The 57,671-nt window shown below is 27.5% G+C and carries 54 protein-coding genes and 1 pseudogene (2 of these 55 cut by a window edge); 10 read left to right on the forward strand and 45 right to left on the reverse strand.

The features are described from left to right. A protein-coding gene (locus tag CS899_RS04320) for a glucosyltransferase domain-containing protein (RefSeq protein WP_100064934.1) crosses the window boundary here: on the reverse strand, positions 1–1,473 show its 5' portion. 99 nt of this gene lie to the left of the window's left edge; 1,473 of the gene's 1,572 nt are visible here — the first part of the coding sequence; its start codon is at positions 1,471–1,473; its stop codon lies off the left edge, out of view. Between the two features lie 17 nt (positions 1,474–1,490). Beyond that, positions 1,491–2,414 (reverse strand): glycosyltransferase, encoded by a 924-nt coding sequence (locus CS899_RS04325; protein WP_100064935.1) that lies wholly within the window; start codon positions 2,412–2,414, stop codon positions 1,491–1,493. A 172-nt stretch (positions 2,415–2,586) separates the two neighbouring features. Here CS899_RS04325 and CS899_RS04330 point away from each other — a divergent pair, with 172 nt between their 5' ends. After that, positions 2,587–5,193: a YfhO family protein gene (locus CS899_RS04330; protein WP_100064936.1), complete on the forward strand. Its 2,607-nt coding sequence runs from the start codon at positions 2,587–2,589 to the stop codon at positions 5,191–5,193. A gap of 23 nt (positions 5,194–5,216) precedes the next feature. On the opposite strand, the gene CS899_RS04335 is transcribed toward CS899_RS04330, so the two are convergent. The 7 genes from CS899_RS04335 to CS899_RS04365 form a co-directional block, all read right to left on the reverse strand. Then, positions 5,217–7,658 carry an ATP-dependent Clp protease ATP-binding subunit gene (locus tag CS899_RS04335; RefSeq protein WP_207204742.1) on the reverse strand — a complete coding sequence of 814 codons (2,442 nt, stop codon included), beginning with the start codon at positions 7,656–7,658 and terminating at the stop codon, positions 5,217–5,219. Next, on the reverse strand, positions 7,659–8,708 hold the full coding sequence (locus CS899_RS04340; RefSeq protein WP_100064937.1) for a protein arginine kinase: 1,050 nt from the start codon (positions 8,706–8,708) through the stop codon (positions 7,659–7,661). Continuing rightward, positions 8,689–9,291 (reverse strand): UvrB/UvrC motif-containing protein, encoded by a 603-nt coding sequence (locus CS899_RS04345; protein ID WP_100064938.1) that lies wholly within the window; start codon positions 9,289–9,291, stop codon positions 8,689–8,691. The genes CS899_RS04340 and CS899_RS04345 overlap by 20 nt, the downstream gene beginning before the upstream one ends. A 10-nt stretch (positions 9,292–9,301) precedes the next feature. Beyond that, entirely contained in the window at positions 9,302–9,763 is a 462-nt protein-coding gene (locus CS899_RS04350; protein WP_100064939.1) for a CtsR family transcriptional regulator, read from the reverse strand. Between the two features lie 121 nt (positions 9,764–9,884). Then, on the reverse strand, positions 9,885–11,942 hold the full coding sequence (fusA, locus tag CS899_RS04355; RefSeq protein WP_100064940.1) for an elongation factor G: 2,058 nt from the start codon (positions 11,940–11,942) through the stop codon (positions 9,885–9,887). Between the two features lie 108 nt (positions 11,943–12,050). Then, the gene (locus tag CS899_RS04360; protein WP_100064941.1) at positions 12,051–13,298 is read right to left on the reverse strand and encodes an AI-2E family transporter; all 1,248 of its coding nucleotides are present in this window, start codon (positions 13,296–13,298) and stop codon (positions 12,051–12,053) included. A gap of 94 nt (positions 13,299–13,392) precedes the next feature. Next, the gene (locus CS899_RS04365) at positions 13,393–14,154 is read right to left on the reverse strand and encodes an IclR family transcriptional regulator (protein ID WP_100064942.1); all 762 of its coding nucleotides are present in this window, start codon (positions 14,152–14,154) and stop codon (positions 13,393–13,395) included. A 115-nt stretch (positions 14,155–14,269) separates the two neighbouring features. On the opposite strand from CS899_RS04365, the gene CS899_RS04370 reads away from it, so the two are divergent. The 3 genes from CS899_RS04370 to CS899_RS04380 all read left to right on the forward strand — a co-directional run bounded on the left by CS899_RS04370 (position 14,270) and on the right by CS899_RS04380 (position 17,161). Continuing rightward, positions 14,270–14,899, forward strand: coding sequence for a bifunctional 2-keto-4-hydroxyglutarate aldolase/2-keto-3-deoxy-6-phosphogluconate aldolase (locus CS899_RS04370; protein WP_100064943.1), 630 nt, complete (start codon positions 14,270–14,272; stop codon positions 14,897–14,899). Positions 14,900–14,912: 13 nt separating this feature from the next. After that, entirely contained in the window at positions 14,913–15,935 is a 1,023-nt protein-coding gene (locus tag CS899_RS04375) for a sugar kinase (RefSeq protein WP_100064944.1), read from the forward strand. A 167-nt stretch (positions 15,936–16,102) separates the two neighbouring features. Next, entirely contained in the window at positions 16,103–17,161 is a 1,059-nt protein-coding gene (locus CS899_RS04380) for an FAD-binding protein (RefSeq protein ID WP_100064945.1), read from the forward strand. 41 nt (positions 17,162–17,202) lie between these two features. On the opposite strand, the gene CS899_RS04385 is transcribed toward CS899_RS04380, so the two are convergent. From CS899_RS04385 to CS899_RS04415, 7 genes are all read right to left on the reverse strand, one after another. Beyond that, positions 17,203–18,381, reverse strand: coding sequence for an NAD(P)-dependent malic enzyme (locus tag CS899_RS04385; RefSeq protein ID WP_100064946.1), 1,179 nt, complete (start codon positions 18,379–18,381; stop codon positions 17,203–17,205). A gap of 162 nt (positions 18,382–18,543) precedes the next feature. Further along, the gene (locus CS899_RS04390) at positions 18,544–19,383 is read right to left on the reverse strand and encodes a MetQ/NlpA family ABC transporter substrate-binding protein (protein WP_100064947.1); all 840 of its coding nucleotides are present in this window, start codon (positions 19,381–19,383) and stop codon (positions 18,544–18,546) included. A gap of 11 nt (positions 19,384–19,394) precedes the next feature. Then, complete coding sequence (locus CS899_RS04395; protein WP_100064948.1) at positions 19,395–20,051, reverse strand: methionine ABC transporter permease; 657 nt, start codon at positions 20,049–20,051, stop codon at positions 19,395–19,397. Beyond that, entirely contained in the window at positions 20,051–21,055 is a 1,005-nt protein-coding gene (locus tag CS899_RS04400) for a methionine ABC transporter ATP-binding protein (protein ID WP_100064949.1), read from the reverse strand. Before CS899_RS04400 ends, CS899_RS04395 begins: the two co-directional genes overlap by 1 nt. Before the next feature lie 165 nt (positions 21,056–21,220). Further along, the gene (locus CS899_RS04405) at positions 21,221–21,952 is read right to left on the reverse strand and encodes an NAD-dependent protein deacylase (protein WP_100064950.1); all 732 of its coding nucleotides are present in this window, start codon (positions 21,950–21,952) and stop codon (positions 21,221–21,223) included. Positions 21,953–21,962: 10 nt separating this feature from the next. Next, positions 21,963–22,424 (reverse strand): 8-oxo-dGTP diphosphatase, encoded by a 462-nt coding sequence (locus CS899_RS04410; protein ID WP_100064951.1) that lies wholly within the window; start codon positions 22,422–22,424, stop codon positions 21,963–21,965. Between the two features lie 44 nt (positions 22,425–22,468). Then, entirely contained in the window at positions 22,469–22,885 is a 417-nt protein-coding gene (locus CS899_RS04415; RefSeq protein ID WP_100064952.1) for a hypothetical protein, read from the reverse strand. A gap of 195 nt (positions 22,886–23,080) precedes the next feature. On the opposite strand from CS899_RS04415, the gene CS899_RS04420 reads away from it, so the two are divergent. Continuing rightward, positions 23,081–24,565, forward strand: coding sequence for a carbon starvation CstA family protein (locus CS899_RS04420; protein ID WP_100064953.1), 1,485 nt, complete (start codon positions 23,081–23,083; stop codon positions 24,563–24,565). A 32-nt stretch (positions 24,566–24,597) separates the two neighbouring features. Here the strand turns inward: CS899_RS04420 and CS899_RS04425 are convergent, their stop codons facing one another. The 6 genes from CS899_RS04425 to metF form a co-directional block, all read right to left on the reverse strand. After that, positions 24,598–25,662: a YdcF family protein gene (locus CS899_RS04425; RefSeq protein WP_100064954.1), complete on the reverse strand. Its 1,065-nt coding sequence runs from the start codon at positions 25,660–25,662 to the stop codon at positions 24,598–24,600. A gap of 45 nt (positions 25,663–25,707) precedes the next feature. Continuing rightward, positions 25,708–26,262: a beta-class carbonic anhydrase gene (locus CS899_RS04430; RefSeq protein ID WP_100064955.1), complete on the reverse strand. Its 555-nt coding sequence runs from the start codon at positions 26,260–26,262 to the stop codon at positions 25,708–25,710. Between the two features lie 106 nt (positions 26,263–26,368). After that, a complete protein-coding gene (gene brnQ, locus CS899_RS04435; RefSeq protein ID WP_100064956.1) occupies positions 26,369–27,715 on the reverse strand; it encodes a branched-chain amino acid transport system II carrier protein in 1,347 nt (448 codons plus the stop codon). A 133-nt stretch (positions 27,716–27,848) separates the two neighbouring features. Beyond that, positions 27,849–30,260 carry a homocysteine S-methyltransferase family protein gene (locus CS899_RS04440; RefSeq protein WP_100064957.1) on the reverse strand — a complete coding sequence of 804 codons (2,412 nt, stop codon included), beginning with the start codon at positions 30,258–30,260 and terminating at the stop codon, positions 27,849–27,851. A gap of 12 nt (positions 30,261–30,272) precedes the next feature. Continuing rightward, on the reverse strand, positions 30,273–30,887 hold the full coding sequence (locus CS899_RS04445) for a vitamin B12 dependent-methionine synthase activation domain-containing protein (RefSeq protein WP_100064958.1): 615 nt from the start codon (positions 30,885–30,887) through the stop codon (positions 30,273–30,275). After that, positions 30,888–31,757, reverse strand: a complete 870-nt coding sequence (metF, locus tag CS899_RS04450; RefSeq protein WP_100064959.1) for a methylenetetrahydrofolate reductase [NAD(P)H] — start codon at positions 31,755–31,757, stop codon at positions 30,888–30,890. Positions 31,758–31,958: 201 nt separating this feature from the next. On the opposite strand from metF, the gene CS899_RS04455 reads away from it, so the two are divergent. From CS899_RS04455 to CS899_RS04470, 5 genes are all read left to right on the forward strand, one after another. Continuing rightward, positions 31,959–32,726: an SDR family oxidoreductase gene (locus tag CS899_RS04455; protein ID WP_100064960.1), complete on the forward strand. Its 768-nt coding sequence runs from the start codon at positions 31,959–31,961 to the stop codon at positions 32,724–32,726. A gap of 131 nt (positions 32,727–32,857) precedes the next feature. Next, on the forward strand, positions 32,858–33,304 hold the full coding sequence (locus CS899_RS04460; RefSeq protein WP_100064961.1) for an Hsp20/alpha crystallin family protein: 447 nt from the start codon (positions 32,858–32,860) through the stop codon (positions 33,302–33,304). Positions 33,305–33,399: 95 nt separating this feature from the next. Then, entirely contained in the window at positions 33,400–33,537 is a 138-nt protein-coding gene (locus tag CS899_RS10800; RefSeq protein WP_164995845.1) for a CD1871A family CXXC motif-containing protein, read from the forward strand. Further along, positions 33,530–34,384 carry a 4Fe-4S binding protein gene (locus CS899_RS04465; RefSeq protein WP_100064962.1) on the forward strand — a complete coding sequence of 285 codons (855 nt, stop codon included), beginning with the start codon at positions 33,530–33,532 and terminating at the stop codon, positions 34,382–34,384. Before CS899_RS10800 ends, CS899_RS04465 begins: the two co-directional genes overlap by 8 nt. Beyond that, positions 34,365–34,955, forward strand: a complete 591-nt coding sequence (locus tag CS899_RS04470; protein WP_100064963.1) for a TlpA family protein disulfide reductase — start codon at positions 34,365–34,367, stop codon at positions 34,953–34,955. Before CS899_RS04465 ends, CS899_RS04470 begins: the two co-directional genes overlap by 20 nt. A 23-nt stretch (positions 34,956–34,978) precedes the next feature. On the opposite strand, the gene CS899_RS04475 is transcribed toward CS899_RS04470, so the two are convergent. From CS899_RS04475 to CS899_RS04580, 23 genes and pseudogenes are all read right to left on the reverse strand, one after another. Continuing rightward, a complete protein-coding gene (locus tag CS899_RS04475) occupies positions 34,979–37,564 on the reverse strand; it encodes an ABC transporter permease (RefSeq protein ID WP_100064964.1) in 2,586 nt (861 codons plus the stop codon). Between the two features lie 11 nt (positions 37,565–37,575). Continuing rightward, the gene (locus CS899_RS04480) at positions 37,576–38,244 is read right to left on the reverse strand and encodes an ABC transporter ATP-binding protein (RefSeq protein ID WP_100064965.1); all 669 of its coding nucleotides are present in this window, start codon (positions 38,242–38,244) and stop codon (positions 37,576–37,578) included. A gap of 122 nt (positions 38,245–38,366) precedes the next feature. Next, positions 38,367–39,359, reverse strand: a complete 993-nt coding sequence (locus CS899_RS04485; RefSeq protein ID WP_164995846.1) for a sensor histidine kinase — start codon at positions 39,357–39,359, stop codon at positions 38,367–38,369. Position 39,360: 1 nt separating this feature from the next. Continuing rightward, positions 39,361–40,017 (reverse strand): response regulator transcription factor, encoded by a 657-nt coding sequence (locus CS899_RS04490; protein WP_100064967.1) that lies wholly within the window; start codon positions 40,015–40,017, stop codon positions 39,361–39,363. A 91-nt stretch (positions 40,018–40,108) separates the two neighbouring features. Next, positions 40,109–40,549 carry a Fe-S cluster assembly sulfur transfer protein SufU gene (sufU, locus tag CS899_RS04495; RefSeq protein ID WP_100064968.1) on the reverse strand — a complete coding sequence of 147 codons (441 nt, stop codon included), beginning with the start codon at positions 40,547–40,549 and terminating at the stop codon, positions 40,109–40,111. Continuing rightward, the gene (locus CS899_RS04500) at positions 40,539–41,762 is read right to left on the reverse strand and encodes a SufS family cysteine desulfurase (protein ID WP_100064969.1); all 1,224 of its coding nucleotides are present in this window, start codon (positions 41,760–41,762) and stop codon (positions 40,539–40,541) included. Before CS899_RS04500 ends, sufU begins: the two co-directional genes overlap by 11 nt. Before the next feature lie 9 nt (positions 41,763–41,771). Next, on the reverse strand, positions 41,772–42,833 hold the full coding sequence (locus CS899_RS04505) for a SufB/SufD family protein (protein WP_100064970.1): 1,062 nt from the start codon (positions 42,831–42,833) through the stop codon (positions 41,772–41,774). A gap of 9 nt (positions 42,834–42,842) precedes the next feature. Continuing rightward, positions 42,843–44,252, reverse strand: a complete 1,410-nt coding sequence (gene sufB, locus CS899_RS04510; RefSeq protein WP_100064971.1) for a Fe-S cluster assembly protein SufB — start codon at positions 44,250–44,252, stop codon at positions 42,843–42,845. After that, the gene (sufC, locus tag CS899_RS04515; protein WP_100064972.1) at positions 44,252–44,998 is read right to left on the reverse strand and encodes a Fe-S cluster assembly ATPase SufC; all 747 of its coding nucleotides are present in this window, start codon (positions 44,996–44,998) and stop codon (positions 44,252–44,254) included. The genes sufB and sufC overlap by 1 nt, the downstream gene beginning before the upstream one ends. A gap of 453 nt (positions 44,999–45,451) precedes the next feature. Further along, on the reverse strand, positions 45,452–46,777 hold the full coding sequence (locus CS899_RS04520; RefSeq protein ID WP_164995847.1) for a sensor histidine kinase: 1,326 nt from the start codon (positions 46,775–46,777) through the stop codon (positions 45,452–45,454). Then, the gene (locus CS899_RS04525) at positions 46,755–47,522 is read right to left on the reverse strand and encodes a LytR/AlgR family response regulator transcription factor (protein WP_100064974.1); all 768 of its coding nucleotides are present in this window, start codon (positions 47,520–47,522) and stop codon (positions 46,755–46,757) included. Before CS899_RS04525 ends, CS899_RS04520 begins: the two co-directional genes overlap by 23 nt. 76 nt (positions 47,523–47,598) lie before the next feature. Continuing rightward, on the reverse strand, positions 47,599–48,312 hold the full coding sequence (locus CS899_RS04530; protein ID WP_100064975.1) for an ABC transporter permease subunit: 714 nt from the start codon (positions 48,310–48,312) through the stop codon (positions 47,599–47,601). Beyond that, positions 48,312–49,169 carry an ABC transporter ATP-binding protein gene (locus tag CS899_RS04535; RefSeq protein ID WP_100064976.1) on the reverse strand — a complete coding sequence of 286 codons (858 nt, stop codon included), beginning with the start codon at positions 49,167–49,169 and terminating at the stop codon, positions 48,312–48,314. Before CS899_RS04535 ends, CS899_RS04530 begins: the two co-directional genes overlap by 1 nt. Before the next feature lie 143 nt (positions 49,170–49,312). After that, on the reverse strand, positions 49,313–49,573 hold the full coding sequence (locus CS899_RS04540; protein WP_100064977.1) for a TfoX/Sxy family protein: 261 nt from the start codon (positions 49,571–49,573) through the stop codon (positions 49,313–49,315). A 28-nt stretch (positions 49,574–49,601) separates the two neighbouring features. Then, positions 49,602–49,841 (reverse strand): annotated as a pseudogene (locus CS899_RS04545) (OsmC family protein); the annotation flags it as partial. Positions 49,842–49,856: 15 nt separating this feature from the next. Beyond that, a complete protein-coding gene (locus CS899_RS10805; RefSeq protein ID WP_164995848.1) occupies positions 49,857–50,021 on the reverse strand; it encodes an OsmC family protein in 165 nt (54 codons plus the stop codon). Positions 50,022–50,097: 76 nt separating this feature from the next. Continuing rightward, positions 50,098–50,784: a Cache 3/Cache 2 fusion domain-containing protein gene (locus tag CS899_RS04550; protein WP_164995849.1), complete on the reverse strand. Its 687-nt coding sequence runs from the start codon at positions 50,782–50,784 to the stop codon at positions 50,098–50,100. A gap of 40 nt (positions 50,785–50,824) precedes the next feature. Beyond that, positions 50,825–51,214: a hypothetical protein gene (locus CS899_RS04555; RefSeq protein WP_100064980.1), complete on the reverse strand. Its 390-nt coding sequence runs from the start codon at positions 51,212–51,214 to the stop codon at positions 50,825–50,827. A 9-nt stretch (positions 51,215–51,223) separates the two neighbouring features. Beyond that, on the reverse strand, positions 51,224–51,583 hold the full coding sequence (locus CS899_RS04560; RefSeq protein WP_100065305.1) for a hypothetical protein: 360 nt from the start codon (positions 51,581–51,583) through the stop codon (positions 51,224–51,226). Then, positions 51,573–51,863 (reverse strand): hypothetical protein, encoded by a 291-nt coding sequence (locus CS899_RS04565; protein WP_100064981.1) that lies wholly within the window; start codon positions 51,861–51,863, stop codon positions 51,573–51,575. The genes CS899_RS04560 and CS899_RS04565 overlap by 11 nt, the downstream gene beginning before the upstream one ends. Positions 51,864–52,340: 477 nt before the next feature. Further along, positions 52,341–54,389 carry a DUF262 domain-containing protein gene (locus CS899_RS04570; RefSeq protein WP_100064982.1) on the reverse strand — a complete coding sequence of 683 codons (2,049 nt, stop codon included), beginning with the start codon at positions 54,387–54,389 and terminating at the stop codon, positions 52,341–52,343. Next, positions 54,382–55,947 carry a DUF262 domain-containing protein gene (locus CS899_RS04575; protein ID WP_100064983.1) on the reverse strand — a complete coding sequence of 522 codons (1,566 nt, stop codon included), beginning with the start codon at positions 55,945–55,947 and terminating at the stop codon, positions 54,382–54,384. The genes CS899_RS04570 and CS899_RS04575 overlap by 8 nt, the downstream gene beginning before the upstream one ends. Before the next feature lie 217 nt (positions 55,948–56,164). After that, positions 56,165–57,671, reverse strand: partial view of a recombinase family protein gene (locus CS899_RS04580; RefSeq protein ID WP_100064984.1) — the 3' portion only. It continues 62 nt past the right edge of the window; 1,507 of the gene's 1,569 nt are visible here — the last part of the coding sequence; its start codon lies beyond the right edge, outside the window; it ends in the stop codon at positions 56,165–56,167.

Here is a 57,671-nt window from a genome sequence, read left to right on the forward strand (position 1 = left end):
ACATCCTCTAAGATATTTTTCCTTTGTTGCTCCTGGATACTTCAAATTTACACCTAATATATTTCTTATATACTCACTATAATGTTCACTAGAGTAAAAGAAATTGTAATCTCCTATCATGAATAAACCTGTGAATCCATCTAATTCCATATATTCTTTTTTCTTAGTCGGACTATGCACTTTATCTACCCTGTTACCTATTATTATTGCTTCATCTTCTTCATAATTAAAATCTTCTACATCGTCTATCTTACTAACTATCCTGCTAGTAAATGAATACATATTCTTATTTTTTATATCAATAGCAGTATAACATTTGTTTGCAAAAATCCCCCAAGAAATTGATACTATGAAAATTGCTATAATGAAAATATTATTCATAATTGTTGATTTTCCATATATATTATTTTTCATTCCAAACTCTAGCATTATTATAGCTATATAATATGCACATACAAAACTTATCAACATTATATGATGTATTTCACCTTTACCTAATACATATATAAAACTAAGAACTATAGGAGATATGAGCAATATCACTAATAATAAAATCTTACTATTCTTTGACAATATTTTTCTGTTAAAAAATATTTTTAATGCAATAAATATAACTGAGATTAACAAAAATAAATTCATTACTAATGATAATATCCCTAAGTATTTTTTAGTATATATACTAAAAAATTTGAAAAATTCTATTGCTCCTATTTTCAGCAAGTAAGGTACCTTTAATATATCAATATTACCTAGAGTATTTATATTTTTATAATCTGTTAACTGTATATTTAAAACAGAAACTATTACTTTATTTATTACTATATATCCTACTAGTGCAGCCAAAGTTATTAAGGCATACTTTAAAGTTTTTACTATAACTTCTTTTAAACTTTTGTTATTTAGTACATGTCTTAATATTTTTACAAAATATAAAGATACTGCAAAAAATATATTAATTTGATAACTTCCTGTCGCCAATATTAACAATATAACACCTAAAATCCAACCATATTTAAACCTATCTGTTATAAATACTGCAAAAACTGTAATCAAATTTGCTACTAAATAAGCATCTGAAACAAAAATAAATAAATTTATTGCTGTTATACTAGGAAAAGATGCTGTTATCAATGATATTAAAACTACATTTAGGATATTATCTATTTCATAAATATTTATTATCAAACATGTAATAAGACTAAGGCATACTAATACTACCATTCCATTTACCCAAGGTACTGTGTAATTAGAGAATAGCTTCCCTAAAACACCTAAAAACCATCTTCCTGAAGTAAAAGTATCTTCCAAATTATAAAAATTTCTTATTGTGTCATGATTTAAAAAAATATTTGTATACATATAAATATGCACAAATAAGCCAATAATAAAAGTAGTAATAAAGCTAACTTTATACTTCCTGTTTATATTCTTAAAAATTGACGCTACTTTAAAGTTTATTAAACTTTTTTCCATTTATATTTAAAACCTTTCTAAATATTTATAAATTTTTCTACTATATATCTATTTCTATCTTTAACTTCATCATATATTGCACCTATATATGTTCCTATTATCCCTAAGCTTAACATAACTATTGATCCTATTATTAATTGAAGAAGTATTATTGTAGTAAATCCTCCTAAAGCTTGATGTGTAAAATAATTATATAGTGAATGAATTCCAAATATGATTGTAAAAACAAAAAATATTGTACCCAAGAAAGTAACAATATGTAAAGGTGCTGTTGTAAATGAAACTATGTTAGTTATTGCATATTTTATCAAACTCATTGTTGACCATTTACTTTCCCCATGTGCTCTCTCTTGAACTTCATATCCTATCGTTACAGTTTTAAAGCCTACCCAAGCTGACATAGCCCTAAAAAACATATTTTTTTCTGGTAACTCAATTATTGCATCTACTGCTTTTCTATCCAATAACTTGAAATCTGATGTTTTTTCCATATCTATTTTAGTTGCAGAACTCATCAATTTGTAAAATAATTTAGAAAAATTTTTATATAGCTTATTTTCCTTACCCCTATCTAGTTTAATTCCCTCTATTACATCATATCCATCTTCCCAAAGTCTATACATCTCTACAAGTGTTTCTGGAGGATGTTGTAAATCACTATCAATAACAGAACAACAATTCCCTTTAGATTCCTTAAGTCCTGCAAAAACCGCTGCTTCTTTTCCAAAATTTCTTGAAAATTTTATTCCCTTTATATTAACATTATCTTTAGAAATTTTTTCAATATTTTCCCAAGTTTTATCTTTTGAACCATCATCGACAAATATTATCTCATAATTTATACCATTTAACATCATTATTTCGTTTATTTTTTTATGTATTAATTCAACATTACTCTCTTCATTAAATGCCGGAATAATTATAGACATTATCTTTTCCATCTTAATTCACCGCCCTTATTTTTAATCATATACATTTATTATAGAATAATATCAAAAATAATACAAAATAATATTATACTACAGATATATATAATGTATACTTGTTAGTAACTTTCTTTTGTATTATAATTGTTTAGATGTTCAAAACCACTTAATTTTATGGAGGATTATTATGGAAAAATTAAAAAATTTTTTCAAAAGTAAATATATATATATATTATCTTTTATTTTACCACTTGCTATTTTAGCATTTATTTTTTCAAGAAAAGGAGTATTTCCTTTTGGAGATAACCAAATTATCATTCAGGATGGAGTTCATCAATATTTCCCCTTTTTAAAAGAATTACATAGAAAACTTTTATCTGGAGATAATATATTATTTTCTTGGAATTTAGGTTCTGGTTTTCCTTACTATAATATATTTGCATATTATACAGCAAGTCCCCTAAACTTACTCTTATATTTTATACCTGAAGATTTTACAATACATTTTTATTATATTATAACTTTGGTTAAAATTTCATTGGCTTCATTGACCATGTCTTTTTATTTAAAAAAATCAAACGAAAAAATTAAAAATCCATTGTCAATTGTAATTTTTGCTCTATGTTATTCTTTAAGTGCTTTTATAGCTGGCTATTATTGGAACATAATGTGGTTAGATGCTTTTTATATGCTTCCTTTAATAATACTTGGTGTTGATAATTTAATTAGACATAAAAAATTCAACTTATATATTTTGTCTTTAGCTTATGCTATTATATCTAATTATTACATGGGAATGATACTATGTATGTTTATAGTAGTGTACTTTATTGCAAAAAACATTATCTACAGTACTGATGTAAAAACTTTTTTAAAAAATACATTGCACATATTTGTATGCTCATTAGTAGCCTGTCTAATTGCTAGTATAATACTTATACCACTATCGTCAAGCATGAATGTAAAAAAATATTATGACTATGGTTTTGATGTAATATTACAAAAATTAACAGTTGATTTTAAATTAGTTTTAAGCAGACTATTGTTCTACAATAGTCCAAGTATAGTTATAGAAAACTACCCAAATATATATCTTGGATTATTAAATATACCATTACTAATATTTTATTTTATATCTAAAAAAACACCATTAAAAACTAGACTAGTGAATTTAGCATTTATATCTTTTCTACTGCTTAGCTTTTCAACTGGTATTTTAAATTATATTTGGAATGGTTTTAGAGTTCCTAATGGAATTCCTTTTAGATTTGCATTTGTTTTTATTTTTAGTTTAATTGTACTATCATTTAAGGGTTATCAAATATTTATTGAAAATATTAATATTAAAAATATACTTACTTTATCAATTGGTTTCGCTTTAAGTGTATTTTTAGTATTATATAGCAATAATTTCACTTATAATTTGATTGTTAAATATAATTTAATATTGCTTTTTATTTATTTTATTTTATTATTTGCCTATAAATATGAGCTGTCAAAATACTTGGTGTATGGACTTGTCATGGTTGAACTTACTTTGAATTTTAACAATTATGTTAATCAAATAGGAGTAACAAACTATACAGAATACACAAAAAATCATTCTGATTTTAAAGAATTACAAAAAAATATTGTTCAAGATAGTTTCTTTAGAGAGGATTTTGCACATTGGAATACAGATGATGATTCTGCACTACTTGGATATAAAGGAATTTCTCTTTTTTCTTCCGATATGAATAGAAATTGGATTATGTTTGGTGAATATATAGGTTTCTCCTCACATTTACGAAATAACAAGTCAATTTATGCTGACAATACTCCAATACTTAATTCACTTTTTAATTTGAAATATATCTATTCACAAGATAAAGATGATAAAAAAGACACTTTTAAACATATTATTGATAAAACTGACAACTTGTCTCTATATGAAAATTCCTACCCAATATCTATTGGATATAAAGTAAAAGACTACCTTCCTCTAGATAAATTAAAAAATAAGTCAGTTTTTGAAAACCAAAATAAATTTTTATCTCTTACTACCGGTAAAGATAACGAATATTTATCAATCCTTCCTTCATTTGAAGAAAATTTTGAAAATATTGAAATTGAAAAAGATAATCTTATTTATAAGTATAAGTTACAAGATGTGAATAAAGAAGGTAATTTTGAATTTAAATATAAGGTTCCAAAAGATGGAAAAGTATTTATATATGGATTAACTCCTACAGTTCCTCTACCTGACAGATATACTTATGAGCGAAATGTATCTGTTCGTACTAGTGATTCATCTACAACCTATAATTTTATACGTAGTTCTATCTACGATTTAGGAAATTATAAAGCTGGCGAAATTATAACTGTATCTGCTCCTCTGCAAAAAAATATTGCTAAAGATTATTTCAATATTCAACTTGCTACTATGAATGAACCTATGATTAAATCTGCTCTAGAATCATTAGATAATAACAAGTTAAATGTTACTAGTTATACAAGTAACTCTTTATCAGGAACTATTGAAGCTAAAAAGGATGAAATACTATTTGCATCTATTGTTGACTACAATGGATGGGAAGTATATATAAATGGAGAGAAAAAAGAAAAAGAATTATTGTATGATACTTTTGTTGGAGTTAGATTAGAAGATGGAACTAATAATATACAATTCAAATATATTCCTAAAAACTTCTATTTAGGAATAGCTATGTCCCTCTTTGGAATTTCTGCATTGGTTTTTAAAAATAAAAATAATATTAAAAATTTAATTCATAAAAACAAAAAGATTGAATCTTAAGATTCAATCTTTTTGTTTTTAATCTATACTTCTAATTTTTCTGTCTCTTTCTTTTTAAAAGTAACTTTACTTCCTCTTGTTGAAATTGAAATATTATCATCTCTTTCAACTTCTCCAGACAGTATAGCTTCTGCTAATTTATCTTCTATCTTACTTCTTATAATTCTTTCTAAAGGTCTTGCTCCATAAGTCTTATCAAAACCTTCACTACTTACAAAATTAACTAATTTATTATCATAGGTTACTTTAATATCAAGTTTCTTTAATCTATCCACCATTTCATCTAACATTATTTTAGCGACCTTTTTAATATCTTTTTCTGTTAAGTTGCTAAATACTACGATGTCATCTACTCTGTTTAAAAATTCAGGTCTAAATGTTCTTTTTAATTCTTCTAATATTATTTCTTTATTTCTTTCATATTCTTCTTTTTCAATATCTTGCCCTGATGAAAACCCCAAATTATTTTTCTTTTCAAGACTATGTGCTCCAACATTTGATGTCATTATTAAAATTGTATTTTTAAAATTTACTACTTTCCCTTTTGAATCTGTAAGTCTTCCATCATCTAGCACTTGTAATAAAGCATTGAATACATCTGGATGAGCTTTTTCTATTTCGTCAAACAAAATAACTGAATAAGGCTTTCTTCTAACAGCTTCTGTTAATTGTCCACCCTCATCGTATCCTACATATCCTGGAGGTGAGCCTATTAACCTTGAAACTGAATGTTTTTCCATATATTCACTCATGTCTATCCTTATCATTGAATCTTCATCGCCAAATAGCTCTTTTGCCAGTGACTTAGCTAAATATGTCTTACCTACTCCTGTAGGTCCCACAAATATAAATGAACCTATTGGCTTATTTGGATCTTTCAGTCCAACTCTTGCTCTTTTAATAGCATGTGAAATAGAATCAACAGCTTGATCTTGACCAATTACATGTTTCTTTAAATTTTCGTTTAAATACAAGTATTTCTCTGTTTCTTCCTTAGTCATTGAAGTTACTGGTACATTTGACCATTCAGACACAATTTTTGCTATATCTTCATAATTGACTATCATTTCATGGGTTCTTTTTTTCATTTTCCATGACTCTTGAACATTTGCTAATTCTTCTTTTACTTCTTTTATTTTATCTCTTAATTCTGCTGCTTTTTCAAAATCTTGTGTAGCAATTGCTTGCTCTTTTTTTGTTTGCAGCTTTTCTAATTTTTCTTCACGATCTTTTAAATCTGGCGGTGCTATATAAAATTTTATTCTTATTTTGGAAGCTGCCTCATCTATTAAATCTATCGCTTTATCTGGTAGATACCTATCTGTTAAATATCTGTCCGATAATTCTGATGCTGCAACTATGGCTTCATCTGTAATAGCCACTTTATGATGTGCTTCATATTTATCTCTTATTCCTTTTAATATTTGAATAGTATCCTTTACAGAAGGTTCTTCTACTGTTATTGGTTGAAGACGTCTTTCAAGTGCAGCATCTTTTTCTATTTGTTTCCTATATTCGTCAATAGTTGTAGCTCCTATTATTTGCAACTCTCCTCTTGCTAATACTGGTTTTAATATGTTTGCTGCATCCATAGCACCTTCTGCTCCACCAGCACCTATTATTGTATGAAACTCATCTATAAATAATACTACGTTATCTTGTTTTATAAGCTCGTCAATAACGCCTTTTATTCTCTCTTCAAAGTCCCCACGATATTTTGTACCTGCTATCATACCAGCTAAGTCTAAACTTACTATTCTCTTATCTTTTATTATTTCAGGAACATTTCCTTCTACAATTTTTTGTGCCAGTCCTTCAGCTATAGCAGTTTTACCTACTCCTGGTTCTCCTATTAAAACAGGATTATTTTTAGTTCTTCTCAATAAAACTTGAATAATTCTTTCTATTTCTTTTTCTCTTCCAATTACAGGATCAATTTTACCTTCTTCTGCTAGTTGATTTAAATCTTTTGCAAATTTATCCAATACTGAATCTTTATTTACTTTATGACTTTGCTTATTTGCGTTATTACTTGCTGCAGATGAAAAATATTCACTTAATTCTTTTTTTATCTTATCTTTATTTACATTCGTAGAGTTTAACATATATCCTGAAAAAGAATCATCATCTTCCAATAACGCCAGTAAAATATGTTCTGTGCCTATAAAGTTACTCCCTAAGTCTCTTGCTACTTCTCTACTTTTTTCCATTAACCTTTTTACTCTTGGAGTTAAATTTTCTGGTGGTTTTATACCATTACCATATCCTATGCTATTTATTACAACTTGCTTAAGGTTGTCATAATTTGCACCTGCTTCCATTAACATTTGAGTATCTTTACTATTTAGCTTCATAAAACCAAGTAAAATATGCTCTGTTCCTATATAATCATGTTTCATCATAAAACTTTCATTTGATGAAAGCTTTAAAAGAGTATCAACATTCCCCATATTTTTATTATTCATCTATATCTCCTCCTTTTCGAAGAAATTTCTTATATAATTAGCTCTTAATACATCTTCATCCTTAAAAGAATGTAAATAATATTTATATTTTAGTATATTATATTTTTGTACAGATAACATTAAGTTTGTTATCTGTACAAAATTTAATTTATCATATAAGCCTAAACTTACTCCCATTCTTAAATATGACAAATTCTCTAGTGCTTCATTTGAATTTATTATTCTTGAATATTTTAATACACCTAATGACCTGTAAATTTTATCTTTTATAAAATCAGATTTTTTTTCTAGTAAAGTTTTGCGTGAATTTCTTTCATTATCAATTATTCTACAAGTAACATTTTCTAGTTTGTCTATTACTTCTTGCTCTGTAAAACCTAATGTTTTTTGATTTGATATTTGAAACATATCCCCTAAAGCTCTACTACCTTCTCCATAAACACCTCTAATTGTTAAACCAAGTTTTCCTAAAGAATCCATAACACCTTGTAAATAATTAGACATCTTTAGTGCTGGTAAATGTAACATTATAGATGCTCTCATACCTGTTCCAGTATTAGTTGGACAAGCTGTTAAGTACCCAAAATCTCTGTCAAATGCAAAATCTAAATACTTTTCTAGTTTTAAATCTATTTCATTTGACATATCATAAGCCTTATATAAATCAAATCCTGGTAGAATTACTTGTAATCTCAAGTGATCTTCTTCATTTATCATTAAATTTATAGTATTATCCTTATTTATAATATAGTAAGAAATATCTTTATTATTAATGAGTTCAGGACTTACCAAATGCTCTTCTATTAATACTCTTCTATCTATACTATCAATATCTTTCATTGAAACTACACTAAAATCATTATCTATATCAATAATTTCTATAGCTTTTTTAAATCTATCTGCAACTTCTTGAGCTTCTTTGTAATCTATATTATTTGTAAATTTAAACTTAATTAAATTTCTCGCAAGCCTTATTCTAGAGCTAATTATAACATCATCATAATCTGTATCTTTTTTTAGCTCTAGCCATCTAACCATTGATTTGTCCATCTACATCATCTAAATTAGTTTTCAATTCTTTAATCTCATCTCTAATTAAAGCTGCTTTCTCGTAATCTTCGTTCATAATTGAATCTTTTAATTCTTCTTCTTTTTTCTCTATTTCTTTTTTTATTATAATCAAACCTTCATATTTTTCTGGAACTTTACCTTTGTGTTCTAAGATTCCTTGTGTTTGATTTAATATTTCTCCAATTTCAGATTTAAAGTCCTCATAACATTGGCTACATCCAAGTTTTCCTGTTTTTATTATTTCTGACAAAGATACTCCACAATTAGAACATATTTTTTTATCTTTTTGTTCTGTTAATTTAGTATCTTCTTTCGAATTTCCATTAGAATTTACTACCTTATCAAACCCTAAGCCTATGTTTTTATCTAAAATAGATCCTATTAAATCGCTTAAAATATCTTGAAAATGTTTGAAATTTTCTTCTCCAATTTCTCCAAACCCAGAAAAATCTTCCATATATTTCATATAACAATCTTTACATAATCTTACTGTTTTTTTTCCATTATTACCTATTAAATGCATTTCGAAATTAGCTTCATTATTACATTTATCGCATTTCATAATTTACCTCCTATCGAAGAAATGCCAACAACATATTTCTTAATATATCTGCTCTTACTATATTCCTGTAATCTATATTCACATTAGCAAGGGCAACATCTTCTATTGAATGTAATATAAGTTGACCTTCTCTCTTATTTATTACCCCATCTTCATATAAGCTATTTACAATATCGTAAGCCATATCCTTTGTTATACTATTTTTTATTACTTCATTTATTATCCTGCTAATAGAAGATTCATTTGAAAAAGTAAGTTTCATTATTTTAATATATCCACTTCCACCTCTTCTACTCTCTATATAGTACCCTTTATAGGGAGTAAATCTCGTAGTGAGTACATAATTTATTTGAGAAGGAGCACAATTAAATTGGCTTGCTAAATCGTTCCTTCCTATTTCAACTATGCCATCTTCTGCTTGAGATATTAATTCTTTAATGAATCTTTCTATACTATTACTTAAACCTGCCATAATTCACCCTCTACTTTGACTATCTTTGACTAAGTAGATATAAACATCCATCTACATATAGATTATAGCACTAACTATTTATATTTGCAATTAATAAAAAAGAGAGATTTCTCTCTCTTTTTTATTCTACATATGATTCTGCAATTATTTTTTCTACTATATTTGTTGGAACTTCATCATATCTAACAAACTCCATTTTAAAATCTCCCTTAGCTTGAGTCATAGATCTTAAATCTATAGAATATTCAAATAATTCTGCATGGGGAGCTTCTGCAATAACTAATTGGCTTCCATCTTCTTGTGGTTCCATTCCAAGTATTCTTCCTCTACGTTTGTTCATATCTCCCATAATATCACCCATATATTCATCAGGAATTGTAACTTCAACTTTCATTATAGGTTCTAGTAGTATAGGACTAGCTTCTTTAATTCCCTTTCTAAAGGCTAATTGGGCTGCTAATTTAAATGCCATTTCATTTGAATCAACTGGATGATATGATCCATCATATAATGTCGCTTTTATGTTAACTACCGGATATCCAGCCAAAGGACCTTTTTCTAAAGACTCTAATAACCCTTTTTCTACAGCAGGAAAATAATTTTTTGGAACTGAACCACCAAATACTTCTTCGTCAAATTCAAAATCTTCTGTCGATGGCTCAAATTTTATAAACACATCTCCATATTGTCCAGCTCCACCAGATTGTTTCTTATGCTTTCCTTGAACATCCGATTTTCCTTTTATAGTTTCTCTATAAGCAATTCTAAGAGGTATTATTTCAGTTTCCACACCAAACTCATCTTTTAATCTTTCTAAGACTATTTGTAGCTGAACATTACCTTGCCCTCCTATTGTTAATTGTTTAGTTTCTTGATTTCTATTTGTAATAATACTTGGATCTTCTTCTTGTAATCTATTTAATGCTTGAGATATTTTATCTTCATCACCTTTACTCTTAGGTTCTATCGCTATATATAATGTTGGTTCTGGATATTTTATAGGTTTAAATAATGTAGGATTTGATTTTGAAGCCAAAGTATCTCCTGTTTGTGTAAATGCTAATTTAGATATAGCTCCAATATCACCTGCAACTATTTCTTTTGCTTCAATTTGTTCTTTTCCTCTTAGATAAAAAAGTCCACCCAGTTTTTCTACTTTTTCTTTTGTAACATTATATATTTCTGCATCTCTTGTAACTTTTCCAGAAATAACCTTAAAAACAGATATTTTACCTACAAATGGATCTACTATAGTTTTAAATATAACTGCTGCCATTGGTGCATCAACTGAAACTTCTCTAAACTCATCGTCTTGATGTCTAAATCCATATTTTGCTCTTTCATCATCTGGAGATGGCATATATTCTTGAACAATATCCATTAAAATATCAAGACCTACTCCTGTTGAGGCAGAACCTGCCACTAATGGTACTGCTGTACCTTCTAAAAGAGCAGCTGTTATACCTTTCATTAAATCTTCATGTGTAAATTCTTCACCTGAAAAATATTTATCCATCAATTCTTCATCAGTCTCTGCTACTACTTCTGCTATTTCATTATAAACCACTTCTACTTCATCTACTCTGTTTTCAGGTATAGGTACTTCTTTTCTATTAAATCCATCATACTCATATGCTTTTTTGTTTAAAACATCTATAAGTCCTTTAAAATCTTCCCCTTCTCCTAATGTCAAAGTAAATGGTATTACTTTTTTCGAATATTCTATGTGTAAATCAGATACTATTTTTGCAAATTTTGCATTTTCTTTTTCCATTTTATTCACAAAAATAATTCTAGGTAGTTCAATATTTTTTGTATAGTTTAAAACTTTTTCAGTTCCTACTTGTATGCCATTAGCTGCATCAATTACTATTAAAGCCGCTTCACTAGCTCTTAATGCTGAAAAAACTTCACCTTTAAAATCAAAATATCCTGGAGTATCTATAAAATTAACTTTTATGTCTTTCCACTCTATAGGTACAATAGATGTGTTAATTGAAATTCCTCTTTTGATCTCCTCTTTTGAAAAATCAGAAACAGTATTTCCATCTTCAGTTTTACCCATTCTATTAGTAACTCCTGTATTAAACAGCATAGATTCAGTAATAGTAGTTTTACCACTTCCGCTATGCCCTACTAAGGCTAAGTTTCTAATTTTATCTGTTGTGTAAGCTTTCATTTAATTCCTCCTCATTTTAATATAATAATTCTGTTTTAATTATAACATGAAAACATTTTTTTCGTATATAAAAAGTGAAAGTTATAATTAACTCTCACTTTTTATATACTACTTTTTATTTTTATCATTTATATCTAAAATCTTGTCATCTATTTCTTCATTATTCCTTGATTTTAATTCATTTTCTTCAATTTTATATTGATTTGTATCAACTGGTAGTCCTTTTTTTGTCAACATATATTCAGAAATTTCTTTAACAATTTGATATATTACTACAAAAATCGGAACTCCAACTACCATTCCTACAATTCCGAATAAGCTACCTCCTACAAGAATAGCTGCTAATACCCAAAAAGATGATATCCCTAATTTTTCACTTTGTACTCTAGGTCTTACTAAATTTTCTTCTATTTGTTGAGCTGCTAATATTATCAAAATAAATATTAACGCTTTGTTGAAATCTTGAACAGATATCATTAAAAATACTGGTGCAGAACCTATCCAAGGTCCAATTATTGGTATTAAGTCAGTTATAGCTATAATGAATCCCATAGCAACTGCACCTTTTACACCTAAAATTGCTAATGCTATTGTAACAAGCACTCCTAGTATTGAAACTACTATAAGCTGACCTCCAATATACCCTTTCATAGTAACATTTATTTTTTGTGCAATTTTTATGGAATTTCCAGCCAATCTTTTAGGTACAAAAGAATATATCATTTTTTTAGACATCGCTATAAATCTCTCTTTGTCTATTAAAAAATAAATAGAAATTATAAAGCCAACAAACCAGTTTATTGTTGTTGTAACTACTCCAGTAGCTACATTTCCAAGCCAAGGTAAAATTCCCTTCATAAAGTTTGTCACGTAATCTACTACACCCTCAATCTTCGTGGTCAAAAATTCTATTATACCTTTATTTATTTTCAAATCCTTGAAAAATGACTCTAATTTATTGTAGTTTGCTGTTGTGAAAAATGAACTGGCATTATCTATAAGGGTTCCTATTGCATCATATAATTGAGGTATAAGCATACTAAAGAAAAGGATTATAAATAATATAAATAAAATATATGTTAAAACCATAGAAATTTTTCTTTTATTATTTTTTTTAAATTTCTCAAATATTTTTAATTTGCCAAGTTTGTTTTCTAAAAAAGTAAGTGGCATATTTAACAAAAACGCAAAAACTCCTCCAATTATAAATGGGTAAAACACCCTCATAATTATTCCTACATTTTCTTTAAAATCGTCAATTCTATATATAAAAAAGAAAAATAAAATAGAAATAAATATAACTATTATTGAATAAATCGCCTTAGTTCTATCTTTTTCATTCCAATTAATTTTCATCAATCCCTCCTAAGTAATAATTTATACTTTGTATACAATTTCTATTCTAACATATAACTATGTTTTGAAAAATAATACTCTAGTATTATTTTTATTAGATTTTATATCCTAGTTCTTCTGATATTTTTTTCGAATAATATTTTACATTCTCAGCTATTTCATTAATTCTACTATCAATAATTCTATTCGAAGGACCTGATACACTAATGGCTCCTTCAACATTTCCATTTATATTGAAAATAGGAGAACCTATGCATCTTACTCCTTCTTCGTGCTCTTCATTGTCTTCTGCAAATCCCAGTCTTTTTATTTTTACTAACTCTTCTAAAAAGTCTTCATAGTCTATAATTGTTGTAGGTGTAAATTTTTTTATATTTGAACTATTCCATACTTTCTCAATATCAGTTTCATTAGAATACGCAAGTATAGCTTTTCCAACTGACGAGCAATATAGTGGAGTTCTACTTCCAATAGTTGAATACATTCTTATTGTATTTTTACTCTCTACTTTATCAACATAAACTACATCATTTTTATCTCTAATTACCAAGTGCACAACTTCTCCTACTTTATTCATCAATTCTTCAACATATGGTCTAGCGACTCTTACTAAATCTATATTCTCTAGTTTTTTCATACCTAATTCATATAATTTAAAAGTAATATTATACTTACTAGTTGCTTCGTCTTGAACAACATAACCTTTTTGTATCAATGAGTATAATAATCTATGAACTGTACTCTTATGAAGCTTTGTTTCTTCTGTTATTTCCTTTATCGTTATTCCTTCTATGCTATTTGCAACAACTTCTAAGATATTGAATACCCTATCAATTGATTGTACTATTTCTGCCACCTTTTATCTCCTTTTACCTTGATTTTAATATAAAAATATCTTATACTTAGTTTAACAGGTTTCATATTGCAAATCAACGTTTCATAATATGAAACTAATATTCAGGAGGAAGCTAATGCGAAAATTTGAAATTATTCAAAGGATAGAAAAAGTAGGTGTAGTTGCAGTAATTAGAGCTTCAAATAGTGAAGAAGCAAAAAGAATTGCTCTTGCTTGTATGAACGGTGGAGTAGATGCTATAGAAATTACATATACTGTACCTGGTGCAAATAAAGTAATAGAAGATTTAACTAATGAATTTGGTGATAATTTACTAGTAGGGGCTGGTACTGTTTTAGATAGCGAAACAGCCAGAGCAGCTATTTTATCTGGAGCTAAATATGTTGTTAGTCCAGCATTTGATTTAGATACTGCTAAATTATGTAATAGGTATCAAATTCCATATATGCCTGGTTGTATGACTATAACAGAAATTATAACTGCTATGGAAGCTGGTGCAGATATTATTAAAGTTTTCCCAGGAAGTGCTTTTGGTCCAAACTTTATAAAAGCAATTAAAGGCCCACTACCTCAAGCTATATTAATGCCTACTGGTGGAGTTAGTTTAGAAAACGTTGATAAATGGATTAAAAACGGCTGTGTAGCAGTTGGTGTTGGTGGTAATTTAACCAAAGGTTCAAGTGAAGATATGACAAATGCTGCAAAAGAATTTGTTGAAAAAGTAAAAGAAGCTAGAAAAAAATAATTGGAGGTAAATAATGGCAAAAATTGTTACTTTAGGAGAAATAATGTTAAGATTATCTACTCCTGGATATAAAAGATTTGTACAATCTGAATCATTTGATGTAAATTACGGTGGTGGTGAAGCTAATGTTGCCGTTTCTTTAGCAAATTATGGTCATGATGCTTATTTTGCATCAAAGTTACCAAATAATCCAATAGGTCAAGCTGCTATAAATAGTTTAAGAAGATATGGTGTTCATACAGATTATATTGCTAGAGGTGGAAATAGAGTTGGTATATATTTTTTAGAAACAGGTGCTTCTATGAGGCCTTCAAAAGTAGTATATGATAGAGCTAATTCATCCATTAGTGAAGCTACTATAAATGATTTTAATTTTAATGAAATATTTAAAGGTGCTAAATGGTTCCATTTTTCAGGAATTACTCCAGCTCTTAGTGAAGAAGCTGCTATATTAACAGAAGCTGCTTGTAAAGCTGCAAAAGCTAATGGTGTTACCGTTTCTGTAGATTTAAACTACAGAAAAAATCTATGGTCTCCTGAAGAAGCTCAAAAAGTTATGACTAATTTAATGCAGTATGTTGATGTTTGTATTGGAAATGAAGAAGATGCTGAACTTACACTAGGTTTTAAACCTGGCGATACAAATGTTACAACTGGTGAACTAGAGTTAAGTGGATATCAAAATATTTTTAAACAAATGATAGATAAGTTCGGTTTCAAATTAGTAGTAAGTTCTTTAAGAGAATCCTATTCTGCTTCTGATAATGGATGGTCAGCTTGTGCATATGATGGTAATGAATTCTATAGAACTAAGAGATATGATGTAAGAATCGTAGATAGAGTTGGTGGAGGAGATTCTTTTGCTTCTGGAACTATACATGGATTATTAGAAGGTAAAAATTTTAAAGATGCTCTAGAATTCGGTGTAGCTGCTTCAGCATTAAAGCATACAATAAACGGAGACTTTAATTTAGTTACTGCAGATGAAGTTGAAACCTTAGTTGGTGGAGATGCTTCTGGAAGAGTACAAAGATAATTTAAAATTCCAAAAATAATACAAATAAATTTTCAGACTAATGTTTGGAAAAGAAAAAGAAGAAAGCAATGCTTTCTTCTTTTTCTTTTTTACTAATTAATAAATTTTGAATCATATATAATATCTGATAATATTATATAATAAAGTTTTAACCTTAGGAGAAAATTATGTATGATGTAGTTATAATAGGTGGTGGACCTGCTGGATCTACTTTAGCTAGAGAATTACCTAAAACCTTAAAAATTGCTATAATAGACAAAAAAATTATAAATGATAAAAATAGTACTACTAGTTTTAAAAAATGCTGTGGAGGACTACTTGCACCTGATGCTCAAGAAAATCTTGCAAAATTTGGTTATGGATTTCCAAAAGAAATTTTAGTTAATCCTCAAATATTCGCTGTAGAAACTATAGATTTAAAAGAAAATATAACTAGATTTTATCAACGTTCATATTTAAATTTTAATAGACATTATTTTGATTTATGGCTTATGTCTTTAATACCAAATAATGTTGATGTAATAGATAATTCCAGAGTTACTTCTCTTATTAAAAATAAAGATAGTTTTTTAATTAGTTATATAGAAAACGGTGCTGAAAAAACTATTGCTTCAAAATATATAGTTGGTGCTGAAGGTGCTAATTCTATTGTTAGAAAAACTTTTTTTAAAACATCAATAAGACAGTACATAGCTATACAAAAAAGTTATATTGCTAAAGACAAAACTCCATACTATATTTGTTTTTTTGATAATAGCATAACTGATTGTTATGGTTGGATAAATGTAAAAGATGATTTAATTCAATTAGGGGTCGCTCTACCTAAAAAACATTCTAGAGAAAACTTTGATAAAATAGAAGATATTTTTATAAAAAGAGGTTTTCCTTTTGAAAACCCTATACATACCGAATCCTGTCTTGTTAATCGTCCTAAATCACTCAAAGAATTAGAAATTGGAAGAGAAAATATATTTTTAATTGGAGAAGCTGCTGGTTTCATATCTACAAGTTCCCTTGAAGGAATTAGCTTTGCAATGGAATCTGCTTATAGGCTAGCTAAATCTTTTACGCAAAGTGAAGATGTTTATACTAATTATAGGAAAAATGTTCGAAAACTCAAATTAAAAGTATTAAAAAAATTAATTAAAACTCCCTTTATTTACAACCCATTTTTAAGAAAATTAATTATGAAAAGTGGAGTTACATCTTTAAAATTATATAAATAAACAAAAAATCATTTAATTAAAATTAAATGATTTTTTGTTTTCTATTCTCTTGTAATACCTAATTCTTTAGCTTTTTTTGCAACTTCTATTGAAACTGTTTCTGCTACTCTTTCATCGAATGCCGAAGGAATTATATAATCTTCTTTTAATTCTTCGTCAGATACAAGCTTTGAAATTCCTATCGCTGCTGCCATTTTCATTTCTTCCGTAATTTTTTTAGACTTAGATTCTAAAGCCCCTTTAAATAACCCTGGAAAAGCTAATACATTATTTATTTGATTTGGAAAATCTGATCTTCCTGTACCCACTACCCTTGCACCAGCTTCAATAGATTCTTCATATGAAATCTCTGGTTCTGGGTTAGCCATAGCAAAAACTATTGAATTTTCGTTCATAGAAGCAACCATCTCTTTATCTATAACCTTTGGCCCACTAACACCTATAAATAAGTCGGATTTTGCCATAGCTTCTTTCAATGATATTTTCTCTTTATTTGCATTTGTTATTTCAGCAATTTCTTTCTGTACAAAATTATATTCATCAATATCATCTTTATTTAAAACACCTTTTCTATTAAATGCGTAAATATTTTTTACTCCTAGTTGTTTTATCATTTTAATAATAGAAAATCCTGCTGCTCCTGTTCCAGAAACTACAGCTGTTATATCTTCTGCTTTTTTATTTACTATTTTTAATGAATTTATAAGTGCAGCTGTAACGACAATTGCGGTGCCATGTTGATCATCATGAAAAACTGGTATCTCTAACTCCTCTATTAATGCTCTTTCTATTTCTACACATCTTGGAGCAGAAATATCTTCTAAGTTAATTCCTCCATAAGTAGGAGCAATGGCTTTAACTATATTTATAATTTCTTTTGGATCTTTAGTATCTAAAACAACAGGTACAGCATTAACATTTGCAAATTTTTTAAATAACGCACACTTTCCTTCCATTACTGGAAGAGACGCTTCTGGACCAATGTCTCCTAAACCAAGCACTGCTGTTCCATCAGATATTACTGCTACAATATTACCTTTCCATGTATATTTATAAGCATTTTCTTTATCCTTTGCTATTTCTCTGCAAGGCTCTGCTACTCCTGGAGTATATGCTATTGATAAGTCTTCCTTATTCTCTAGTTTAGCTTTTAACTCTACAGATAGTTTGCCCTTCCACTCTTCATGTTTTTTTAGTGCTTCCTCATATATATTTGACATTAAATCCCCCCTATTACTATAATTTATAATAATATTTTAATTTTATCTTCAATAAAATGATAACATATATCTGACAAATATTTATCTATTTTTTATCGTTAAATTATTATAATTTTATAGGTTTTTCCCTATACAAAAAAGAGTAGGTTAAACCTACTCTTTTTAAAATGCAGGAACTACTGCTCCTTCATATTTTTCTTCTATAAACTTTTTCGCCTTTTCTGAAGTCATAACTTTAATTAGCTTCTTAATACTTTCATTGTCTTTATTTTCTTCTTTAACTGCAACTATATTAACATAAGGAGTATCATTTCCCTCCATAACAATTGCATCTTCTTTTGGATTTAAATCTACTGTTAAAGCATAGTTTGAGTTAATTACACCTGCATCAACATCAGCATAAGCACTTGGAATATTTACAGCTTGTATTGCAGTAAATTTTAGTTTTTTAGAATTCTCTACAATATTTGCTTCTGTAGCACTTAAATTAGTATTGTCATCTAATTTTATTAATCCTTCTTTTTCTAATAATATTAATGCTCTTCCACCATTTGTAGGATCGTCTGGAATAACTATTTCTGCACCTTCTGGAATTTCATCTAATGATTTATACTTTGTAGAATAAACCCCCATAGGCTCACTATGAATTTCTCCAGCTGTTACTAAATTATAACCTTTTTCTTCATTTTCCTTAGCTAAATATTGCTTATGTTGGAAAAAGTTAGCATCAATATCTCCACTATCTAAAGCTATATTAGGCATTACATAATCGTCAAAATTAACTATTTCAACATCTAATCCTTCAGCATTGAAATCTTCTTTTAAAGCCTCTAAAATTTCTCCATGAGGTGTTGCTGTCGCTCCAACTTTAACTTTTTCTAATTTTTCTTCCGATGATTTTCCTGCAGATTTAGCGCCGTCCTTTTTGTCATCTTTAGAGCCACAACCTACAACTGTCAGCATAGTTAATGCTAATAATAATGCTATAATTTTTTTCTTCATCCTAATCCTCCCTATTTCTTATTTGTCTTTTTATTTAAATAATTTCCAATAACTTGAACAATTTGTACAATTAGTACCATTAATATTACTGATATCCATAATATTGTATATTCTCTTCTTTGGTGTCCATATCTTAAGGCTATTTCTCCTAAACCTCCACCTCCAATAAAACCTGCCATAGCTGAATAACCTATTATGTTTATAATAGTCATAACTACACCATTTATTATCATAGGTATTGTCTCTGGTATCATAACTTTAAATATTATTTGTTTATTTGTTGATCCCATTGCCTTTGCTGCTTCAATAAATCCTTTATCCATATCTAAAAAATAACTTTCCATTATTCGTGCTACAAAAGGTATTGAGCCTATAGTTAAAGGAACTATAAACGCTGTCGGTCCTATAATTTTTCCTACTATTAGTCTAGATAACCCTAATAATATTATAATTAAAATTGCAAAAGGTATAGCCCTAAAAACATTAATTACTGTACTTAAAAAAGTATATATATAATTTGATGGTGATATACCATCCTCTCTTGTTATTGTTAAAATAATTCCTAGTGGTAAACCTAAAATAACTGCAATAATAGATGATACACTTACCATATATAATGTTTGTAAAGTTGCAGGAATTACTATATCTAAAATCTGATTAAAATCCATTATAGTACCTCCGCCTTTACATTTTTTTCTTCAAGATAATCTAGTACCTTTCCTATTTCTTGGTTATCTCCTGTTACTTCCACAATCATATAACCTATGGATTTGTCTGTTACTTTGTTTATCTTACCTTGAATCAAATTAATTGAAGTATTATATTTTTTTACAATTTCACTTAATACTGGCTCTTTTGAAGTGTTATTATCGTAAGTTAATCTTATAAGTTTTCCTTTAAAGTCATTTTTGTTAATTAAGAAATCTTCATCTGACTCTTGCAAGTTTTCTATAAATGACAATGTTCTCTTATTCTTTGGATTTCTAAATAATTCTTCAACAGTATTTTCTTCTATAATTTTTCCATTCTCCATAACTGCAATTCTGTCGCAAATATCTTTAGCAACTTCCATTTGATGTGTAATCATAATAATAGTCATTCCTAATTCTTTTACTATCTTTTTTAAAAGTTCTAGTATTTGCTTAGTATTAGCTGGGTCAAGTGCTGAAGTTCCTTCGTCACTTAATAGTAGCTTAGGTGATGTTGCTATTGCTCTAGCTATTGCAACCCTCTGTTTTTGTCCACCAGATATTTCTGATGGGTAAGCATTTTTTTTATCCACTAAATCTACAAACTCCAAAAGTTCATTTACCCTTGTATCTATTTTTTCTTTATCCATTTTTAATAATTCTAATGGATATGCTATATTTTTATAAACCGTTTTTTGCTCAAATAAATTAAACGATTGGAAAATCATTCCTATGTCTTTTCTTTCCTCTAATAGCTCTTTTTGATTTAATGATGTAATAATTTTATCGTCAATTTTAATAGATCCCGATGTTGGTTCTTCAAGTCTATTTAAACATCTTATTAAAGTTGATTTACCTGCTCCACTTAATCCAATTATTCCATAAATTTCACCTTGTGCAACAGAAAATGATACACTATTTACCGCTTTAAAGATTTTATTTTCAACTTTAAATTCTTTTACAAGATCTTTAACTTCTACCATTGTTCCTCCAATATATAAAAAATTTCTCTAATTAGAGAAATTTTATACACATAATTTTCGCAAAATATTTTAATAACTTTAACCTTAAAGTATAATAAGAGTATATCTTTAAGGTAGCTGTATGTCAATAAAAATGGGGATTCCAGCTATATTAATTTGTAATAACTAGATATCAGATAAGTAGGAAATAATTTCTCCTATATCCTCATGAAATACATAATTAGCCATGTTATCATAATCTGTCCTTTCAGCATTAATTAATACAAGTTTATCTCCCTTATAGTACTTCAAAAAACTTGCTGCTGGATATACTTTTAATGATGTCCCCCCAACTATTAATATATCTGCTTCACTAATTAATTTTACCGCTTTATTAATATTATATTCTTTTAGATTTTCTCCATACAATACAACATCTGGTCTTATTATTCCTTTGCATTCTGAACATTCTATTGTATAATCTAATTTTTTCACATCATCAAAACTATAATTTCTTCCGCAATTTACACAATAAAAATCTCTTAAGTTTCCATGCAGTTCTACTACATTCTTACTCCCTGCTATTTGATGCAATGAATCTATATTCTGAGTTATAATCCCTTTTAATTTTCCTAGCTTTTCAAGTTTAGACAATCCAATATGAGCAGCATTTGGCTTTACATTTTCATATATTAAGTTTTCCTTAATATATTTCATAAAATCTTTAGGATACTTTTCAAAAAACTCATGACTAAGCATATATTCTGGTGAAAAATTGGATTTATTCTTTTGATTATAAAGTCCAGTTGCAGACCTAAAGTCTGGAATACCAGAACTTGTTGAAACACCTGCCCCTCCAAAAAAAACTATATTGTTACTATTTTTCACTTGATTTTTTAACTCTTCTAATATATTCATTAAATACCTCTTACTTCTTATACTCTATATTGACTAATTCACTCTCTCTGTAATAGCCTATTACCTCTTTATATTTTCCCATATAAATTTTCATAATATCATCCATAGAATTAGATTTATCTTTCATTTCTATAAATTCATCTAAATTCTCCCAACTAAGTCTTCCCTCTTTATTATTTTCTATTAATTTGCCTGAAAAAGTATTTGTATAGTAAAGAAGCCCTAGAATTCTTTCATCATTATCCAAATTATACCACTGAATACTTCCTTTTAATTCTAAGTTATTAATGCATAAATTTGTTTCTTCTTTTATTTCTCTAACACAAGAATCTGTTAAGCTTTCAATTTTTTCAACATGCCCTCCTGGAAATGTTAAACCTTCCCATCCTTCTTTTTTTATTTTATCCAATACTAATACTTTATTTGTTTCTAAATTGTGTATCATGCACATATTAGTTAAAATAATCTTCATATTTACCTCCAAAAATAACAAAAAGATGGATACCCATCTTTTTGTTATTTTTTACCTTTATTTTTTTTATTATATTCTTCAAGTTTTTTATTATAATCTTTAATTAAAATATATCTGGTATATCTTTCATTTATAATCATACTCATATTAAATATTAATACTGCTATAACTACATTTAAAGCATATTTATTTGGAATATACAGTATAGACACAAATGCTAATAATGGCAATAACTTATTTATTATTTCTAAGTATTTGTTTTTCTTAACTTTTTGTATGTAAAAATTCTTCTTAATTATACTAAATCTAAAATAAGCAGCTCCTATATAAAGTAAAATTCCAATTATTAAGTATGGTAATCCTAATTCCTTTTTTGCGTATTTATACAAAATAAAAAATACAATAACTGTTACTGCTAATTGAATATTAAATGATAATTTTCTTTTCTTTATAGCATCCATCTTTCTCCCCCCCTTTGAAACATACTAATATCATATTATATTTTCAATATACTTTTCAAGTTATTTTAAATATAACACTATATTTCTTTATTATACATACAGTATTTCATATTTGTTTTTACTTCTCAAAATGTTATAATATTGACAAAGATATTATTTATAATAATATTTATAATTTTATTTAAGGAGGGTATTATGATACTTTTTATTATTGGTTTATTTATGTTAATAGTTGGTGGATATTTTTATGGACGATTTTGTGAAAAAATCTTTGCTCCAGATGATAGGGAAACACCAGCTGTTAAAAATTATGATGGGGTTGACTATGTTCCAATGAAAGATTGGAAAAACAAATTAATAGAACTACTAAATATAGCTGGTACAGGGCCTATATTAGGACCTATACAAGGAATTTTATTCGGTCCTATTGCATTTATAACAATACCAATAGGTTGTGTACTTGCTGGAGCTTTACATGATTATTTTGTTGGTATGATTTCGATGAGAAATGAAGGGGCTCAAGTTCCAAAATTAGTTGATAAATATATGGGAAAAACTACTAATAAAATATACAATATAATTATATGGTTATTAATGTTACTTACAGGAGTAGTTTTTATATATACCCCTGGTGATTTAATAGTAAATGATATTCTAAAAATGGATATTAATTCTAATGTAATATGGATAGTTTATGCTTTAATATTATTATATTATGTAATTTCAACTATATTTCCTATAGACAAAATTATAGGTAGAGTTTATCCTATGTTTGGAGCTGTTTTAATAATCTCTGCAGTTGGTGTATTTATAGGAATAATTAGGGATGGTGGTGCTAATCTTGGTAATTTAACAAATACTGGATTACTTTTTGCTAAACATCCTACTGGTCAAAAATTTATACCAGTGTTCTTTATTACGGTCGCTTGTGGTATAATGTCTGGTTTTCACGGTTCTCAAGCAACTTTAATTTCAAGAACAGTAAAACACGAAAAAGAAGGACGAGGAGTCTTTTACAACATGATGATTGCAGAAGGTTTAATTGCTATGGTTTGGGCTGCAGGAGCTATGGTTCTATTTAATTCTGGAACAGACGTTGCAACTGGAGCAACTGAAATGGTTGGAATTATTTCTAAAAAATTCATGGGAACAGTTGGAGGGTTATTTGCAATTGCTGGTGTAATAGTTCTTCCTATAACTTCAGGTGATACAGCATTTAGAGCTCTAAGATTAATGATAGCTGAACAATTTAATATAGACCAAAAGAAAGCTCATAAAAGAGTTATTCTATCTTTAATAATCTTTATTCCTGCAATAGCTATACTATTTTTTGCTAAATCAAATTCTGATGGATTTAATTTACTTTGGAGATATTTTGGATTTACAAATCAGTTTGTAGCAGTATTTGCTTTGGCTATGATTACCGTTTACTTAAAAGCACATGGTAAAAATTACTGGATATCTATGATTCCTGGACTATATTATACATTTGTGGTTATGTCTTATATTTTCCATGCACCTATAGGTTTTGGCTTAGAAAAACGACTAGGTTTTAATCCTGAAAGTTATACTATTTCTTATATACTAGGTGCTATTTGTGTAATAATATTCTATGTTTTAATAATGAGAATAACAAATAAAAGAAAAGATATAATTTTAGAATTGGATAATTTAAAATAAAAAACAATGAAGATTTAAATCTTCATTGTTTTTTATTTTAAATACTTACTATTTAAATAATTTATTATAACCAAAAACATAAATAATATTGTTAATAAACTTATTTTAATAATATATGATTTTTTCTTCATAAAAATAATTGCAATATACTCTCTTATCATAGCATTTGGTAAGTAATAAAAGGCTGTTTTTGCTCCTATTCCAGTAATTTTTAGACCTATTTTTTTCGCATAAATAGCCGCTCTAAAAACATGATAACTACTTGTTGAAAAAACAGATTTATAATCTTCAATCCCTAATTTATCCATTTTTTCTTTAGAAAACTTGAAATTGTCAATAGTATTTGTTGATTTATCTTCTAAAATTGTATCTATCTTGTTTACTCCCTTATTTATAGCATATTTCTGCATTGCCAAAGCTTCTGAAATTGTTTCATCCTTTCCCTGACCACCAGAAAATATAATTTTAGAATTCTTACCTTTAATTTTTTGTTTATTGTAAAAATCTATAGCTTTATCTATTCTTCCACCTAGTAGCTTTGATACTTCATCTCCATTTATAAGTCCGCTACCTAGAACTATAATATAATCTTTATCATATTTAGGACGATATAGTACATACAATATAGATGATAATAAATAATTAAAAAATGATAGTATAAAATAAATAAGTATTAGAGTAATATACCCACTTAAATATACTACTATAGGATGAATTCTATCAATATTAAATATTGAAATTATATATAAAACTAATAATAATAACCCCATAAATAAAGTCAACATATTTGATAAAGAATGTCTTTCCCTCTTAAATACAATTCTTGCATTTATTAAGCAACCAAACATTAAGATATAGAATCCTAGTACAAATATCAAACTCACTACAATAAATATAAATACTGCTACTATATTTATAATTATACTTTTAAATATTTGGGTCGCTGCTATTATAGTCAATGAAGTAAACATTAAAAAAACATTAAAAATAACTCCATTTATTAACCTTGTTCTATCTTGTTTGTAAGATAATATGAAAATTATTAATATTGCTATGGAAATTCCTAAAATATAATAAAATATGCTTTTATCTTCCATTAATTTCTCCTATTATAATATTTAAAATACAATAATAGTATATATTTAAATGTCTGCTTCTACAATTGTTTCTATTTCTCCTGTAACAGGATCCATAATATACCCGCCTATTTTTACATCTTTTGGCATTAAAGGATGTTCTCTTAGTAACATAACACTATCCATTACAGCTTTTGAAGTAGATTCAAATCCTCCTATCCATGTTTCAACGTCCACTCCACAATATTTCATTGTTTCTATTTCTTCAGGTTTTATTCCCCTTTGTATCATTAACTCTTTAACTTCTTTTCCATCTACTATTTTAGCTCCACATTCTTTGTGTCCAATAATCATAATATTTTCAACATTAAGTTTGTAAACACCTATAAGTAAACTTCTAACAGCTGAACCAAAAGGACTTGTAATAATCCCACCTGCATTTTTTATTAATTTTATATCTCCATTCTTAAAGCCTAATGCAGCTGGTAGTAACTCTACTAATCTTGTATCCATACAAGTTACAACCGCTATTTTTTTATTTGGATATTTATCTGTTCTATAATCTTCATACTTTTTTTCTTCTATAAATTTTTTATTATATTCTAATATTTCCTCTATCATAACTACCTCCAAAAATAAATATTATTAAGATAATATCATAGATAACGTTTTCTAGTAAAGCTAAAAAAAAGAAAAAGAACAAAAACTTTTTCTTTAATAAAGTGTTTTATTTTTTTGATTTAAGTTTTATAATTAATAATCCCATTATAAATCCTGCTATAGAAGGAATTAACCAACCAAATCCTTCTTTAAATAGTGGTAATATTTTTTGAATTACTTTTAATAATTCTTCTATAATAAAATTTTCTTTTATAATTGAAGGCGCTATTTTCAAAGCATCAAAAAAGCTTGCTACTCCTGTAAATAATAATGTTATTTTAAATACTCTTTTATCATTCTTGAATATAGGTGATAAAAATATTAATACCATTAAAATTATTGCAAGTGGATATAAAAAATTTAATACTGGTAAAGATAATTTTATAATTGAATTTAATCCTACATTAGATACTAAAAAGCTTACCAAAGTTACTATACATATAAATTTAAAATAACTTACTCTAGGAAAAATTTTATTAAATGTTTCTGAACAAGCTGTGATAAGTCCAACCGCTGTTTTTAAACAAGCAATTATTACTATAACAGCTAATAAAACTTGTCCAATAAATCCAAAATAATAGTTTGATATCTGATTTAAAGCTATTCCTCCATTTTCAGATATATTTAATTTACCTAAACTACTTGCTCCCATATAAATTAATGATCCGTAAATTATAGACATTAAAATTAATGTAACTATTCCAGATTTCAATGTGTACTTTGCAATTTCTTTCGGTTCTTTTATTCCCAATCCCTTAATACTTTGTATAACTATTATTGAGAATGCTAAAGATGCCAAAACATCCATGGTATTATAACCACCAATAAAGCCTTCTGTAAAAGAATTTTTAACAAAACTATCTTGTACTTCTTGTCCAAAAGCATTGCCCATAGGCTTTATAAATACTATTATTATAAGTATCGATAATAATACTAAAAAAGTTGGGTTTAAAACTTTTCCTACCCAAACCATAATTTTTGATGGTTTAAGTGAAAACAAAAATGCTATTAAATAAAATATAAATGTGAATATAAGTAAAAATAATTTCATTTGCTCATCACTTATAAATGATTTAAGTCCTACTTCAAAAGATACTGTTCCTAGCCTTGGTAAGGCAAAAAATGGTCCTATCGTTAAATATAAAGCTATTGTAAAAAATAAACCAAATTTTTTATTTATTCCACTAGACATTTCATACAAGCCATTTGATTCTGAAATCCCCATTGCTATGGTTCCTAAAAACGGTAATCCAACTGCTGTTATTAAAAAACCAATCATAGCTGGAATTAAATTAGCTCCAGCATTTTGTCCTAGATTTACTGGAAAAATTAAATTTCCTGCTCCAAAAAATAGTCCAAAAAGCATTGAGCCAATTGTTAAATACTCTTTAATTTTATTTCTTTTATTTTCCATACTACCTCCAAACTATATTAGTATACTATAATTATCCTTTATTTAGAAACATATATTGTTACTCTAATGTATCATTATATTAACCCTTACAAAAATAAAAAACCCTTTAATTTCTTAAAGAGTTTTACTTTATTTATAATAAACTTTCTGCATATCTTACAGATTCCATCGCATCTTTTCCATAAAAATCAGCTTTTATCATTTCTGCATATTCTGGTGTAAGAACTGCTCCCCCTACCATTACTTTAGAACTTGGTGATTCTTTTCTAAGTAATTTTATAGTTTCTTCCATTGCAGGTACTGTTGTTGTCATTAAAGCACTAAGTCCAACTAGTGGTACCTGTTTTTCTACAACTGTTTTTACTATTAATTCCGGTTCAATATCTCTCCCCAAATCTATTACATCATATCCATAATTTTCAAGTAATACTTTCACTATATTTTTTCCAATATCGTGAATATCTCCTTTTACTGTAGCTAACACTATTTTGTATTTTTTTTGAGATTCTTTACCTTCTTTTTCCAAATGAATTTTTATATTTTCAAAAGCTTCTTTAGCTGCTTCTGCGCTCATTAAAAGTTGAGGTAAAAACAAAGTTTTCTTTTCAAATCCATCTCCTACAATATCAAGAGCAGGTACTATTTCTTTGTCTATAATTTCTAAAGGTGTTTTTTCTTTTAAAAGTTCCTTTGAAATTATATTTGCTTGTTCTTTTAATCCTTTTATTATAGCTTCTTGTAAATTAGAACTTCCTTCTAATTTACTTCCTATATTATTCTTTATAGAAACTACGTTTCCAGTTTCAATATTTGAAGCAAATTCTATATATTTGCTACATTGAGGATCATAATTTGATAATGCATTAAAAGCATAATAAGTTTTCATCATCTCATGTGAGTTTGGATTCATAATTGCTGCATCTAGTCCCTTTTCTAATGCCATTGCAAAAAATGTTCCATTTATGAAATCTCTATTTGGAAGTCCAAATGAGATATTTGAAACCCCTAAACTTGTTATTCCTCCAAAATCCTTTTTTACTCTTTCCAATGTTCCTAAAGTAGCAAGTGCCGATTTAGTGTCTGCACTAATAGTCATTGCAAGAGAATCTATTATTATGTCTTTTTTATCTATTCCATAACTTTTTGCACAATTATAAATTTTTTCTACTATTTTAATTCTACCTTCTACATCCTCTGGTATTCCATTTTCATCTAAAGTTAAGGCGACTACAAGTCCTCCATACTTAGCCACTAAAGGAAAAATGGCATCCATGCTTTCTTTTTTTCCATTTACAGAATTTACCATAGGTTTACCATTGTATATTCTCATAGCTCTTTCTAGAGCAATATAATCAGATGTATCTATTTGCAAAGGTAAGTCTATAATCGCTTGAATTTCTTGAATTGATTCAACCATCATTTCTACTTCATCAATTTCTGGAAGTCCAACATTTACATCTAGTGCCTCTACTCCTAACTCTTCTTGCTTTACTGCTTCATTTAAAATATAGTTAATATCGTAATTTCTAAGTGCTTCTTTGAATTTTTTCTTTCCTGTTGGATTTATTCTTTCTCCTATTAAGACAGGTCTTTTTCCAAACTCAACAGCATGGGTATAAGAAGATATTAAAGAATTATTTTTCTTAGTAATTTCTTTCACTTCTACATCTTTTGTTTTCTCAATAATTTTTTCTATATATTTTGGAGTTGTACCACAACATCCACCAATTATTCTTGCTCCGCTTTTTACAATTTCTACCATTATATCTGAAAATTCCTCAACATCCACATCATATACTGTTTTACCATTTTCGCTATGTGGTAGACCTGCATTAGGATTTACTATAATTGGCAATGACGAATATTCATTAAAAATCTTAACAATATCTACCATTTGAGCTGGTCCCAAACTACAATTCATTCCTACTGCATCTACCCTTAACCCCTCTAGCATAGCTACCATAGAAATAGGATCTGCCCCTGTCATTAAAGATTTACTTTCATCATAAACATTAGTTACAAACACTGGTAATTTTGAATTCTCTTTTGCAGCTAATACCGCTGCCTTAGTTTCATAGCTGTCATTCATAGTTTCTATAACTATTAGATCAACTTTATTTTTTACTCCTGAATCAACCATTTCTTTAAACACAGAGACCGCATCTTCAAAGTCCAAATCCCCCATTGGTTTCAACAACTTTCCTGTTGGTCCAATATCTAAGGCTATATAATGATCATTATCTTTTCTATCTGTTAATTCTATAGCTTTTCTAACATTATCTACTGCTGCTGATACAATTTCATCTACTGAATATTCATTATCCTCTCCTGAAAATTTAAATGAATTAGCTCCAAATGTATTAGTTAATATAATATTTGAACCTGCATCTAAATATCCTTTATGTAATTCTACTATTTTTTGAGAATTAGTAATATTCCAAAGCTCTGGAAGTTCTCCTGGTTTTAATCCCATTTCTTGTAATACTGAGCCTTGTGCTCCATCAAAATACACTAATTCTTTTTTTATTTTTTCTAATATATTCATATACTCTCCTAGTTAATATATTCCTACTATTGCTGATACAGACTTAGATGGTGTCATTAATAAACTACCATTTAAAACTACCCCTATTTTTTTCGTAACTTCTAATGCTTTGAATATATCCACTTGAAGTTCTAAATCTAAATCCCCATATCCTGGACTAAATCTTGGTTTTAAATTATTACCATTCTTTTCTTCTAAATCTTTTAAAAAACAATTAAAATAATTACAATAATCTTCCACCGCACCTGAACCTATCCCTTGAAATGATAAAGCTTTAACTGGTGATAAATTACTATATCTTTTTATCTTTCTATCTATTCCTAGACCTATTGTAGAAACAAATACATATATTTCTTTGCACCCTTGTAAATTTTTATATAAATTTGCTGAGTTCGTTTTTACAAAACCTAAATCTATTTCGTAATTATCTCTTAATTCTATTTTAAATTTAGAATAACATGTTTTAAAAGTAAACTCTTCCTTTACTTCATCAAATGATTTTTCTACAAGATCATAAATCTCTTTTGTAGCTGATTTTTTATCCTGTCCCATATATCTTATCATTTCATCTTTTCTAAAACCAAAATCTCCTAATTTCGCTTTATGAATATTAATGTTTTCGTTCATTTAATTATTTACTATCTCCGATAAATTATTGTGAATCGCTGAAGCAATTTCTGGTTTGTTCATTGAATAAACGTGAATACCGTTTACTCCATTTGCATAAAGACCTATAATCTGTTCAGTTGCATAAGCTATTCCCGCTTGAGCCATAGCTTTTGGATTATGTCCAAATTTATCTACAACAGTCTTAAATCTTTGTGGCAGGTACGTTCCAGAAAGCTCTACAATTCTTTTTATTTGTTTAGCATTTGTTACTGGCATTATACCAGCTATAACAGGAATATCTATTCCAGCATCTCTTAACTTATATAAAAAATTATACAATATATTATTATCAAAAAACATTTGTGTTATTAGGAACTTACATCCCATATCAACTTTGCTTTTTATAGTTTTTATATCGTCTACAAGATGTTCAGATTCTACATGCCCTTCTGGATAACAAGCCCCTCCTATACAAAAATCTCCAAACTCATTAATATCTTTCATAAGATCACTTGCATAACTATAGTCTCTACTTTTTAAATCTTTCATATGAGAAGGTAAATCTCCTCTTAAAGCTAAAATATTTTCAATATTATTTTCTTTTAATTTTTTTAATTGATTTATGATAGTTTCTTTATTTGAAGTTACACAAGTTAAGTGTGCCAAAGAAGTTACATCTAAATTTTTTTGTATATCTGATGCTATGTCTATAGTATAATCACTAGTTCCACCGCTTGCACCGTAAGTTACACTTATAAAACCAGGATTTAATTTAGCTATTTCTTTTGTTGCTAATTGTACTGACTCAAATCCTGAACTAGTCTTGGGTGGAAAAACCTCATAAGAAATAACTTGCTTTCCATTTTTAAATAAATCTATTATTTTCATTTTACTTTCCCCCTGGTTTATTTAATAATATAACAATTTTATTTATCTTACCACTATGTACAGATATAAACAATTACTATTATCTTATAGTTGGATATAGTGTAAAATTATATCTGTGATACTTTAAATACTTTTTAATAATAAATTTTATTTATTATTAAATTGGGTATCTTATATAACATATAACCAAGGAGGGAATTTATGAAATTAAAAAATAAAGTTGCAGTTGTTACAGGTGCTAGTTCTGGCATGGGAAAAGCCATAGCTCTAGAATTTGCAAAAGAAGGTGCAAAAGTTTTTGCCGTTGCAAGAAGAATTGAAAAATTAAAAGAATTAGAAAAGAATTCAAAAGAATATGAAGGAGAAATTATTCCTATTTCTGCTGATTTAACAGATATGAACGCCTCTTCTCAAATTATTAAAGATGCAAAAATCAGTGCAGGTAAAGTTGATATTCTAGTTAATAATGCTGGGCTTATGGATAATTTTGCAGCCGTAGGTGATTTTGATGATAAGTCTTTAAATAAGATTTTCCAGCTCAATACTTTTTCTCCTTTCTATACATCTAGAGAAGCTGTAAGAATATTTGAAGAACAAGGAAGTGGAAATATTATTAATATAGCTTCTGTTGGTGCACTAAATGGAGGAAGAGGTGGTTCTATATACACGGCTTCAAAACATGCACTAATCGGTTTAACAAAAAATACAGCTTTTATATATGCTAAAAAAAATATAAGATGCAATGCCATATGTCCAGGTGGAGTAACAACAGATATTACATCTGGTGAATTTATGCAAAATATAGATCAAAAAGCTCGTGAAATAATTTTACCAGCTACATCTATTACAAATCCTAGATCTGGCTCACCAGATGAAATTGCAAAAATAGCAGTTTTCTTAGCATCTGATGATTCAAGCTTTATTAATGGAGATGCAATAGTAGCAGATGGTGGTTGGACTGCTTATTAAAAAAAAGAGGCTAATACCTCTTTTTTTTAATTCAATAATTATTGACTATCTTTGACTTTAGGTGTATTATATAAACATAGAAAGTTAAATTTATTTAACCATCTAAATATATTTTATAAGGAGTGGATATTATGTTTAATAAAATTACACCAAGAAGATATAATGGAGTAAGAAGCCAATTTGATGATTTTTATAACGTAATGGACCAATTTTTCAATGACAATTTTATGCCAACTAAGTTTAACAATGAATCTATATTCAAAGTAGATATCCAAGACTTAAAAGATTCATATTTAGTTGAGGCGGACCTACCAGGGTATAATAAAGATGAAATAAGTCTTCATCTAGAAAAAGGTAATCTAACTATCTCCGTTAATAAAAATGAAGAATTAGATAAATCTGATGAGGAAAAAAACTATATTCACAAAGAAAGAAAAACTTCTTCAATGTCTAGGTCAATGTACTTTGATAATATTGATGAAGAAGATTTGAAGGCAAAATTAGAAGATGGAGTTTTAAAAATTAAAATCCCTAAAAACAAAAAAGAAAATAATTCTAAAAAAATTGAAATTGAATAAGTAAATATAACTAAGGAAAGCTTAAATTATTGGCTTTTCTTTTTTATTTTATAAATATCTGTTTTCCATTATAATAATAAAAGGGAGTAGATTTTATGAAAGAAAAGTATATAAACAAAATAACTATATCACTTGGTATAGTTTTTATAATAATAGGCATTTTACAAAATGATTATCATGATGCATTAATGAAAGCAATATTTGTATGTTTGGAGTGTATAGGCATTGGCTAAACTAAATTTACCTACTAAAAGAAAGTTAGTACAATTATTTACTGCATTTTTATATAATTCAGATATTGTTAACTTTGCAAATCAAACAATTAGTCAAAACCAAACTAAGGGAATTTGTGTTCCTGGATTAAACTGTTACTCTTGTCCAGGAGCTATTGGTTCTTGTCCTTTGGGAAGCTTACAATTTGCTATTGCTAAAATTTCTAATAAATTACCTTTTTACACAGTGGGAACTTTACTTATATTAGGAAGTTTTTTAGGTAGATTAATTTGTGGTTTTCTTTGTCCTTTTGGCCTTATACAAGAGATATTATATAAAATACCTACACCTAAACTTAAAAAAAATAAATTTACAAGAAAGCTAACAAGTTTAAAATATATTTTTCTTGTCTTATTTATACTTGTTTTACCTATTATTCTTAATACACCAGCATTCTGTAAATACATATGCCCTGCTGGTACAATAGAAGCTGGCATCCCTTTAGTAATATTTGGGAATCAATTTGATAATATAGTAGGCTTTTTATTTAATTGGAAACTTGCTCTGGCTATTTTTATAGTTCTCATGTGTATATTTGTCTATCGTGGGTTTTGTAAATTTATTTGTCCTCTTGGAGCTATCTATTCATTTTTCAACAAATATTCTATATTTGGAATCACAGTTAATGAAAAAAAATGTATAAATTGTTCAAAATGTGTTAAGGTATGTAAAATGGATATAAAAGTTGTTAATGACAGAGAATGTATTAACTGTGGAGAATGTATAAGCTATTGTCCAACTGATGCAATTCACTGGAAAAAACTAACTAAAAAAGGAGAAAATAAAATTGAAAAAAAGAATACTTAGTTTACTATTAATGTTTATATTAATTACAACTGTATCTTGTTCAAAAGATAATAAAAAAAATACCAGAACACTAAAGTCCAATACACCTACTACTGAAAGTGTAAATAATTCTGAAGTTAGTGAAGCAACAAACAACCCTAATACCGAAGGATTTGAAGAAGGAAATTTAGCTCCAGACTTTGAAGTTAAACTATTATCTGGAGAAACTGTAAAACTTTCTGACTTCAAAGGAAAACCAGTACTACTAAATTTTTGGGCAACTTGGTGTGGACCTTGTAAGTTTGAAATGCCCGATTTTCAAAAACTTCATGAAGAATATGGAGAAAATTTAATTATATTATCCGTAAATATTGGTGAGTCAGAAAATGAAGTAAAAAAATATATAGATGAAAATAATTTCTCTTTTGGTATTGGTTTAGATGAAATGGGAGAAACAGGATATCCTGTAATGGCTCTTCCAACAACCTTCTTACTAGATAAGGACGGTAGAATAAATTTTTCTGCTCAGGGAGTACCTTCTGAAGATGTACATGGTTTTTATAAAGAAAAAATAGACTCATTGTTAAAATAAAAAGAAGCCTCAAGGCTTCTTTTTTATTCACCGCTTAATCTAAGTCTTTCTATAACACTTTCCTTATCTATTTGTTTGTATAAAATTAATGGTACTATTACACATATTGCAAATAAAATTACTATAACTATGCCCATTGGAATATATGGAAATATAAATTTAGCATAACCTACATTAGATTTTAAAACTTTAAAAGCTAAAATTATTATTCCTGTTCCTACAGTAACTAACAATATTGACACTATTAAACTATAGTATAATCCCTCTGTTGTTAATAATTTTCTAAGTTGCTTTCGCGTAATTCCTATACTTTCTAAAGTAGCTATTTCTTGCCTTCTACTTAGAATATTTGTTACTACAGTATTTAAATAATTAACAAGCCCTAACATTATAAGAAGACCGGAAACTGTATACATTACTATTTTCATAGTCTTAATCTCATCTTGTGCTGCTTCTAAGCTTTCTGATTTAACATGCATAAAAAATCCTTTCTCTTCCCATTCTGAAATGCCTATTTTTTCTTTTAGCTTTCCTTCAAATATTTTTAATTTCTTTTCTACTCTAGGTTCTTTTTCTTCTTCAACATATATGTTAATTCTTCCAGGTTTTTTCAATACTCTTAATTTATCAATAGCTTTTTCACTAACAAATAATTCGTTACCATTTTGTATTTTGTATCCAAAGTGTTTTTCTGGAAACCCTTCAGGACGAGTATCAACATACCCACCAAAATTCATTTCAACAGTATTACTCCCATCAATATTTTCAATAGTAAATTTTTCTCCTATTAATGATTTAGAAGATTCTAGTAATTTTTTTGAAAGTTCTTCTCCCTCGCTACAAATAGCACTTGTTCCATTTTTAAGTCCTTCTATGTCTATATTTATATTATTCTTTTTTACGTAATTTTCTAATTTATTTAAATAATTATCATCTACTATTACTATAGTTGCGTAATAATCATTTTTTATTTCTTCTAATCTTTCTTTATCATCTTCAGATTTTTCTGGAGATAGTCTTTTAGATTTAATACTAGGATTCCAAACTGATTCTGAAGAATTTAATTTAGCATAATCAACATAAATTACATCCACTTCTTTTACACCATCAATATTTTTAAAATATTCTATGTCCTCATTTGTAATAGCCATATAGTGTTTATCATAATTATCATTAAGGGGAGAATATCCTGATGACATTTCAAAATCTGGAAACAATTTAAAATTATTAGTATAATCTAGTGCTGAAGTTGTTAATATAGATATTAGTCCTATAGTAAGTCCAACAAATAGTGAAGTTATAGTAAATATTAAACTTTTTTTGTTCCTTATAACATTTCTCCAAGCCATGTTTTTAATTTCATCACCTTTAAAATTCTTATTCTTTCTTTTTTGGTTTGTAACTTTTACATTTACAAACTTTGTTGATTCTATTGGTGAAATTTTACTAGCTTTTCTTGCTGGACCTATTACGCTAATAAATAAAATAATAAATGCTATAATGATAGTTATTAACATAAAAATCCAGTTAAATTTAACAATGTTAGAAGATACACCATAGTTATCTAAATAATACTTAGATAATACTTTGGGAAGTAGTATTTTTATTACTACTGCACTAACACCTACACCTAAAGTCACTCCAAAACACCCTATTCTTAATGTCTGTTTATATAATATTTTTCTAATTTGTTTATTTGTAGCTCCTATGGTTTTTAATAAACCATAATGTCTAATATCTTTAGCTATAGAAATAGACATTACATTGTAATTTAGTAAAAATACACAAAATAGTATTAAGGCTATAGCTATAATTGCTATTCCATAACCTCCTGTAGTTCTCATTATTACATTATAGTTTACTGAATTTTCACTTGTAAATTTTTGGACTTCATCTGTAGTTTCTATATCTTTATATAGTCTTTCTTCAACTTCTTCCCAAGAATACCAACTTTTCTGTCTAATTAATAATTTGCTTGGTTCATTCATACTATATCCCAACTTTTCTTGGTATCCTTCTGTAAAAAAACCAATAGACGGCCATATAGGATTTACGTATTCAGTATAATATCCACTTAATTTAAAAGTTTGAAAGTCGGATTTGTTTTTATCCATGTACACTTCAATATCTATATCCATACCAAGTTTAGGATTTTTTATTCCTAATTCTTCTAATCCTCTTATAGATAACATTATTTCATCGTCTTTTTTAGGATAACTACCATGAATATCACTATAAGCTGGTATGTACATATCTTCAAAAGCTACTTTGTCAGCTACTACACAAACAAAGGCATCTCTTCCATTTCCCCTTCCTTTAGCAAAATTATTTACTACTCCAACTTCATCTATATAATTCAAGTTTTTTATTTTTTCTGTTTGTTCTTTTGTAGGATAATCTAATATAGTTGATGCATTGCTTCCCTCGTGTCTTACTTCAGACAAATATTCTGCATCTATTCTACCTTTCATAATACTAAAAACACAAAATACTATTATTACTGCTACAGCTACAGCTCCTATCATAAGTCTATTTCTAGACTTGCTATATTTATAACTGGATTTTGCTAAAGCACTAATAATCTCACGGTTATTATTTCTCAATTGCATAACGTCCTCCTTTAATTACTAGAAACTTTACCATCTTCTATTCTAATGATACGGTCTGCCATTTGTGCAACTTCTTCGTTGTGTGTAACAACTGCTATTGTTTGATTAAATTCATAGGCTAATGCTTTTAATAAAATTATTACTTCCATGCTACTTTTTGAGTCTAAATTTCCTGTTGGTTCATCAGCAAGTACTATTGCTGGCTTTGAAGACAATGCTCTTGCTATTGCCACACGTTGCTGTTGTCCACCAGATAACATGTTAGGCATGCTTTCAATTTTATCTTCTATCTTTAATTTTTCTACAATAGACTTTATATAGTGTTCTTCTATTTCCATACCATCTAACTTTAAAGGTAGTACTATATTTTCATAAATATTTAATACTGGTATTAAGTTATAGCTTTGAAATACAAATCCTATATTTCTTCTTCTAAATATAGTAAGATCATCGTTTTTTAAAGAACTAAGTTTTTTACCTCTAACAAAAACTTCTCCACTTGTTGGATAATCTAGTCCACCTATCATATTCAATAGAGTACTTTTCCCACTTCCAGAACTACCTACTATTGCAATAAACTCTCCTTCTTCTATTTCTATACTTGCATTGTCTAGTGCATAAACTTTGAACTCTCCTTGTTTATAAATCTTAGTTAAGTTTTCTGTTTTTATAATTTCCATAATTTTCTCCTTTAACTGTATTTATCTTGTTACTAAAATTATAGAATACAGTTCTAACAATCTTCTAACATTTTATGTATAATGTGCTAACAAAAAATAGACTTATATTATGTAAGTCTATTTTAGAGATATATTTGCATTTTTAGTCCTGGATTTTCTCTTTTAACTTTTATAAATCCTCCATGTTTTAGGATTATTTCCCTTGCCAAGTACAACCCTATTCCAAAACCTTCTTCGTTAGTTACTTTTCCTCCACGGTAGAATCTTTTAAAGATTTTATTTTCTTCGCCTTTTCCTATACCTATTCCATAATCTCTTATAGAAATTTCTGTAAACATGTCTGTTTTATTTATATTTATTTCTATTTTTGAATTTATAGGAGAATATTTTATGCTATTATCAAGTATATTAGATAATACTTCCTCTATCCAGTTTACATCGTGCTCTACTTGTATATTTTCTTTTTTATTAAATAAAATATTAATATTCTTTTCTTTTGCTTTTTCATGTACATGCAACATTGCATTTAAAATTGTTTGATTTAACTCATTATTAGTTTTTTTTATTTGAATTAACTTATTTTCAAAGCGAGATATTTTTATAAAACTTTCTATTAAAAAATCTATTTTTTCTTCAGAATATATAATTGCATTTGTATATTTATTTTTTTCTTCATCTGAAATATTTTCTCCCTGTAGGAAATTTGAATATGTTTTTATATTTAAAAGCGGTGTCCTTAATTGGTGTGCTATTTCTGAAATAAGCTCTTGCATATTTTTACTATCATTTACAATTTTTTTGTTATATTCATTTACCCATATTGATAATTTATTTAATTGATGTTCTATTTTAGATGTTATTTCTTCTGAATTTTCTTTCAATAATTTACTTTCACCATTATTCATTATTTCTTCTATTGCCTTTGAAACCAATACAACTTCTTTTTCAAAACTTTTTCTTTCTAAAAATAGTAAAATAATACTAAAAAACCATATCAAAATAAATATAGGTATTAAAATTATTTGTTTTGTCGTAATTATAGAAAATATTGATATTATTATAAAAATAATACTCCAAACAATAATTATAATATTTCTATTTGTAATTTTTTTCATATTATTCTCCAAAAACATAACCCATACCAAATATATTTTTTATAAATATAGGATTATTATAGTCTGGTTCTATTTTCTTTCTAAGCCTGTTTATAGTTACACTTACAGTATTATCTACAACAAAATTACCATCTATATCCCATATTTCTTGTAATATTAATTCCTTAGAAATAACTTGTCCTATATTATTTGATAAATATTCTAAAAGTTTATACTCTTTTGCTGTTAATTTTATTAATTTATCTTTGTACAAAACTTGTTTTTTATTATAGTCAATTTTAAGTAGTTTATATTCAAATATTTCATTTTCTTTAATTCTTCTTAAAACTACATGAATTCTTCTTTTCAATATTTCTATTGAAAATGGCTTTACAATATAATCTTCACAACCTTGGTCATATGCCTTAATCATATCTATTTCAGTATCTCTAGCTGTTAAAAATATTATTGGTATATCTTTTACTTTTTCAGATATAGAAAATCCTAAACCATCTGGCAAATTTATATCTAGTAACAAAATATCTATATTTTTTTCTATTAATTCTAACCCTTCTTTAACAGATAATACACCTATAGCCTTAAATCCATCTTTTTCTAGTGAAATGCATAATGCTTCGTTTAAAAGTTTATCATCTTCAACGATACCTACTGTAATCAAAATTACACTCCTTATAATAATAACTTAGTAATATTATTTAATTTATCAGATAAATCCAATACCTTCAATCTTATAATAAAAAAAGAAGCTACTAAGCTTCTTTTTTTTCGTCTAATGCTTCTTTTAATGTGTGCCATGCAAGTACTGCACATTTTACTCTTGCAGGCATTGTTGAAATATTTTTAAATACTATTCCTTCTTCTAATTCTTCTTCAAGAAGTTCTTCATCATCAACTTCTCCTCTTATCATTTTTAGAAAAAGGTCTAGCTTTTCATATGCTTCTTCTACTTTTAATCCTTTTATATCATCTATCATTATAGAAGTTGAAGCTTGGCTTATTGCACAACCTATTCCTGTATAAGCTGCATCTTTTACAATACCATCTTCTATATTTAACCTTAGAGTTATATCATCACCACAACTAGGATTATGTCCTCTTTCCTCTAGTGTATAAGGATTTAGTTCTCTTTTATTTCTTGTATCTTGATTATGTTCAAGTATTACTTCTGAATATAGTTGATTAAGATCCATACCCCATTACACTCCTAACTGTTTTTAATTTCTCTATAAAATATTTTGCTTCTTCCATATCATTATAAAAATACGGACTTATTCTATTTGATGCTGGTACTCCTAAATATTTTCCAAGTGGCTGTGCACAGTGATGTCCTGAACGTATTGCTATTCCATAATTATCTAATATTGTAGCAACGTCATGTGGATGTACTCCATCTATTGTAAATGCTATTACTCCATATTTTTCTTTATAATCTTTTGTTCCTATAACATTTACTCCTGGTATTTGCAGCATTTCTTCTAAAAGATATTTCATTAATTCTCTATTGTTATTTTCTATATATTCATATCCTACATTTTTAAGATAATCTATTGCTGCTTTTAATGAAACTGCTCCCTCTACATTTTGAGTTCCTGCTTCAAATTTAAATGGAATTTCAGCAAATGTTGTACTTTGTTCTTCTACATATTCTATCATATCTCCACCTAGTAGAAATGGTTCTATACTATTTAGTATTTCTTTTTTCCCGTAAAGAACTCCTATTCCTAATGAAGATAACATTTTATGCCCTGAAAATGTATAAAAGTCACAATCTAACTCTTTAACGTCAACTTTCATATGAGGGACCGCTTGTGCTCCATCTACAATTGTTATTGCTCCAACTTCATGTGCTTTTTTTATTAGTTTTTCTACTGGAAACTTTATTCCTAGAACATTACTTACATGAAGCATTGAAACTATTTTTGTATTTCCATCTATCTTGTTAAAGTCTTCTTCTAATAAATGTCCTGTTTCTTTATCTATATAAATATACTCTAAAATTGCTCCTGTTTTTTCAGCAACTCTTTGCCAAGGAACTATATTTGAATGGTGTTCAGCTATTGTTATAACTATTTTATCACCCTTTTTTAATCTTGGTTCAGCAAATGACCTGGCTATTAAATTCATTGCCTCACTACCATTTTTAGTATATATTATATTTTCTGTTCCCTCAGCATTTATAAATTCTTTAACTGCCTTTTTTGAATTTTCATATTCTTCTGTTGCTTTTACTGAAAGTATATGTGCAGCTCTGTGAGGATTTCCATTGTAATTTGTATTATATTCATAAACTGCATTTAAAACAGAATTTGGTTTTTGAGATGTAGCTGCATTATCAAAATAAACTAATTTTTTTCCGTTAAATTCTTTGTTTAGTATTGGAAAATCTTTTTTGAATTTATTCATACACCCCTCCTATACTGTTTCTAGTTTACTGTCTAAACTGTCTAATACAAATTTCTTTAATTCTTCATTTTTAATTTCATCTACTATTGGTCTAAACGAAGCTTCGACTATCATTCTTTTTGCTTCTTGTTCACTAAACCCTCTACTCATTATATAGAAAAGTATACTTTCATCAACTTGTCCTGCACTTGCAGCGTGATTTCCCATAACATCATCTTCACCAGCTAAAAGTATTGGTATCGCAAAAGATTTTACTTTATCATTTAATAGTATTACATTTTCTTGCTCATCACCTGTTGAGCCTGAACATCCTTTTATATAGTCAAGCGTTCCTCTAAAATATTTTTTAGCTCTATCTTTTAATGCACCTTTTACTATAAAGTTACCCTTTGCATTTTTTCCATAAAATCTAATATTATTATAAATATCTGTTATAGACGAATTTTCTCCTATATAAATTGCTTTTAAATCTGCGTCAGAATTATCTCCTTTTAAATCTGTAACAAAATGATATAAACTTTCATTCCCACCTATATTTATCATAAGATAATCTACTTTAGCATTTTCTTCTAATTTACTATATCTATGTTCAATATGTCTAATTTCACCTTGTCTTTGAACTTTTACTATAGTAATTTTTGAATTTTTTTCAGCAAATACTCTTGAAAGTACATTTGTGTATGCTTCTTTAAAATCTCCACTATAATCCATTATTATTTGAATCTCTGAGTTTTCTTCTGCATATATTGATATATCTCCTATTAAAGTAGGATTTTTTTCTTCAACTTTAAAATCCAAGTAAATATCTAACTTTTCACCAGATTTACCATGTATATATCTTTTGTAATTTGCTCTATCTATTACTTCTTTTAAAGATTCTTTGCTTGCTCCTACAAAATCTTTAGGTAGCTCTATTTCATTAAATTGTTGTCTATCTAAAACATATTCTTTACCAGTCTTTACAACTTCATGTGCATAAAAATTATATTTAACATCAAAATCATCTAATGTAATACTATTGGCCTTTGTCCATCTAAAGGTTGTCACTGGAAGTTCATTGTATATTGTCATCTTATCCTCCTAACCTATTGTTCCTTTTAGCTCAAGACTTATTAAGTTATTCATTTCTACAGAATACTCTAGTGGTAACTCTTTAGAAACTGGTTCAACAAATCCTCTTACTACCATGGACTTAGCTTCATCTTCGCTTATTCCTCTACTCATTAAGTAGAATATTGTTTCATCTGAAATTCTACCTATAGTAGCTTCATGTCCAATATCTACATCATCATTTTCTATTATAATAGTTGGCACTGTATCTGAACGAGAAATATTATCTAACATTAAAGATTCACAATTTGTTGTAGCTTTTGCTCCTGTTGCTTCTGGAGTAATTTTTAATAAACCTCTATACGTTGCAATACCACCAGATTTTGAAATTGATTTTGAATTTACATTTGAACTTGTATTTGGTGCTGCCATTACAACTTTTGTGCCTGTATCTAGGTTTTGTCCTTCTCCTGCAAAAGTAACTCCAGTAAATTCAGACTTTGAACCTTCTCCTCTAAGTATACTCATAGGATAAAGATAAGAAACTTTCGAACCAAATGAACCACTTACCCACTCTATTGTTCCATCTTTATCTACTAAAGCTCTTTTTGTATTTAAGTTATACATGTTTTTAGACCAGTTTTCTATCGTTGAATACCTTAAATGTGCCCCTTCTTTTACATGAAGCTCTACACAGCCTGCATGTAAATTATTAACGTTATATTTAGGAGCAGAACATCCTTCTATGAAATGACAATAAGCCCCTTTTTCAACAATTATTAAAGTATGCTCAAATTGTCCTGTCCCTGGTGCATTTTGTCTAAAATAAGATTGTATAGGAATGTCTAAATGTACTCCTTCTGGTACATATACAAATGATCCACCTGACCAAACGGCTCCATGTAAAGCTGCAAATTTATGATCTGATGGTGGTACAAGTTTCATAAAATATTCTTTAACTAAGTCTTCGTGTTCTTTAACAGCTGTTTCGAAATCGGTGTAAATAACACCTTGTTTTGTAAGGTTTTCTTGAATACTATGATAAACAACTTCTGAATCGTACTGTGCACCAACTCCTGCTAAAGATTTTTGGTCTGCTTCTACAATCCCTAAACTGTCAAATGTATTCTTTATATCCTCCGGAACATCTTCCCAAGAATAATTTAAATCTGATTTTGGTTTTACATAAGTTACTATATTATCTATATCTAAATCTGAAATATCAGCTCCCCAAGTTGGAACCTCTGTTTTATTATAAATTTCTAAAGATTTCAATCTAAAATCTAGCATCCACTGTGGCTCTTTTTTTTGTGCTGAAATTTCTTTAATTATCTCTGCAGTAAGACCAGCCTCTGTTTTATAATCATATTCAAATTCATTTTTTACATCATAAATAGCTCTATCTATGCTATCAATTTGTGTTTTTTCAACTTGTGCCATTATTTCACATCCTTCTTATAAGCATCAAATCCATTTTTCTCTATATCTAATGCCAATGACATATCTCCAGTCTTTACAATTTTTCCATCTACAAATATATGAACATAGTCTGGATTAATATTTTCAAGTAACCTTATTTGATGAGTAATAATAACTATCGCATTATTCTCATTATGAAAATCATTAACCCCTTGAGATACTATTCTTATTGCATCAACATCAAGTCCTGAATCTGTTTCATCTAAAAATGCTAACTTAGGATTTAACATGGACATTTGTAAAATTTCATTTTTCTTTCTCTCTCCACCACTAAATCCATCATTTAAATATCTTTGAGCATAACTTGTATTCATTTCTAATTTTTCCATACTAGCTTTTAACTCTCTCTTAAATGGTAAAACTTTTTGAACTTCACCAGTAACAGCTGTTTTAGCTGTTTTTATAAAATTTTCAACTGTTATACCTGAAACAGCTATTGGTGCTTGAAAAGACATAAATATTCCTTCTCTTGCTCTTTCATCTACAGCTAAATCATTTATTAATTTTCCATTGTAATAAATTTCACCACTCGTTACCTCATATACTGGATTTCCCATTATAACATTAGCAAATGTTGTTTTTCCAGCACCATTTGGTCCCATAAAAACATGAATTTCACCAGAATTTATAGTTAAGTCTATACCTTTTAGTATTTCTTTATCTTCAACTTGTGCTTTTATATTTTTTACATTAAGTAATTCTTTCATAGCTCCCCCTGTTTTATATCCTATCTATTTTGTATGATATATAATTGTAATAAACCCGAGTATTTTAGTAGAGTATACTTTCAAAAAAATAGATAACTCTTTTATACCCAGTAATATATTATAATACATATTACAAAATTTTTATAGTGATATTAGTCTTTTTCTAAATAAAAAAAGAAAGTGTTTACCTTTCTTTTTTTGATTTTTGTTTATATTTACTTAAATCCATATTAGATGAACTCATTAATACTCCAATTACTGTACCTATTAACAAGCTATCAAATAATAAATCAAAAATACTACCCCTGAACTAAGTGCAATTCCTACTGTTTTTTTCATATTTTTCATATCCTTATATATATTAAACTTTTCTATACACATATATATTTTTTCTTCTTAAATTGTTCATTTTATTTCTTGAAATGCAAATAAATGTCTTTCTAATTTACACAACTAACCTATTTTTATTATTTGATTAAACTCATTTTCTGTACAACTTGTCTCTCTTACTACATTTTGATACTTTTCTATAATTTCTTTATAATTAACAAGACCTATTCCTCTTTTTTTACCTTTAGTTGAAAAACTTTGTGTGTAAATTTTTTGAATATTAACTTTCTCTTTGGTAGGGTTTTTCACTATAATTGTTGTAATATCTTCTTTAAGTATTATAAGTTTTATTACCTTTTCTTCTAGTTTTTCTACCTCTTCTATTGCATTATCTAGAAGTATTCCTAAACATCTAACTAAATCCATTGTTTTCATATTGAATTTCTCAACTTCATTTAAAACCTCTAAATGAAACTCTACGTTCTTTTCTTCCATTTTCATCATTTTTGAAAGTAATAATCCTTTTACTTCGTTTTGGTTAATTTTTTTAAGTTGAGTATTTTTATTGATTTGTTTTCCCAACTTTTCCTCAAATTCTTTTAAAACATCTTTTAAATATAGTCTTACTCCCTCATAATCTCCTTCTTCTGCCTGAAGTAAGGCTCCTGCTAAAAGGTTTTTATAATCATGGTTATACTTTCTTATATCTTCTTGCATAGACTCTAAAGATTTAATATATGTTTCTTGTTGTTTTATAATAGTATTATTTAGTTCTAAACTTTTCTCTTTAGTCTTTATAACTGCATATATAATTAAACAAATTGATGTTAAAATTAATGGAAGTATTGTTACTAAAACCATAGCTAAATAGCTATCACTAAAATATATTGTCAAAATTGGATTATAGATTATTAAAATTAATATTATTTGAATTCCAACTACTGTATATTTTATTTTATCTGTATTGAATATATCTAAAACGCTAATATTTTTCATGCTTTTTTTCAAAATGAAATATGGGATTAATAATAAAATCAAACTAATTGTTAAAACTACAATTCCAAAACTATCTACTTTGAAAAATTTATCAAATATAAAATATAAAATATTAGTATTCATATATACTAGTGTATCTGTAATTATGCTTGCCATTGTTACAACAAAAATATTATTTAAATAATTATATCTTCCATATGTTATATAAGTGTAAAGAAATACCATAGATAAGCTTCCAAGCATTGAAAATACGTCTCTTGCTATCAATAGATTATTATAATAAAAATAATATATTCCTATTTGGTTTAATTGTCCTAATATAGTGTAAGTAGTAATACCTTTTATAAATATTTTCTTGTCTACTTTTTTATCCAATAATTCACAATATAATAAAATTATAATTCCAGCTAATATAAATCTAGGTATTCCTTCATATAAGTGATAAACTTCCATCATTACCTCTTAATAGTTGATTCTCTTTTCCTCTTATTTTCGATCTTGAAATAGGACATTTTATACCAGTCTCTAGTTCCAATACTCTATATTTTTTGTCTAAAGCCTTTATTTTACTTCTATTTACTAATATAGACCTATGGCTTTTATAAAAATCATCACCTAACTCAACTTCAATCTCTTTTATTTTCCCAAAAAATTCATATGAACTTTCCGTTGTATAAAGAATTATTCTGTGAGCTTTTTCAGAGGTTTCAAAGTAAAGTATTTCATCATAAGGTATTTTATGTACAGTATCAAATATATTTACCGAATAGTATTTACTCTCTGAAACAGGTTCATTGTTTAATCTTTCTATAACACTATCTATAACACCTACTACTTGCTTGATAAAATTTCCTTCAGCGTCTTTTATAATATAATCTAAAGCTTCTAACCTATATTTAAAAGTTTCCATAAGTAAATTATCAAAAGAAGTTATATAAATAATAAAACCTCTAGCATCTCTCTTTCTTATTTCTTTTCCCAAATCAAATCCATTAACTTCAAAACCATTATAATCAATGTCTAAAAAATATATAGAACGTTGATTTATATTTTTTAGATTATCTATAAAATCATTAGGATTACTATAATTTCCCTTTATTTCTATATCATAGTTTTGAATTAAAATATACTTCTCTATTTCATTCTTTAACAATTTAAGAATATTCTTATTATCTTCGCAGATATAAGCATCAATCAATTAATTTCACCTACTTTACACAATTTATGTAAAGTATATCATATATAAATGAAAAAAATTGACTCTAAAGTCAATTCTATTCATCCATTCCATTTTTCTTATATACAAATATAAATATTATCATTGGAATTATTAACCAAGCTGCTATTATTAACCAACTTTTTAAATCAAGCATATAACTCTTGTTTTCTAACATTTCTGTTATATAGTTGCTAAATACTCCTGTTATAGTAAAATCTGAAATTTGCTTTACAATTGTACTCATATTTGAAAATGTTGGTAATAAAGCAACTATTATACTTATAGGTAATACATTTGTTGAAACCTGAGACTGACTTTTTGCAGTTATTCCAAAACTAAATCCTATGATAATCATTGAAACTGTTGATAATACCGTTAATAGTCCATACATAGGTATATTAATATCACTATATGGTATATTCAATATTAATGGTAATATTAAATTTAATCCAACTGTAATAACAAATGGTAGTACTGAACTTCCTATTAAATAATCCATAGCTGATACTGAAGATGTCATTAATGCTCTTAAAGTGTTCTTTTCTTTTTCTTCAGCTATCATATAAGCTGTTAAAGGTATCCCCACCATACCTAAGTTCATTTCTACAACCATAGTTAAACCTAGTTGCTGCATGTCTTTTAACATAAACTTATATAGTATTGCTAAACCAATTATCATTAGTGGCAATACAGCAAAATACATATTTCTGCTAAATAATTTGAATTTTAATGTTGATATTGTTGATATTTTCCTTAAACTTATGTTCATTACTGTAACACCCTTCCTGTTAATTTTATAAATACATCTTCTAATGTCGGTTCTGAAGAGTGAATCGAAGCAACTCTTCTATTTCTTATTAATTCAAATAATGTTTCTAATTCTTTAGAATCTTCTTCAAAAACTAAACTTTCATCATTATCTAAAAGTACTTGAAAAGCTTGCTTTTGATTGTGCTTAAGAATTATATCTTTTGGTCTACCTTGCTCAACTATTACTCCTTCATTTATAAGAGCTAAATTATCACAAAGTTTGTAAGCCTCTTCCATATTATGTGTTGTCAAAAATATAGCAGTTCCAGAATTCTTTAATTCTAATAATAATTCATGTATTGCAATTGATGTACTTGGGTCTAAACCACTTGTTGGCTCATCTAAAAATAATAGTTCTGGTTTATGAATTAACGCTCTTGCTAAAATTAATCTTTGTCTCATTCCTTTTGAAAGTTTATCTGCTCTTTTTTTCTTATGATCTTTTAAGCCTACTCTTTCTAATAGCTTGTCTGCTTCTTCCTTTTTAACATTATGAAGTTTACAATATACCTGCATATTTTCCATAACAGTTAGTCTATCATATAGTCCACTATTATCAGTTACTAGACCTATCTTTCCATAAATATTTGTATTTATATTTTTGACATTTTTACCTAATATGTAAGCCTCTCCAGTAGATGGTTTAAGTTGTCCTGTCAACATTTTAATTGTTGTCGTTTTACCAGCTCCTGAGGGTCCTAAAAAGCCAAAAATTTCTCCATATTTTATCTTAAAGTCAATTCTTTTTATAGCTTTTTTCCCATTAAATTCCTTTGAAATTTTACTAACTTCTAATGCATTTAAATTTCTATCCATAACTTCCTCCTTACTTTATTAACTACATAATATCAATATATTTAATATTTTATGTATTTATTTCCTGAATTGTCAGTTTTACTTCTCAAACGGTCATTTTATTTTACATAAAAATAAAACACCTTCTAAAAAGGTGTTTATTACTAAAATTTATTAACTTTATAAAACTCTTCTAGCTTTTTCTTATCTGCTTCACTAAGTTCTTGTATTTTTATTCCCTGTATAGCACATTCTATAGCTTTTAATTTTGTTAAACAAGATGATGGATCAACTTCTTCTCTTATTTTAAGCCACGCTACTTGAGAACCTACATTTTTTAAATCTTCTATTGTTTCTATTCCAATTTCATTTAACTGCTTCTCTATAATAATTCCAATATTTGGCAATTTCCTTAATTCTGTCATTTAAGACTCCTTTTTACATATGCATCATCTATTTAATTATATTTACTACTCTTTCAAATTCAGGTGTATCAATAATAGTAATTTCAACAGTACAATATTTTTCTATTAAATTTATAAAATTAGTAATTCTATCTTCTGGATCATCACTTTCTATATAATAAGTTGTTTTTATTTTAGATAGACCCCTGCCTTTTTCAGAATCTATTTCTGCCTCTTCTTTCAATTTAAAAGATTTTAAATTAAGTCTTAACTTTTTGCTAACTCCTTTAGCAGTAACAGTTTTTCACGCTCCTATTGATGATAGTAATGCTTCAACTGGCGTCATTCCTTTATCAGTTCCACCTTTTTCAATAGGCTCATCTAGAATAAATTCGTAGTCTCTAGATTTACAAATTGCTTCAAATTCTTCTCCTGCTTCTATTATTGACGAATAATTTTTTATTGTCATACTAATCCTCCAAAATATTTCTTCACATATAACTTTATTTTAATTATTTTCTAAACAAAACTAAATTTGTTTAATTTTATTCTTTACTATTAACTCTTTTTCCAAGCATAGACATCCCCACTAAAGCTATTAAAGCCCCTAGTGAAACAGTTCTTAATATAATAATTGAAATATTAATCTTATTCATCTTAGAATCATGTACTTCTACAATACTATCTAATTCTGCTGTTGGCATACCTACAAATAATAGTCCTATTACATTATTATTCTTATCTTTTATAGGTTGGTATGCAGTATAATAATTATCTCCTAGTATCTCTGCTTCACCAGTGTAAATATCCCCATTTATAACTTTATTATATGCTTTGTGATCATTACCTAAGTATGTACTTATAGCTCTTTCATTTTCATCAGACATAATACTTGTAGAAATTCTTTTAAAATCATCATTAACTCTAACAAAAATAGTAGCTTTGTCACCTAAATCTTCTGATATTGAATCGACTACATTAAATTTCCCTTCTATGCTATTTCCATTATTATCAAGTAAAGTTCCATCTCCTTGAGTCAGTGTGCCATAAGAATTGTTTATATACTTCATAGTTAAGTTTATGTTATTTTCAACATGTTTTTTTAATAATTTATTTTTAATATTTTCTATATCATTTGTACTATTAGAATACCCTAATAAACCTATAACCATACTTATTAATAAAGCTAGCATTCCACAGTACGCTATTAACTTAGTTTTACTCAGTTTCATATACATTCCTCATTTTATTATTTATTTTAATTATATATTTTTACTTAAAATGTTCTTCCATACCTATAAAAACTTTTTTAAACCCAAGCCATGCAAAACATGATATTGCTGCTATAGTACCAAGTCTTCCTCCGATACCTAAATATGCACTAGTAGAAGCAATAAATAGTATTCCTGTCATTAAAGATATAATTGCCATTTCAAAAATATTCAATGCATTTTCAACAGAGATCATACCTGCATAAGAAGAACAAGCTGCTGCTAATGTCAACATTCCTCCTATGTTTGGAAAAAAATAAGGAATCATAAGTCCCGATATTAATGTTATAATAGCTGAAGCAATAACAGAACCTCTTTTTAAAATATTAGATACTATATAAGTACTTATTCCTGCAACTACAGATATTATTAAAATTATTATTTCTTCCATTTAACTCTCCTATTTAAAAATACTTGTTATAATCTTCGTAATTATTGTAGATAAGGCCGCTGTTGTTCCGCCTTTACCTCCAATACCTGCATAAATTTCTGCTGTGTTTATAAAAATTATACTAACAACCAAGCTTCCAATTGCTGCTACTGGCAAAGATGGAATTACATCTAGTGAACTCATTCCAACAAAAGATGAGGTATACGTTATCCCAGCTAAATTATTTGGCAAAAATATAGCAGCCATTACACCTACCAAACCGTTAGCAATAACTGCTCCATATCCCATTTTATGGTTTATAAACCATGTTAAAGTAACCCCTATAAATGAGCATATTAAAACATATATATTTTTCTTTTTAATCTTCATCTTTATCATTACCTTCTATCGTTTGTTTAAAATGATCTACTAAACTTATTGCAAAAAAACAACCAAAGATTATAAGAATCTCTATTTTGTAAAAGTTTTCCTCGTTAATAACTGTAGATATTATCAATCCTCCACCTGTTGCAATAAATGCCACTAATCCTAAGACTTTTGTAGTCATTTTACTAATTAACTTCTTTTTCAAATCATCACCGCCAGATATTTTATATAGTTCATTTAGTTTTATATACTTATTACTAGTATATAAAACTAGACTAAGCATATATTCTATTCTTAGTCTAAATTATATCACTTTATGAAGCAATCTTAAATTGAAAAAATATAAACACTTGTTTGTTATTTTGTGACAGATATAATATTATCTAAATTAACTTAAATCTTATATTTTTATAAAATTTAAAACACATAAATTATTGTTATTCATTTGTTTTGTATAAGAATATACATTTAACTTTTGTAATCAATCCTTGCTATTTCATTAATCTATCCAATAATATAGTCTTATATACTAAATAATTACCTCTTTAATATATATGTAAAATATAAAACTCATTTTTTATCTATATAGTTAGAATAATTATAATTTTTATTATCTAACTATACTGTGCATTGCTTTATTTCTATTAATATTCTCAAATAGTCATTCTTTGTAAGAGCAAAATAGTCTCCACATGAAACGTTTCGTTTTAATTGATTGATTTTTGATAGTTGAAGGGTTTATTTTGTTATAAGATTTATACTACTTTGTTAGTGGAAACATATCAGCCATGTACTCTAAAGCCTCTGTAATTAAATCACCAGTTTTAGTTATAAAAGTATCTTTTTGACTAGATATTTTATATGAACCAGATTTATATCGAATCTCCACATCGTTATACTCAAGCCAAATATCTCCATAAGTTCCTATTTCGTGCCTTAATGTAGTTATAATACCATTTTTTTTCAGTTCAATATCCAATGTTGATAAATATAAGTCTAGATTATATCCGTTAGTCCATTTATTCGGAACAAGCAAAATTCTTTTTCCTGAATCAAATAATCTTAAATGATTTTTGCTCATTTTGTCAAATAAACCCGAATGTCGAATTAAACAATATCTCCAGTCATTTTGACCAATTATTGATGAATTTAAAATATCTAACATTTGTTCTTTTAGATTTTTTTTAATAGAAATCTTATCGAGAAAGTCCTTAACCTTAGCTGGTTCATCTGAAAATAGTCTTTTTAAACTATATGTACTACTCCCTTCCTTAGGATCATTTATACATAAAGTTTTAAACTTGCTTATTGGCAAAGTATAATCACAAAAGCATAATAATGCTTGTCTTAACAAAATTTCATATTTGGGTTGTTTTTCTTCAAATAACACGTCAATTTTTCCCCAATATTCTTCAAATATATTAGCATTAAATAATTCGTTTTTATACCCATAAACCAATGCCGCTCTAATGGTTCCAGTAAAATAAGGATGCTTTTCAGCTTGATAAAGCACTTTTGCATCATCTTCACTATTATATATAATCTTAGCCTTTTGAATTTCTTCATTAATTTGTCTAGAATAAAACCCTGATATTTTAGGTGTTTTTATTAAGTGTTCTATTATATTATCCGAAAATTTTGAAATATCATTTATACCTCTTATTGCGGCTAAATTAGTAGCAGTACTATCAATTGGTGAATTAACTATTAAGTTTTCTAATACTCTTAACCACTGATGTATTGATTCACTAACTTTCCCATTCTTTTGAAATAAATACTCCACTAGAGCATGAAACATAAGTCTATCAGAATAAGTGCTTCTAGATGAACTAGCGTCAATAATAATTTGTGAAATTTTAGAATCTGTTTTTTTACTACCCACATTTAATGTAAATATTATCCTATCAAATATTTCCTCATCTAGTTGTTTGAAATCAAAGCCATTAGCCCAATTTTCAGGATCAAGTTTCATCTGATTATTACTAAATAAAACTTGAAAGAAGTTAAGAAAACTTTCATCAAAATTGTTCTTGTATTCTCTCCAAAAAAAATCAGTCCATGCTCCATCAAATAAATTTTCAAATTCATTAGACTTAGCTGAAGAAAAATCTCTTAATCTAGAAAATAATCTTGCTTTGAAATTTTCAAAAGGAGTTAATAATTTCCCCCTAGCATTTAGTTTAATATACAATGAATCTTCCATACCTAGTTTATCCATTTCAAGAAATTGAAAAATTAAAGGTTTTTCATTTTTTTTAAGTAATCTTTCTCCTAAATCAGGCATATCTGCAAATTTAGTTTCTATCGCATTCAACATAACCAATGTAGATTTTACAGTTGGGTCATTCTCCCATTCTGATATAAACCATTCAGAATCTCTAACTTCATCAGCTACAGAAGCTACTGATGATTTATTAGTTTCATTAAAATCAAAAACTTCGCTTCGATGTTTAATCAATGATTCAAAAAACTTTCGAGAGCTTTTCCTAGTTTCATAAGTAAACTTCATAAGCACATCAGTATAAATTTCATTATTTCTAAAAGCATAAAGATGTAATAAAAATAAAGTGGTAAGCCTTTGTTGTCCATCTAGTGGTATGAATTTATCATCCTTCATCTTCCCATATACAAAATTCAAATCTAAAGGATCATCATCATTTTTAAGTGAAGCTTTTATATCTGATAACAAATTATCTCGAATAAGTGTTGTATTAAAATCTTCCCTCCCTTGAGCATAATCTCTTTGAATAATTGGAATTTCAACAAAATAATTATTCAATAATTCTATTAAACTTTTAATTTTACTCATTATTTGAACCTCCTAGGAAAAAAGTATTTAGTATTTCATTTATATTATCTAAATATGATTTTTTATCATGCTCATTCCAGATCTCCATATCATTAAAATCAGTTGAATACGCTTTTAGGAATACATTCTTTGTACATAATGGCACAAACAAACCATTCTTTTCCTTTTCTAAAATGATTTTTCTTTTATCTTGATATGGGGCCTCTTTATAACCTCTATTTGTTGCAGCATCTAATAAAACTAAGTTTCTTAATGTATCATCAGACTCGTCTGATTCATCAGCAGTAGCGTGTATATGCTCTAAATCCCATTTTTCATTTTTAAATATATCAAATGGAAACCGATATTGCTTTTCGCTTTTTGTTATCAAAGTCGCAAGATTATGAAGCAAAAGTACTCTTTTTATTTTCTTTTTTTCATAAGAATTATCATAAGATAAATTAACTAATGATTCTACATCATGTTTTCCAATAGTCTGTTCAACTTTATCAATTAATTTGGACACAATCTCACTTTTCCTTCTATTTCTTGTAAGCTTAAAAATATCTTCAATGCTTACTCCAGAAGTAATTAAGTATCCAATTAAGTGATATTTTTGCAAATCTTTATACCATTCTCTAAACTCAGAATACAACTTTTCTATTAAATCCCATATATATTTTACAGCTTGTTTCTTATCTTCTTGTATTTTTAGATACCTTTGAAGTACAAGAAAAGGAAATAATCTAGAATCGTAACTGTAATTTACATCAATATTTCCACTGATTGATTTTGCTAATATTAAAAATAACATATCAATACGTGTACCATATTCTTCTGTTTCATTCAAAAAATACCAAAAAGAATCTTCCCTAAGTCCTTGCTCTATTCTATCCCAAGAAATCGACAATTCTAGTTGTTCCTTAACAATATCATTTGAAACCATGCTATTAAAATTATCACTATTTAAAATTAATGCTTTTATTAATTCCGAATTAGTTAAGGGAATTTTACCTAGATTAACTTTTGTAAATATTGCAACTGGATCATCATTATCTGGAATTTCATACCAAATAAAAAAAACATACTTTCTAATTTTTGTATTTAACTCTTGTATAGCAACAGATTTATCTTCTTGTTTATCTAACCACTCATTAATATATTCATAGGCATTAGAAATATAATAATAGTCAATAAACTCATGCTTTTTATTTGCTAAAATTACATCGTCTGATAAGTTATTTAAAAAATCAGAACTATTCTTTCTAGTTTCAAATTCAACTGAGTATGGTGGTTTAGCCGACCTTATTTCTTGTTCTGCAATTTTCATAAAAATAAAAATTGTTGTTAACCGTTGTTGACCATCAACAACTTCAAAACTTCCATCCTTACGCCTTTTTACAATAAGTGGCTGAATACAGTAACGATTACCACTCTCGGGCAAAAATTCATTAATATCTTCAAAAAGTGCTTCTACTTCATCTTTCGTCCAGCGATATCCCCTTTGGTAAGAAGGAATATAAAAATTTAAATCTTTTAATTCTAATATAGTTCTTGTACCAATTACAGCATTTTGCATATACAGAATCACTCCAGTCCATTTAATAACTTTTATTATAACATTTTAATAAAATCAATACATTAATACATCAACAAACATTATGCTCAATAATACTGCTAAATAGCCTTTGCTTAACTTTGACATAAAAACCTCCTTATTACTAGATGAAAACGTATTTTTATTTTATTATATCAAAAATAAGGTCAAGATACTTTAAATATTTAGTATCTTGACCTTATTTCTTAATTTCTATTTTATTGCCAGTTTTAAATTCTACTTCCATATAATCATCATATACTATAATTTTATCAATGATTCTTCGAACTAAACTTTCATCATAGTTTTCAATTTTAGCATATGAAGTTTTAAGGTAAGCCTTTATATCTTGGACTCTTCTTCGCTTTTCACTTCTTGTTGCATTTGCAATCATAACTTCTTGTTTCTTATCTCTAAGTTCATATATTTCTTCTGCAATTCTCTCATACTCAGTCTTTGAATTAGACTTTTGTATTAATTCATTTTGTAGTTCATGAAGCTTTTCATCGATATCATCAACTGTAACATCAAATTTTTCATCTAATACTTTCATTACATTTTCTTCTATGATTTTAACATAATCATTCTTATTTTCTATTAGTACATTTATAGCTTCAACCACTACTTCGTGAAGGAGATCTTCTTTGACTGTTCTAGCTTTACATTTTTCTGGTCCATTTTCTACTCTAGTAACACATCGCCACACAATTGATTTAAAACCTCTACTATTCCATTTAATTCTTCTAAAAATATCTTCACAATTAGAGCAGAACACTATTCCAGATAAAGCATACTTTCCTAAGTGAACTCTTTTATTTTGTTTTCTTTTCCCTGAATATAAATTTGAACGTCTTGCTAATTCTTCTTGAGCTCTCCTAAAAACTTCCTTTGATACTATACCCTCATGATTATCTTCTACATAATATTGAGGCATAATTCCCTTATTGTTTACTCTTTTTCTTGTTAAAAAGTCTACTGTGTAGCTTTTTTGCAAAAGTGCATCACCCATATACTTTTCATTTCTTAATATTCGGTAAATATCGCCATTAGACCACCTAGTTATTCCTGTAGCTGTTTTACACTTATCATTTTCCAATCCTCTTGCTATAGCAGTAGGTCCTTTACCTTCCAAAAATTCTAAAAATATTCTCTTCACTATCTCTGCTTCTTCTGGGACAATGATAAGCTGTTTTTTATCGTCCTTTGTATATCCTAAAAATTTAGTTGCATTAACTATTACCTGTCCTTGCTGAAATCTATATTGATAGCCTAATTTTATATTTTGGCTTAATGACTGACTTTCTTGCTGTGCAAGTGATGCCATAATGGTAAGCAACACTTCTCCTTTTGAATCCATAGTGTTAATGTTCTCTTTTTCAAAATACACTGGAATCCCTAGGTCTTTAAGTTCCCTAATATACTTTAAACAATCCAGTGTATTCCTTGCAAATCTGGATATTGATTTAGTAATTATCATATCAATATTTCCATCATTACAAGCTTTAATCATTCGATTAAATTCATTTCTATTTTTAGTGTTTGTTCCTGATATTCCATCATCGGCATAAATATCTGCTAATATCCAATCTGGATTTTTACTTATATAGTTGGTATAATGTTGAACTTGAGTTTCAAAGCTACCCATCTGCTCTTCACTATCTGTTGATACCCTACAATACGCTGCTACCTTTACCTTTGGTTTTTCA

This window comes from Miniphocaeibacter massiliensis (genome assembly GCF_900232905.1).
Classification (GTDB): domain Bacteria; phylum Bacillota; class Clostridia; order Tissierellales; family Peptoniphilaceae; genus Miniphocaeibacter; species Miniphocaeibacter massiliensis.

Coding starts and splice junctions, on each gene's coding strand:
- CS899_RS04325 (WP_100064935.1), bottom strand. CDS start 2,414: ATGGAAAAGATAATGTCTATAATTATTCCGGCATTTAATGAAGAGAGT.
- CS899_RS04330 (WP_100064936.1), top strand. CDS start 2,587: ATGGAAAAATTAAAAAATTTTTTCAAAAGTAAATATATATATATATTA.
- CS899_RS04335 (WP_207204742.1), bottom strand. CDS start 7,658: ATGAATAATAAAAATATGGGGAATGTTGATACTCTTTTAAAGCTTTCA.
- CS899_RS04340 (WP_100064937.1), bottom strand. CDS start 8,708: ATGGACAAATCAATGGTTAGATGGCTAGAGCTAAAAAAAGATACAGAT.
- CS899_RS04345 (WP_100064938.1), bottom strand. CDS start 9,291: ATGAAATGCGATAAATGTAATAATGAAGCTAATTTCGAAATGCATTTA.
- CS899_RS04350 (WP_100064939.1), bottom strand. CDS start 9,763: ATGGCAGGTTTAAGTAATAGTATAGAAAGATTCATTAAAGAATTAATA.
- fusA (WP_100064940.1), bottom strand. CDS start 11,942: ATGAAAGCTTACACAACAGATAAAATTAGAAACTTAGCCTTAGTAGGG.
- CS899_RS04360 (WP_100064941.1), bottom strand. CDS start 13,298: ATGAAAATTAATTGGAATGAAAAAGATAGAACTAAGGCGATTTATTCA.
- CS899_RS04370 (WP_100064943.1), top strand. CDS start 14,270: ATGCGAAAATTTGAAATTATTCAAAGGATAGAAAAAGTAGGTGTAGTT.
- CS899_RS04375 (WP_100064944.1), top strand. CDS start 14,913: ATGGCAAAAATTGTTACTTTAGGAGAAATAATGTTAAGATTATCTACT.
- CS899_RS04380 (WP_100064945.1), top strand. CDS start 16,103: ATGTATGATGTAGTTATAATAGGTGGTGGACCTGCTGGATCTACTTTA.
- CS899_RS04385 (WP_100064946.1), bottom strand. CDS start 18,381: ATGTCAAATATATATGAGGAAGCACTAAAAAAACATGAAGAGTGGAAG.
- CS899_RS04390 (WP_100064947.1), bottom strand. CDS start 19,383: ATGAAGAAAAAAATTATAGCATTATTATTAGCATTAACTATGCTGACA.
- CS899_RS04395 (WP_100064948.1), bottom strand. CDS start 20,051: ATGGATTTTAATCAGATTTTAGATATAGTAATTCCTGCAACTTTACAA.
- CS899_RS04400 (WP_100064949.1), bottom strand. CDS start 21,055: ATGGTAGAAGTTAAAGATCTTGTAAAAGAATTTAAAGTTGAAAATAAA.
- CS899_RS04405 (WP_100064950.1), bottom strand. CDS start 21,952: ATGAATATATTAGAAGAGTTAAAAAATCAAGTGAAAAATAGTAACAAT.
- CS899_RS04410 (WP_100064951.1), bottom strand. CDS start 22,424: ATGAAGATTATTTTAACTAATATGTGCATGATACACAATTTAGAAACA.
- CS899_RS04415 (WP_100064952.1), bottom strand. CDS start 22,885: ATGGATGCTATAAAGAAAAGAAAATTATCATTTAATATTCAATTAGCA.
- CS899_RS04420 (WP_100064953.1), top strand. CDS start 23,081: ATGATACTTTTTATTATTGGTTTATTTATGTTAATAGTTGGTGGATAT.
- CS899_RS04425 (WP_100064954.1), bottom strand. CDS start 25,662: ATGGAAGATAAAAGCATATTTTATTATATTTTAGGAATTTCCATAGCA.
- CS899_RS04430 (WP_100064955.1), bottom strand. CDS start 26,262: ATGATAGAGGAAATATTAGAATATAATAAAAAATTTATAGAAGAAAAA.
- brnQ (WP_100064956.1), bottom strand. CDS start 27,715: ATGGAAAATAAAAGAAATAAAATTAAAGAGTATTTAACAATTGGCTCA.
- CS899_RS04440 (WP_100064957.1), bottom strand. CDS start 30,260: ATGAATATATTAGAAAAAATAAAAAAAGAATTAGTGTATTTTGATGGA.
- CS899_RS04445 (WP_100064958.1), bottom strand. CDS start 30,887: ATGAACGAAAACATTAATATTCATAAAGCGAAATTAGGAGATTTTGGT.
- metF (WP_100064959.1), bottom strand. CDS start 31,757: ATGAAAATAATAGATTTATTTAAAAATGGAAAGCAAGTTATTTCTTAT.
- CS899_RS04455 (WP_100064960.1), top strand. CDS start 31,959: ATGAAATTAAAAAATAAAGTTGCAGTTGTTACAGGTGCTAGTTCTGGC.
- CS899_RS04460 (WP_100064961.1), top strand. CDS start 32,858: ATGTTTAATAAAATTACACCAAGAAGATATAATGGAGTAAGAAGCCAA.
- CS899_RS10800 (WP_164995845.1), top strand. CDS start 33,400: ATGAAAGAAAAGTATATAAACAAAATAACTATATCACTTGGTATAGTT.
- CS899_RS04475 (WP_100064964.1), bottom strand. CDS start 37,564: ATGCAATTGAGAAATAATAACCGTGAGATTATTAGTGCTTTAGCAAAA.
- CS899_RS04480 (WP_100064965.1), bottom strand. CDS start 38,244: ATGGAAATTATAAAAACAGAAAACTTAACTAAGATTTATAAACAAGGA.
- CS899_RS04485 (WP_164995846.1), bottom strand. CDS start 39,359: ATGAAAAAAATTACAAATAGAAATATTATAATTATTGTTTGGAGTATT.
- sufU (WP_100064968.1), bottom strand. CDS start 40,549: ATGGATCTTAATCAACTATATTCAGAAGTAATACTTGAACATAATCAA.
- CS899_RS04500 (WP_100064969.1), bottom strand. CDS start 41,762: ATGAATAAATTCAAAAAAGATTTTCCAATACTAAACAAAGAATTTAAC.
- CS899_RS04505 (WP_100064970.1), bottom strand. CDS start 42,833: ATGACAATATACAATGAACTTCCAGTGACAACCTTTAGATGGACAAAG.
- sufB (WP_100064971.1), bottom strand. CDS start 44,252: ATGGCACAAGTTGAAAAAACACAAATTGATAGCATAGATAGAGCTATT.
- sufC (WP_100064972.1), bottom strand. CDS start 44,998: ATGAAAGAATTACTTAATGTAAAAAATATAAAAGCACAAGTTGAAGAT.
- CS899_RS04520 (WP_164995847.1), bottom strand. CDS start 46,777: ATGGAAGTTTATCACTTATATGAAGGAATACCTAGATTTATATTAGCT.
- CS899_RS04530 (WP_100064975.1), bottom strand. CDS start 48,312: ATGAACATAAGTTTAAGGAAAATATCAACAATATCAACATTAAAATTC.
- CS899_RS04535 (WP_100064976.1), bottom strand. CDS start 49,169: ATGGATAGAAATTTAAATGCATTAGAAGTTAGTAAAATTTCAAAGGAA.
- CS899_RS04540 (WP_100064977.1), bottom strand. CDS start 49,573: ATGACAGAATTAAGGAAATTGCCAAATATTGGAATTATTATAGAGAAG.
- CS899_RS10805 (WP_164995848.1), bottom strand. CDS start 50,021: ATGACAATAAAAAATTATTCGTCAATAATAGAAGCAGGAGAAGAATTT.
- CS899_RS04550 (WP_164995849.1), bottom strand. CDS start 50,784: ATGAAACTGAGTAAAACTAAGTTAATAGCGTACTGTGGAATGCTAGCT.
- CS899_RS04555 (WP_100064980.1), bottom strand. CDS start 51,214: ATGGAAGAAATAATAATTTTAATAATATCTGTAGTTGCAGGAATAAGT.
- CS899_RS04560 (WP_100065305.1), bottom strand. CDS start 51,583: ATGAAGATTAAAAAGAAAAATATATATGTTTTAATATGCTCATTTATA.
- CS899_RS04565 (WP_100064981.1), bottom strand. CDS start 51,863: ATGCTTAGTCTAGTTTTATATACTAGTAATAAGTATATAAAACTAAAT.
- CS899_RS04570 (WP_100064982.1), bottom strand. CDS start 54,389: ATGAGTAAAATTAAAAGTTTAATAGAATTATTGAATAATTATTTTGTT.
- CS899_RS04575 (WP_100064983.1), bottom strand. CDS start 55,947: ATGCAAAATGCTGTAATTGGTACAAGAACTATATTAGAATTAAAAGAT.